Annotated in this window: 50 protein-coding genes and 1 tRNA gene; 26 read left to right on the top strand and 25 right to left on the bottom strand. The window is 70.5% G+C overall.

Annotation, left to right across the window (positions count from 1 at the left end):
• Positions 1 to 109: 109 nt before the first annotated feature.
• The 6 genes from GAS53_RS13715 to GAS53_RS13690 form a co-directional block, all read right to left on the bottom strand.
• Positions 110 to 1366, bottom strand: a complete 1257-nt coding sequence (locus tag GAS53_RS13715; RefSeq protein WP_151477790.1) for a sensor histidine kinase — start codon at positions 1364 to 1366, stop codon at positions 110 to 112.
• A 1-nt stretch (position 1367) separates the two neighbouring features.
• Entirely contained in the window at positions 1368 to 2168 is an 801-nt protein-coding gene (gene cseB / locus GAS53_RS13710) for a two-component system response regulator CseB (protein WP_151477789.1), read from the bottom strand.
• 333 nt (positions 2169 to 2501) lie between these two features.
• On the bottom strand, positions 2502 to 3308 hold the full coding sequence (locus GAS53_RS13705) for a S1 family peptidase (protein ID WP_151477788.1): 807 nt from the start codon (positions 3306 to 3308) through the stop codon (positions 2502 to 2504).
• A 736-nt stretch (positions 3309 to 4044) separates the two neighbouring features.
• Positions 4045 to 4206: a hypothetical protein gene (locus tag GAS53_RS55125; RefSeq protein WP_192583096.1), complete on the bottom strand. Its 162-nt coding sequence runs from the start codon at positions 4204 to 4206 to the stop codon at positions 4045 to 4047.
• Entirely contained in the window at positions 4187 to 4522 is a 336-nt protein-coding gene (locus GAS53_RS13695) for a hypothetical protein (protein WP_151477787.1), read from the bottom strand. Before GAS53_RS13695 ends, GAS53_RS55125 begins: the two co-directional genes overlap by 20 nt.
• 271 nt (positions 4523 to 4793) lie before the next feature.
• A complete protein-coding gene (locus GAS53_RS13690; RefSeq protein WP_151477829.1) occupies positions 4794 to 6842 on the bottom strand; it encodes a potassium channel family protein in 2049 nt (682 codons plus the stop codon).
• A gap of 177 nt (positions 6843 to 7019) precedes the next feature.
• Here GAS53_RS13690 and GAS53_RS13685 point away from each other — a divergent pair, with 177 nt between their 5' ends.
• From GAS53_RS13685 to GAS53_RS13670, 4 genes are all read left to right on the top strand, one after another.
• On the top strand, positions 7020 to 7529 hold the full coding sequence (locus GAS53_RS13685) for a spore germination protein GerW family protein (RefSeq protein WP_151477786.1): 510 nt from the start codon (positions 7020 to 7022) through the stop codon (positions 7527 to 7529).
• A 115-nt stretch (positions 7530 to 7644) separates the two neighbouring features.
• On the top strand, positions 7645 to 8709 hold the full coding sequence (locus tag GAS53_RS13680; protein ID WP_225858901.1) for a permease: 1065 nt from the start codon (positions 7645 to 7647) through the stop codon (positions 8707 to 8709).
• Entirely contained in the window at positions 8706 to 9608 is a 903-nt protein-coding gene (locus GAS53_RS13675) for a TIGR03943 family putative permease subunit (RefSeq protein WP_151477785.1), read from the top strand. The genes GAS53_RS13680 and GAS53_RS13675 overlap by 4 nt, the downstream gene beginning before the upstream one ends.
• A gap of 236 nt (positions 9609 to 9844) precedes the next feature.
• Entirely contained in the window at positions 9845 to 10798 is a 954-nt protein-coding gene (locus GAS53_RS13670; protein WP_151477784.1) for an SMP-30/gluconolactonase/LRE family protein, read from the top strand.
• 81 nt (positions 10799 to 10879) lie between these two features.
• Here GAS53_RS13670 and GAS53_RS13665 read toward each other — a convergent pair whose 3' ends face one another.
• Complete coding sequence (locus GAS53_RS13665; protein ID WP_225858900.1) at positions 10880 to 12865, bottom strand: rhamnogalacturonan lyase family protein; 1986 nt, start codon at positions 12863 to 12865, stop codon at positions 10880 to 10882.
• Between the two features lie 251 nt (positions 12866 to 13116).
• On the opposite strand from GAS53_RS13665, the gene GAS53_RS13660 reads away from it, so the two are divergent.
• A complete protein-coding gene (locus GAS53_RS13660; RefSeq protein WP_151477783.1) occupies positions 13117 to 14184 on the top strand; it encodes a LacI family DNA-binding transcriptional regulator in 1068 nt (355 codons plus the stop codon).
• Between the two features lie 161 nt (positions 14185 to 14345).
• Here the strand turns inward: GAS53_RS13660 and GAS53_RS13655 are convergent.
• The 3 genes from GAS53_RS13655 to GAS53_RS13645 form a co-directional block, all read right to left on the bottom strand.
• Positions 14346 to 14419 (bottom strand) — tRNA-Pro (locus GAS53_RS13655).
• Between the two features lie 51 nt (positions 14420 to 14470).
• Entirely contained in the window at positions 14471 to 15289 is an 819-nt protein-coding gene (locus tag GAS53_RS13650; protein WP_151477782.1) for a Pr6Pr family membrane protein, read from the bottom strand.
• 264 nt (positions 15290 to 15553) lie between these two features.
• Positions 15554 to 16480 (bottom strand): metallophosphoesterase, encoded by a 927-nt coding sequence (locus GAS53_RS13645; RefSeq protein WP_151477781.1) that lies wholly within the window; start codon positions 16478 to 16480, stop codon positions 15554 to 15556.
• Positions 16481 to 16579: 99 nt separating this feature from the next.
• Between GAS53_RS13645 and GAS53_RS13640 the strand changes: the two genes are divergently transcribed.
• Positions 16580 to 17044: a GatB/YqeY domain-containing protein gene (locus GAS53_RS13640; protein WP_151477780.1), complete on the top strand. Its 465-nt coding sequence runs from the start codon at positions 16580 to 16582 to the stop codon at positions 17042 to 17044.
• A 234-nt stretch (positions 17045 to 17278) separates the two neighbouring features.
• Here GAS53_RS13640 and GAS53_RS13635 read toward each other — a convergent pair whose 3' ends face one another.
• Entirely contained in the window at positions 17279 to 19558 is a 2280-nt protein-coding gene (locus GAS53_RS13635) for a transglycosylase domain-containing protein (RefSeq protein ID WP_151477779.1), read from the bottom strand.
• 408 nt (positions 19559 to 19966) lie between these two features.
• Here GAS53_RS13635 and wblA point away from each other — a divergent pair, with 408 nt between their 5' ends.
• Entirely contained in the window at positions 19967 to 20305 is a 339-nt protein-coding gene (wblA, locus tag GAS53_RS13625; protein WP_055515737.1) for a transcriptional regulator WblA, read from the top strand.
• A 117-nt stretch (positions 20306 to 20422) separates the two neighbouring features.
• Here wblA and GAS53_RS13620 read toward each other — a convergent pair whose 3' ends face one another.
• Both GAS53_RS13620 and GAS53_RS13615 read right to left on the bottom strand, forming a co-directional pair.
• Positions 20423 to 21931 carry an ArsA family ATPase gene (locus tag GAS53_RS13620; RefSeq protein ID WP_192583095.1) on the bottom strand — a complete coding sequence of 503 codons (1509 nt, stop codon included), beginning with the start codon at positions 21929 to 21931 and terminating at the stop codon, positions 20423 to 20425.
• Complete coding sequence (locus GAS53_RS13615; protein WP_151477778.1) at positions 21928 to 22905, bottom strand: ArsA family ATPase; 978 nt, start codon at positions 22903 to 22905, stop codon at positions 21928 to 21930. The genes GAS53_RS13620 and GAS53_RS13615 overlap by 4 nt, the downstream gene beginning before the upstream one ends.
• Positions 22906 to 23000: 95 nt before the next feature.
• Between GAS53_RS13615 and GAS53_RS13610 the strand changes: the two genes are divergently transcribed.
• The 4 genes from GAS53_RS13610 to GAS53_RS13595 all read left to right on the top strand — a co-directional run bounded on the left by GAS53_RS13610 (position 23001) and on the right by GAS53_RS13595 (position 25476).
• Entirely contained in the window at positions 23001 to 23162 is a 162-nt protein-coding gene (locus tag GAS53_RS13610; RefSeq protein ID WP_093601778.1) for a DUF4177 domain-containing protein, read from the top strand.
• A complete protein-coding gene (locus tag GAS53_RS13605) occupies positions 23159 to 23626 on the top strand; it encodes a RidA family protein (RefSeq protein ID WP_151477777.1) in 468 nt (155 codons plus the stop codon). The genes GAS53_RS13610 and GAS53_RS13605 overlap by 4 nt, the downstream gene beginning before the upstream one ends.
• Before the next feature lie 106 nt (positions 23627 to 23732).
• Positions 23733 to 24602 (top strand): NUDIX hydrolase, encoded by an 870-nt coding sequence (locus GAS53_RS13600; RefSeq protein WP_151477776.1) that lies wholly within the window; start codon positions 23733 to 23735, stop codon positions 24600 to 24602.
• A 34-nt stretch (positions 24603 to 24636) separates the two neighbouring features.
• A complete protein-coding gene (locus GAS53_RS13595) occupies positions 24637 to 25476 on the top strand; it encodes an MBL fold metallo-hydrolase (protein ID WP_151477775.1) in 840 nt (279 codons plus the stop codon).
• 56 nt (positions 25477 to 25532) lie between these two features.
• On the opposite strand, the gene GAS53_RS13590 is transcribed toward GAS53_RS13595, so the two are convergent.
• The 3 genes from GAS53_RS13590 to GAS53_RS13585 all read right to left on the bottom strand — a co-directional run bounded on the left by GAS53_RS13590 (position 25533) and on the right by GAS53_RS13585 (position 27829).
• Complete coding sequence (locus GAS53_RS13590) at positions 25533 to 26339, bottom strand: nucleotidyltransferase domain-containing protein (RefSeq protein WP_151477774.1); 807 nt, start codon at positions 26337 to 26339, stop codon at positions 25533 to 25535.
• 36 nt (positions 26340 to 26375) lie between these two features.
• Positions 26376 to 26528 (bottom strand): hypothetical protein, encoded by a 153-nt coding sequence (locus GAS53_RS55120; RefSeq protein ID WP_192583094.1) that lies wholly within the window; start codon positions 26526 to 26528, stop codon positions 26376 to 26378.
• Positions 26529 to 27154: 626 nt separating this feature from the next.
• Entirely contained in the window at positions 27155 to 27829 is a 675-nt protein-coding gene (locus GAS53_RS13585) for a Crp/Fnr family transcriptional regulator (protein WP_006382668.1), read from the bottom strand.
• A gap of 388 nt (positions 27830 to 28217) precedes the next feature.
• Here GAS53_RS13585 and nth point away from each other — a divergent pair, with 388 nt between their 5' ends.
• The 3 genes from nth (at position 28218) to GAS53_RS13570 (ending at position 31275) form a co-directional block, all read left to right on the top strand.
• A complete protein-coding gene (gene nth / locus GAS53_RS13580) occupies positions 28218 to 29198 on the top strand; it encodes an endonuclease III (protein WP_225858899.1) in 981 nt (326 codons plus the stop codon).
• Positions 29199 to 29250: 52 nt separating this feature from the next.
• Complete coding sequence (locus GAS53_RS13575) at positions 29251 to 29955, top strand: NUDIX hydrolase (protein WP_151477773.1); 705 nt, start codon at positions 29251 to 29253, stop codon at positions 29953 to 29955.
• 120 nt (positions 29956 to 30075) lie between these two features.
• Positions 30076 to 31275 carry a MarP family serine protease gene (locus GAS53_RS13570; RefSeq protein WP_151477772.1) on the top strand — a complete coding sequence of 400 codons (1200 nt, stop codon included), beginning with the start codon at positions 30076 to 30078 and terminating at the stop codon, positions 31273 to 31275.
• A gap of 64 nt (positions 31276 to 31339) precedes the next feature.
• Here the strand turns inward: GAS53_RS13570 and GAS53_RS56240 are convergent, their stop codons facing one another.
• The 6 genes from GAS53_RS56240 to GAS53_RS13540 all read right to left on the bottom strand — a co-directional run bounded on the left by GAS53_RS56240 (position 31340) and on the right by GAS53_RS13540 (position 39397).
• On the bottom strand, positions 31340 to 31519 hold the full coding sequence (locus tag GAS53_RS56240; RefSeq protein WP_151477771.1) for a hypothetical protein: 180 nt from the start codon (positions 31517 to 31519) through the stop codon (positions 31340 to 31342).
• Positions 31520 to 31684: 165 nt separating this feature from the next.
• Positions 31685 to 32647: an alpha/beta fold hydrolase gene (locus GAS53_RS13560; RefSeq protein WP_151477770.1), complete on the bottom strand. Its 963-nt coding sequence runs from the start codon at positions 32645 to 32647 to the stop codon at positions 31685 to 31687.
• Positions 32644 to 33132 carry a phage holin family protein gene (locus GAS53_RS13555; RefSeq protein WP_151477769.1) on the bottom strand — a complete coding sequence of 163 codons (489 nt, stop codon included), beginning with the start codon at positions 33130 to 33132 and terminating at the stop codon, positions 32644 to 32646. Before GAS53_RS13555 ends, GAS53_RS13560 begins: the two co-directional genes overlap by 4 nt.
• 116 nt (positions 33133 to 33248) lie before the next feature.
• Positions 33249 to 34703 (bottom strand): Na+/H+ antiporter NhaA, encoded by a 1455-nt coding sequence (nhaA, locus tag GAS53_RS13550; RefSeq protein WP_192583093.1) that lies wholly within the window; start codon positions 34701 to 34703, stop codon positions 33249 to 33251.
• A 193-nt stretch (positions 34704 to 34896) separates the two neighbouring features.
• Complete coding sequence (acs, locus tag GAS53_RS13545) at positions 34897 to 36894, bottom strand: acetate--CoA ligase (protein WP_151477768.1); 1998 nt, start codon at positions 36892 to 36894, stop codon at positions 34897 to 34899.
• Positions 36895 to 37030: 136 nt separating this feature from the next.
• Positions 37031 to 39397: a bifunctional SulP family inorganic anion transporter/carbonic anhydrase gene (locus tag GAS53_RS13540; protein ID WP_151477767.1), complete on the bottom strand. Its 2367-nt coding sequence runs from the start codon at positions 39395 to 39397 to the stop codon at positions 37031 to 37033.
• A 326-nt stretch (positions 39398 to 39723) separates the two neighbouring features.
• On the opposite strand from GAS53_RS13540, the gene GAS53_RS13535 reads away from it, so the two are divergent.
• Positions 39724 to 41010, top strand: a complete 1287-nt coding sequence (locus tag GAS53_RS13535; RefSeq protein WP_151477766.1) for a polysaccharide deacetylase family protein — start codon at positions 39724 to 39726, stop codon at positions 41008 to 41010.
• 116 nt (positions 41011 to 41126) lie between these two features.
• Here GAS53_RS13535 and GAS53_RS13530 read toward each other — a convergent pair whose 3' ends face one another.
• Positions 41127 to 42113, bottom strand: a complete 987-nt coding sequence (locus GAS53_RS13530) for an ATP-binding protein (RefSeq protein WP_151477765.1) — start codon at positions 42111 to 42113, stop codon at positions 41127 to 41129.
• 167 nt (positions 42114 to 42280) lie between these two features.
• Here GAS53_RS13530 and GAS53_RS13525 point away from each other — a divergent pair, with 167 nt between their 5' ends.
• On the top strand, positions 42281 to 43129 hold the full coding sequence (locus GAS53_RS13525; protein ID WP_151477764.1) for a Fic family protein: 849 nt from the start codon (positions 42281 to 42283) through the stop codon (positions 43127 to 43129).
• Positions 43130 to 43631: 502 nt separating this feature from the next.
• Here the strand turns inward: GAS53_RS13525 and GAS53_RS13520 are convergent.
• Complete coding sequence (locus tag GAS53_RS13520) at positions 43632 to 44456, bottom strand: HAD family hydrolase (RefSeq protein WP_151477763.1); 825 nt, start codon at positions 44454 to 44456, stop codon at positions 43632 to 43634.
• A gap of 572 nt (positions 44457 to 45028) precedes the next feature.
• Here GAS53_RS13520 and ssd point away from each other — a divergent pair.
• From ssd to GAS53_RS13485, 7 genes are all read left to right on the top strand, one after another.
• Complete coding sequence (gene ssd / locus GAS53_RS13515) at positions 45029 to 46132, top strand: septum site-determining protein Ssd (protein ID WP_151477762.1); 1104 nt, start codon at positions 45029 to 45031, stop codon at positions 46130 to 46132.
• Positions 46133 to 46392: 260 nt separating this feature from the next.
• Positions 46393 to 47592 (top strand): TadA family conjugal transfer-associated ATPase, encoded by a 1200-nt coding sequence (locus tag GAS53_RS13510; RefSeq protein ID WP_151477761.1) that lies wholly within the window; start codon positions 46393 to 46395, stop codon positions 47590 to 47592.
• Between the two features lie 62 nt (positions 47593 to 47654).
• On the top strand, positions 47655 to 48464 hold the full coding sequence (locus GAS53_RS13505; RefSeq protein WP_151477823.1) for a type II secretion system F family protein: 810 nt from the start codon (positions 47655 to 47657) through the stop codon (positions 48462 to 48464).
• On the top strand, positions 48461 to 49255 hold the full coding sequence (locus GAS53_RS13500) for a type II secretion system F family protein (protein ID WP_151477760.1): 795 nt from the start codon (positions 48461 to 48463) through the stop codon (positions 49253 to 49255). Before GAS53_RS13505 ends, GAS53_RS13500 begins: the two co-directional genes overlap by 4 nt.
• Before the next feature lie 76 nt (positions 49256 to 49331).
• Positions 49332 to 49553, top strand: a complete 222-nt coding sequence (locus GAS53_RS13495) for a DUF4244 domain-containing protein (protein WP_151477759.1) — start codon at positions 49332 to 49334, stop codon at positions 49551 to 49553.
• A gap of 157 nt (positions 49554 to 49710) precedes the next feature.
• Positions 49711 to 50040 carry a TadE family type IV pilus minor pilin gene (locus GAS53_RS13490; RefSeq protein ID WP_151477758.1) on the top strand — a complete coding sequence of 110 codons (330 nt, stop codon included), beginning with the start codon at positions 49711 to 49713 and terminating at the stop codon, positions 50038 to 50040.
• Positions 50037 to 50621, top strand: coding sequence for an Rv3654c family TadE-like protein (locus GAS53_RS13485; RefSeq protein ID WP_404829214.1), 585 nt, complete (start codon positions 50037 to 50039; stop codon positions 50619 to 50621). The genes GAS53_RS13490 and GAS53_RS13485 overlap by 4 nt, the downstream gene beginning before the upstream one ends.
• A 118-nt stretch (positions 50622 to 50739) precedes the next feature.
• On the opposite strand, the gene GAS53_RS13480 is transcribed toward GAS53_RS13485, so the two are convergent.
• Entirely contained in the window at positions 50740 to 53346 is a 2607-nt protein-coding gene (locus tag GAS53_RS13480; RefSeq protein ID WP_225858897.1) for a DEAD/DEAH box helicase, read from the bottom strand.
• Between the two features lie 80 nt (positions 53347 to 53426).
• Here GAS53_RS13480 and bldG point away from each other — a divergent pair, with 80 nt between their 5' ends.
• The 3 genes from bldG to GAS53_RS13465 all read left to right on the top strand — a co-directional run.
• Positions 53427 to 53768 (top strand): anti-sigma factor antagonist BldG, encoded by a 342-nt coding sequence (bldG, locus tag GAS53_RS13475; RefSeq protein ID WP_003975386.1) that lies wholly within the window; start codon positions 53427 to 53429, stop codon positions 53766 to 53768.
• A 151-nt stretch (positions 53769 to 53919) separates the two neighbouring features.
• Positions 53920 to 54363, top strand: a complete 444-nt coding sequence (locus GAS53_RS13470) for an ATP-binding protein (RefSeq protein ID WP_151477755.1) — start codon at positions 53920 to 53922, stop codon at positions 54361 to 54363.
• Positions 54364 to 54728: 365 nt separating this feature from the next.
• Positions 54729 to 57115, top strand: a 2387-nt coding sequence (locus tag GAS53_RS13465; RefSeq protein WP_151477822.1) for a sodium-translocating pyrophosphatase, incomplete at its 3' end; no start/stop codon positions are given.

Genomic DNA, 57115 nt, shown 5'->3' with positions numbered 1-57115 from the left:
CGGCGTTCACGCACGTCGACCACCTTCCGCGGGGCGGATCTCCGCTCGGCTCCGGCCACGGATCGAGCACCGCTCGGCCGGGCATCCGTTCGGTATCGGCCGTTCGGCGTCAGCCCGCAGGCGGCAGCCGGAGGGTGGCGAGCGCCCCGCCCTCGGGAGCGTTCGCGAACTCCAGCGACGCCCCGATGACCCGGGCCTGCCCCAGCGCGATGGTCAGCCCGAGGCCGTGCCCGTGGCCGCGCTCCGACGCACCCGTGCGGAATCGCTGCGGGCCGTCCGCGAGCAACTCCGCCGGGAAGCCCGGGCCGTGGTCCCGTACGGTCACGGTCGTCCCGGCCACCTCGACCTCGACGGGCGTGCGGCCGTGCCGGTGGGCGTTGACGACGAGGTTGGCGACGATCCGGTCGAGCCGGCGCGGATCGGTCTCCGCCGACAGGGCACCGGTGGCGGTGAACCGCGTGTCCAGCCCGGTGCGGGCCACGGACTCTGCGACCATCTCGGCGAGCGGTACGGGCCTGAGTTCGGCCCGCTCGGCGCCCGCGTCGAGCCGGGAGATCTCCAGCAGCTCCTCCACCAGCGTCCGCAGCACCCCCACCCGGTCACGCACCAGGTCGGTGGTCTCGCCCTCGGGAAGCAGCCCGCTCGCGGTCACCAGGCCCATGAGTGGCGTACGCAACTCATGGGCGACGTCGGCGGTGAAGCGCTGCTCGGTCAGCAGACGTTCGCGCAGACTGTCGGCCATCGAGTCGACGGTGGCCGAGATCTCGGTGATCTCGTCACCGCCCCGGCCATCGGCCGCGGTCCTGGCGGCCAGGTCGCCCCCGGCGATCCGGCGGGCGGTCCGCGCCACCCGGCGCAGCCTCCGGTTCGGCAACTCGGCGGCGAGCGCCGACAGCGGTGCGACGACCGCCAGCGCCGCCAGGGAGTACTTCCACATGTGCCGGTCCAGCGCCCGCCGGGTGAGCAGGTCGGAGGTCATGTCGGCGCTCACCGCCACGGGAGCGCCACGGAGGGTCCGAACGGCCCACATCGAGGGGTGGTCGCCGGGGCTGTCGCCGTCGTACCAGGTGGCGGAGCCGACCGCCCTGCCCTGTCGGTCCTGGAGGCGGCGCAGGAGTTCGTCGGGCATCTCCCCGGGCGAGACGACCAGACCGTCGGGCGGGACGCCGTCCCGCTCGCAGTCCTCCACAGCGTCGGACAACTGGGTCAGGGCCTTGGCCGCACCGTCGTTCATCGACCGTTCCAGGGTGCTGCGGTGGACCAGCAGCCCGACGGTCACCGCGATGGCACAGCACGCCACGGTGACGAGCAGCGCGATCTTCCAGCGCAGCGAACGCCAGTGCACCAGCGCGCGTACGGTCTCCACGTCAGCGCCGCAGCTTGTAGCCGAAGCCGCGGACGGTCTCGATCCGCTCGGCCCCGATCTTCTTCCGCAGGCGCTGCACGCACAGGTCGACCACGCGGCTGTCGCCGTCCCAGCCGTAGTCCCACACGTCGCGCAGCAGGGTCTGCCGGTCCAGCACGATGCCCGGGTTCGCGGCGAACTCCAGCAGCAGCCGCAGTTCGGTGGGGGCCAGCGCGACCGGTTCACCGGCCCGGAACACCTCCAGGCCGCCCGTGTCGATGGCCAGGTCGCCGAAGACGAGCCGAGCGTGCCGGTCGCGGCCGGGCCTCCCCGACCGGTCCGGCGGGTCCGGCTGGTCGGACAGGCCCGGACGATCGGCCACGGGCCCGGCCGCCGGGCCGGGGGCCGGGGTGAATGTGGCCCGCCGCAGCAGCGAACGGATCCGGGCCACCAGCACGGCGGTGTCGACGGGCTTGACCACGTAGTCGTCGGCCCCTGCCTCCAGACCGGAGACGACGTCCAGGGCGTCGCCGCGCGCCGACATCATCAGGACGGGATCCACGCTGGTCTCCCGGATCCGGCGGCACAGCCCGATGCCGTCGAGGCCGGGCAGCATCACGTCCAGCAACAGCAGGTCGTGCCGGCCCTCCCGGAACAGTTCGAGTCCGGTCAGGCCGTCGGCGGCAGCGGTGACGCGGTAGCCGTAGCGCTCCAGCGCCATCGTGACGGATCTGCGGATCACCGCGTCGTCCTCGACGAGCAGGATCGTCACGGGCGCGGGAATGGACACGGGCGCGCCCCCATCAGCTGCTGAAGCGGGCATCTTTTCCGTCCGGAAGTAGGTTCGGGGGCTCTCTCACCCTGCCAGAACCGTGCCTCCGCCCAGGCTCAACCGTGCATCAGCCGCGTATCGGCCATCTCTCGGCGGGATCGCGGGCTACGAGGTCCGGAAAGCAACAGACGAAAGCCTCGAGCGTGTAGCCCTGATCCAGCAGGTACCTGGGCCAACCTTCGCCATGCACTCGGCATTGAGGATGACGACTGGTCGGCAGCGCAAGAGTCCCTGTCGGAGAGCGTCGATCCATTGGGTCGAATCGAATCCAAGTGAAGCCGCCCCCGAAGGGAGCACCTTGACCCAGTACGCCACCCGTGTGGTTCAGCCCGGGATGACGTGCCCGAGCCCATGAGAGGCGAGCGGGTCGCGGAACGGCTTCCAGATGGTGGGGTCGGCCAGGTTCGTGAAGAGCCCAGTGCAGGTGTTCGTGTCGCCGGTCACGAGCCCGTACACGACCGCTTTGCCGGAGGCCTTCGTATCGAACAACGGTCCCCCGCTGTCCCCGGGGCCGACCCGGGATTCGGCGGTGCCCGCGCAGATGAACTCCTTGTCCCAGGCACCGCCCTCCGTGTCGAACTTGTTGACGGGCAACTTCACCTCGTGCATACGAGACGGCTTGTTCGGATCGGCGAGATCGGTACGTCCCCAACCGGCGGCGCGTACGAGACGCCCCGGCCGCAGCTTCGTTCCCAGCGGTGGCAGGGCCGCGCGAGGCTGGTCGACCGAGCTGTCGAGCACGATGAGCCCCAGGTCCGTGTTGGTCGCGGTGTCGAAGTCGGGGTGGCTGTAGACGGAGAAGCGGTCGCCGGTCAGCACTGTTCCGCCGGGCGTGCTCGAGTCGGTCCGCCCCAGGGCCAGCCGGATCTTGACCATGCCCTGCTCGGCGAACCTGGCGCAGTGCGCCGCCGTGGCGACAACGCGGCTGTGGACGAGTGCTCCGCCGCAGTAGTGCGACCAGGTCCCGTCATCGCCCTGTTGCTCGATCTGTACGACGAAGGGCCGCTCGCCGTCCGGTACCGGCACTCCACCGACGATCGCCGAGGCGACGGGTGCCATGGCGAACACGGTTCCCAACGCGCAGACACCCGCGAGGTAGGTGACCGCCCGTCGGCTCACTGACTTGCGCAAGGTGGACTCACTTCCGTCTGCCACCGGGCGCGGCCCCGGCGGACTCGCGGGGCGGCCGACGCCCGGCCGCCCCTTCCGACGAGGATTATGAGTCCGTCAATCCTCCGGCAGGCCTCCGTCCCGTATCGGGCCGATCGCGGCCTCCCCTCGGCTGCGTAACAGCGCGAGGGCAGTCACGAGGGTTTGGTCCAAAGGGAGTTGGGGTCGGCGACCGCGACCCCCGGACGGGATCGCGGTCGCCTGCTCACATGCGTTCCGGTGCCGAAACGCCGAGCAGCCCCGGTCACGTCCGCTGGAGTGGTGTATCGACGGCCACTCGGTGATCTCGTTTTGCGGCTATGCGGTGAGTTCGGTGAGCAGGGCGGTCTCGTCGGTTTCTGACTCGATCGGGTGGAGGCGGGCCGTGGCAAGGAGTTCACGGCCCATGTAGCGGCGGGCCTCGGACCATTTCAAGGAGTTCTGCGGCTGGTGTCTGAGCTAGGACACCGGGGTCGATCACTTCTCCACTGCACGATGATCGCCGCCTACCGCTATACGTTCCGATACTCCCCGAGGGCCGGTGACAGCGGCCGGGTAGTCATGTGGACGACGCGACTCCTTTGCTCTGGTTTTTGATCATCTGACGGAGGCTGGTGCGGGCGGCGGTGAGCTCGTCTTCGAGCTCGGTCACGCGGCGTGCGAGGCCGTCGGTCTCAGCGGCCTTGGCACCGAGGACTGCTTCCAACTCGGCTTTCGACTAGTTGAGTTCATGGACCCGGATGGTGAGATCGGCAGCGCCGATCTGGTCGAACTGCTGGCCGCGGTGAAGGCGCGCGCTGCGCTGGAGCTGGTCGCGTTCGGCGCGGAGTTTGCGGATCTCCTCACGGGCCAGTTCGAGATCAACGCGGAGGCTGGTCAAGCTGGCCGGGTTGTCCCAGATGGGGAAGGTGCGCGAGAGCCTTGGCCATGAGCCGGACATTGGTCGGGTCGGCCTTGGCGCCGCGCGCGTCACGCTGCTGGAGCCCGTAGAGAATCTCCCAACGCATCACCGGCGAAAGCGGGACCAGCGAGAACTGGTGGGCGTAGAGGAACGGCATCTGCCGGGCGACCCACTCCTCGACAGGCTCGTCAGGGGCTTCACGCCCGTATCTGTAGTGGCGGTCGGAGCAGATCGTCTTGAGCCCCCACCGTTCCTGTTCGCACCGCATCACGACGCAGAGCGGGGCGCCCTCCATGCAGGGCTCCGGGCCCGTGCGGGCCCAGACCTCGACGGCAATGCCGGATTCACGTACGGCCTTTATGCTCCATACCCGGTAGTGCTTGATGCAGAGCCGTTGGCAGTACCTCGGCTTCCGTCCACGGGCGAGATCGCCCTCTCTGCTCTGAAGATCACACATACACAACGTGCCAGTGAGCTATCGGATATCAGTGAGGTGCACCAGAGGTCTACGGCCCAAACGCACGTGTCAGCCATCGAGTTGGACCTCTAGATAACCGGCGGAGAGCCTAGGCGCCCGTACGCTCCCTGGGGCGCCGTCCCAGTAGTTCGGCGAGCCCTCGTCGGGTGGCTGCGATGACGACACGGTCCTCGGAGCCGAGGACGTAGGTGGGCGGCAGGTCCCAGACCAGGCCCGACGGGCGCTCGGAGGCGCCCGGGGTGGGGGTGTTCGCCAGGTCGGGCAGGCGTTCCGCGGGGGAGGCGCTGTCCAGGGCGAGGACCCGCCACGCTCCCGCGCGGAACGCCTCGGCGACCGTGCGGCCCTCCAGCTGCGGATGCCCGGCGACCTCCAGGGCGGCGAAGAGCAGGACCCGGCGTTCGACCGGGATCGCGCCCAGGATCTGGCGGCCCATCATCGCTCCGGCGAAGGCGGGCGCGGCGAGGTGGGAGACGCTGCGGCTGCGGGTGAGCGCGTGCGGGTGGGTGGCGCGCAGGGTGCGGTAGACGGCGTTGGCGAAGTCGTCGTCGTACAGACGCAGGACGACGCGCAGATCGGGGCGCACCGACCTTGCGTACAGGGCGGCTTCGAGGTTGGTGGTGTCCACGCTGGTCAGGGCGAGCAGGGCGTGCGCCCGGTGGATCTTGGCGGCTTCCAGGACGCCTTCCTGGGTGACGTCGCCGAGGACGACGGGCACGCGCAGCCGGCGTGCGGTCGAGATCCCGCGCGCCTCGGGGTCTTCCTCGACGCATACGACGGGGATGTTCAGTTCCCGAAGGCGCGCGAGGACGCGCGTACCGATCTTGCCGAGTCCGAGGAGTACGACGTGATCGGAGAGCCCGCGGGGCGGCTTCCGCAGCGCGGACCCGCTGCGGAACGTACCGAGGCCCTCCAGGACCGCGGCGAGGAGCACGGGAAGCAGCAGCAACCCGACGAGACCGGAGAGGAGTTGGAGGATTTGGCGGCCGAGGGGCTCATCGAGCGCGGGTTCGTTGATCGCGAAGAGATCGAGGAGGGTCAGGTAGGTGGCGTGCAGCGGGTGGTCGCCCGTCGTCGCCATGGACGCGACCGCGAGCGCGACCACACAGGCCACCAGGCCCGCGAAGGACCAGCGCAGCCGCCGGGAGAACAGCCTGCCGATGGGCAGGGCTTTGCGGCCCGCGGGCAGCGGCGGACCGGAGTACGACACCGTCTCCAGGACGACGGTGCCGCGGCCGGTCGCGGCGGCCACGGAGCGCTCGTCGGGGAGCAGCCGGGGCCCGTTCTCGCCGCTGCTCTCCGAACCGTCCGCGCCGGCCGGGTCGTTGGTGGTGGCCGAGAGCAGGGCCAGGGTGCACAGGCCCGGGTCGGCGACCTCCCCGGGCCCCGGCGGCTGCCGTTCCACGGCCCGCAGCATCAGCCCGTCGGTCTGCACGACCTTGCTGGTCCCGGCCACCGCGGTCGCCGCCAGCGCGGGCGCGGCCGTGTCCGCGTCGGAGAGCACGGTCGTGGAGGCGTCGAGGAGACCGGGCTCGGGCGAGCCGCCGGACTCCCCGACTCCCGTCATGGCCAGGGCGGAAGCCTGGTCCAGCAGGGCCTCGATGTGCTGGCCGAGACGGCGGTTGTAGAGCCGGATGACCAGACGGAGGCGGGGGTTGAGCCGACGGGCCATCAGCGCGGCGCGGATGTTCGTCTCGTCGTCGTCATGCACGAGCGCCAGCGCGGCGGCCTGCTCGACACCGGCGTCGGCGAGCACGGCCTCGGTGAGGACGGCGGCCTCCAACACCTGGGCGGGACGCGGCTCTTCAGAGGCGGTGGCCCGATTCGACGAGGCGGCGGCTCGGTTCGACGACGAGGCGGTCCGACCGGGCCCGCCCTCGCCACTGTTGCCGCCACCGCTTCCGCCGTCGCCGCCACGCCCGCCGCCGTTGCCCCTGCCGCCGACACCGCCGTTGCCCGCGGCCCGGGTCATCGCCGCCGACACGCGGTCGAGCAGCGCCGAGGGACGGGCCCGCCCGACGACAGGTGGCCGTACGGTCCCCTCGGCGGACGGCACGACCAGCGTCACCCGCTCCCCGTAGACGCCACGCAACTCGGCCGCCAGCCGGTGCGCGAGGGCATCGTCCCCGCACACCACCATGTGCGCGGCACGGTCGTCCGGCCCGCTCTGATTCGGAAGGCTCCCCACAACAGCACAGAGTGCCTCACCGGTACGCGCGGTTGCACAGGGGCTTGCCGCAAGGGAGTTGAGGCACGGGTTCCGCGGGACACTGACGGCCCTGAGCCGACGATGCCGCCGCAAGGATGGTGACGAGCGATGCCTGACGAAGAGCCCGTACAGGAACAGTCCGTACAGAGCGCAGAAACTGCGGACCAGCCCACAACAGAGCCCGCACAGACTGTGGAGCGGCCCACAGAGACTGCGGAGGCTTCCCCCGCGCTGCCGCCGGAGGACGCCGGCACGGTCAACCCGGCCGTCGCACTGCTGGAGCGGCTCGCCGAGAAGCTGGGCGGCCGCGCCTCGGTCACCACCGTCTACGGCGCCCCCGTGACCGGCGACGGCGTCACCGTCATCCCCGTCGCCAGGGTCGGGTTCGGCTTCGGGGCCGGCGTGGGCCGCGAGGTGGACGCCGCCAAGACCGGCGAGGGCGGAGGAGGCGGTGGCGGGGCCGGCGCGAAGCCCGTCGGCTTCATCGAGATACGGAACGGCAGCGCGACGTACCGCCCGATCCGCGACCCCTGGGTCGACGTCGTCGTCCCGCTGGCGGCCCTCGTACTCGGCGGTGCGCTTCCCAAGATCGTCCGGGCGCTGCGCCGCCGGGACTGATGCCTCGGGCGCGCCCGGCCCGAGCCCGAGATGAGAAGCTGTGCCGGAATGGGCGTACTGAAGGTGGAGGGGAACCCCACCCACGAAGCCCTTCCCTACCGGAGGTACCTCTCCCGTGACCACAACCAACACAGCACAGCCCCGGGTTGAGGACACCAAGGGCAACAAAAAGGACGGCAAGGACAGGAGTAAGGACCGCAGTAAGGACAGCAAGGCGGACGAATCGCGGGGCTGGCAGTTCAATTCGCCCCTCGTCCTGACCATGCTGCTGCTCGTGGGGGTGGCTCTTCAGGGGCCGATCCGCGGCGCGCTGTCCGCGCCGGTGATGCAGAGCTGGATGACCGTGTTCGTCGCGGTGATGGTGCAGGCCCTGCCCTTCCTCGTGCTCGGCGTGCTGCTGTCGGCGGTCATCGCGGTGTTCGTCCCGCCGTCGTTCTTCGCCCGCGCGCTGCCGGGGCGGCCCGCCCTCGCGGTGCCGGTCGCCGGGATGGCCGGGGCGGTGCTGCCGGGCTGCGAGTGCGCGTCCGTGCCGGTGGCCGGTGCGCTGGTGCGCCGGGGCGTCACGCCCGCGGCGGCGCTGGCGTTCCTGCTGTCCGCGCCGGCGATCAACCCGATCGTGCTGACCGCGACCGCTGTGGCGTTCCCCGGAAAACCGCAGATGGTCCTGGCCCGTTTCGTGGCAAGCCTGTTGGTGGCCTGCGCGATGGGCTGGCTGTGGCAACGACTGGGCCGTACCGACTGGTTGCGCCCACAGGCCCGCCCGTCGTCCGACGGCCTCGGCAAGGGGGCGGCGTTCTGGGGATCCGTACGGCACGACGTGATGCACGCGGGCGGTTTCCTGGTCGTCGGCGCGATGGCCGCGGCCACGCTCAAGGCGGTGGTCCCGGCGGAGTGGCTCAGCCTCGCCGCCGACAACCTGGTGGTGTCGATCCTCGCCCTGGCGGTTCTGGCCGTACTCCTCTCCATCTGTTCCGAGGCGGACGCGTTCGTGGCCGCGTCGCTGACCCAGTTCTCCCTCACGGCCCGGCTGACCTTCCTCGTCGTCGGCCCGATGATCGACCTGAAACTCTTCGCCATGCAGACCGCCACGTTCGGCCGCGAGTTCGCCCTGCGGTTCGCGCCCGCCACCTTCACGCTGGCCGTCCTGGTGTCGGCCCTGGTCGGGGCGGTGCTCCTGTGAACCGCCAGGCCCAGGCAGCCGTCCTCTTCCTCACCGGTGGAGCGATCCTGCACGCCGGGCTCACCGATCTGTATCTGCGGTACGTCAAGGCCGGGTTGCAGCCGTTGCTGCTGGCGGCGGGGGTCGTCCTGATCGCCACGGCGGTCGCGACCGTCTGGTACGAGCGGCGAGGGGCGCGTACGCCGGAGGGATACGAGTCCGAAGAGCACGGGGCGGGAGGGGCACGTACGGGCGACGAGGACGAGCCCGGGCACGACCGCGAGCCCGACGACCACCGCGAGCACGAGCACGAGCACGACCACGACCGCAGCCGCGGTCAAGAAGAGCATGTCGGCGCCGACGCCCATGCCCATGCGAACGTCCCCGCCCAGGCCAAGGCACACGCCCACCGCGAACCCCGTATCTCCTGGCTCCTCGTCCTCCCCCTCCTCGCCCTCATCCTCGTGGCCCCACCCGCCCTCGGCTCCTACAGCGCCATGCGCACCGGTACGGCCCTTCAGCAACAGCCCTGGGGGTTCGCCGACCTCCCCACGGGCGACCCGGTCCGCCTCAACCTCGTCGACTACGCGGGCCGAGCGGCGTACGACCACGGCCGCTCCCTCACCGACCGCCGCATCAAGACCGCCGGTTTCCTGGCCCTGGACCGGGCCGGCAATCCGTACTTGGTCCGCATGGCCCTCAGCTGCTGCGCCGCCGACGCCCAGCCGGTGAAGATCGGCCTGACCGGCCGGATTCCGCCCGTTCTGCGCCCCGACAGCTGGCTCGAGGTCACCGGCACCTACACCGCCAAACAGACGAAGGACCCGGTGAACGACGGCATCATCCCGTTCCTCGAAGTAACCCAGGCCAAACCGGTATCGGCGCCGCGAGACCCGTACGACGAGAGCTGGAACGGCTGAACTCGGCGTCGGTGAACGGCATGCGCAGGAACAACCCGCCGATGTTCAGGAAGCTGTCGATCCTCTGTCGATACCCGGCGTACGGGGGGAGCGGCTACGGGTGGTGAGCCAAGATGGGCGAGTGCTGAGCGGACGTTTCGAACGAATGGAACCGCAAACGGAGTTGCAGCAGCGGTCCCCGAGTTCCTGAGCGAGTTGCCCGCTCCGACCCCCACTTTCCACGGAGGCCCGGAACCATGACCCGCAATCACTCCCACCCCTCCCGGCGCACCCTCCTCGGTGGCGCCGCCCTCACCGCGTTCGCGGTCGCGACCGGCGCGGGTACGGCGAACGCCGCCACCGCCACTGCCGCCACCGCCACATGGCCGACCGAGTTCCCGCTCCCCGACGGCTTCCTCCCCGAGGGCATCGCCATCGGCAGAAAGCCGTACGCCTACATGGGCTCGCGCGCCAACGGCGCCATCTACCGCACCGACCTGCGCACCGGCGAGGGCAAGATCCTCTTCGCGGGCGGCACCGGCCTGATCGCGGTCGGCCTGAAGCTGGACCACGACGGTCTGCTGTACGTCGCCGGGAACACCGGAGTCGCGAGGATCCACGACTCCCGCACGGGCGAGCTCATAAAGACGTACCAACTGACCGACCCCACAGGCCACTTCATCAACGACGTCACCCTGCTCGGCGACCGGGCCTGGTTCACCGACTCACGCGACGCCGCGCTCTACGGAGTACCGCGCGGCCGATCCGGAGACGTACGCGCCCTGCCGCTCACCGGCGACTGGGTCCAGACCCCCAACGCCAACAACGCCAACGGCATCGTCGGCACCCCCGACGGCCGCGCCCTGATCGTCGTCAAGAGCACGCCGGGCGAGCTGTACAACGTGAACCTCAAGACGGGCCACGCGACCAAGATCACGCTGGTGGGCGCGGCCGACGTCGTCAACGGCGACGGGCTCTACCGCATAGGCCGCACCCTGTACGTGGTCCAGAACCGCCTGAACCTCATCAGCGTGTTCCACCTGGACGCCAAGGCCACGACGGCCACCCTCACCGGGACGATCACGGACCCCCGCTTCGACGTCCCCACCACCGCGGCCCGCTTCGGCAACCGCCTGTACCTGGTCAACGCGCGCTTCACGAGCCCGCAGACACCGGAGACGACTTTCACGGGCGTCGCCGTCTCGATCTGAGACGGAGGGCAACGAGCCTGAGGCGGGGCGCCACGGGGCCCCGCCTCAGTTTCAGGCCAACGGGGCCTTTGTCCCCGGGGCCTACCTGCGGGAGCCGGCCGTACGGACCGATGCTCCCGCGGTGCCGGTGCCGGTGCCGGTGCCGGTGCCGGTGGCGGTGGCGGAACCGCCTCCCGCGTAGGTGATGTTCGGCCGGGGCGGCCCAGCCATGCCGGCTCCTAGGAAGTAGTCGACGTGGTGGGACTGCAGGTACCCCTTGAACGTCATGGCGTTCCGGTAGGCGGGGTTGTGCGCGAGCGTGTACAACCGGGTGTTCGTCGGCTGGTTCGTGGAGAAGATGATCAACTCGTCGTAGGACGCGTTGGTGTACACGGCCTCCTCGCGCCAGTCGCCGAGGATGTCGCCGACGAAGGTGGGCTGCACACCCTGGGCGGCGTCGACCGCGCCGTAGTTCCAGGTGCTGACCAGCCGGGGCAGGCTGCCGCTCGACGTCGGGCGCGCCGGGTCCCACTTCTCGATCTTGCCGTCGTTGAGCAGCTCCATGGTGAGGTCACCGTCCCACCACAGGCCCAGCTGCGGCCATGGGCGCAGTGATGTGTTCGGTTCGGTGAGCCTGTTGGCGGGCGCGTTGTACAGGCCCGAGAAGGACCAGACCTCCATGCCGGGGAAGCGCGGGTCGACGTCGCCCGCCATGCCGCGTCCGACGTCGGCGGGGCCACCGTTGTGCTTCCAGATGACGGAGCCGTTCGCGGCGTCGTAGTAGTACTCGAGCAGGCCGCTCGGGTTGTCCTGCTGCACGCCGTAGCCCTCCAGGCCGGGCCGGCTGGGATCCATGTCCGCGATGTGGAAGCGGTCGCCGTGGATGATGCCCTGGGGTGCCATCGAGTAGCGCAAGGAGCCGTTGCCGTTCAGCACGAATCCGATCTCGGCGACCTCGTCCGTCCCGTCACCGTTGACGTCGATGGCACGGGTGTTGTGCCCGTCGGGCGCGTCCTGGTTGCCGCGCTCCCACGTCCACTGGCGGTCCAGCGAGTCGCCGTCGAACTTCCAGGCGCCCATCATCAGGTTGAAGGCCCCGTCGTCGCGCCGGTTCTTCATGAAGGCGACCAGGCTCGGCGTCGTGCCATTGAGATACGCCACTCCGAGACGTGCGGCCATCGGACCGTCGCCCAGGTAAGTGGTCGGTACGGCGGACCAGTTGCGCAGTGCTCCGGTCCGGCCGTCGAGAACGGCCATGAACTGACGTGAGTCGTCCGCGTGCGTCCAGGTCGTCCCGTCCCCGAACTTGACCCCGTCGGCGATCCGGACGGCGACCTCCGCGCGGCCGTCGCTGTCGAAGTCGTAGACCGTGACGCCGTCCCAGTGGCCCAGATCGATCGCGGACGACCCCGGTTCGATGTTGTCCTGGTTCTGACTGTTCGGCCCCATGTCGACCTCCCAGAGGAACTGCCCGCGGCTGCTGTAGGCCTCGAGCTTCTGGGGAGAGGTCTGCCGGTCCAGTACGTAGTCGTACTCGCCGTCGCCGTCGAGGTCGCCGACCCAGACGAACTTCACCGGACCACCGGAGCGCAACGGCAGGCGGACGACAGGCTCCGCGGCGTGATTGGCCGTCAGCGTGAAGGCCCCGCTGGGCGCTTGCTCCTGCCCGCCGACGACCGGGGCGACGCGGTAGCTGTTGGACCGCGTCAAGTCGGCTGTGGAGTCCACGTAGTTGGTCCCGCCCGTCAGGACGCCGGCGTTGACTTTGACGTACGCGCCGCCGCCGGTGGACCGGTACACGTTGAAGCCGATGCCCTCCGGGTCGAGCCCCAACAGCCGCCAGGAGACCAGGACCTGGGTGTTGCCGGAACGCACCGCCACGACCCCACGACCGAGATTCTCCATCACGCGCCCGGCCTGCACCGTCGCATCGCCGGCTGCCGTTGCGGCAGGGGCAGTGGCTGCGGTCGCGCTGGGCGGGGCGGGGCTCGCCGGGCCGGTGGCCAGCGCGGCGAAGACGGCCAGGACCGCCGAGATGGCAAGGGGAACCCGATGGGCGGCGACCCGCCGACGCAACTTCATGTGCATGACAACCTCCTGGTGCGGCTCGCGGTTGCTGTTTTGGGAGCGCAGGGACTGGGTGCCCGCCCTCGTCCCGGGCCGGAAACCCCGGAGAGTTAAACCGTTTACACGCCTGTGATGGAAGCACCGTGATGAGTACGCGTCAAGGTTGCACAAGAGTCAACGTCCTTGGAGTTCACCGGTGTTGACGCACCTGACCGTATGCGCGACCCTCAAGCGGAAACGCTTCCATGTAGATGCCGGACGCAGGAGATCGGATGCCTCGCCGGACCGCGCCCGACGACGGGCAGCCCCGCCTCGCGACGATCCGCGACGTGGCCCGACACGCCGGTGTCTCGGTCGCCACCGTCTCCCGGATCCTGTCCGGCACCTACCCCAGCGCCCCCTCCACGCGCGCCAAGGTCATGCGTGCCGTACGCGAACTCGACTACGTGGCGAACGCCCACGCCAGAGGCCTCGCGGGAGTACGGCCCAAGAGTGTGGCCATCGTGGTCAACTCCGTCATCTCGCCGCACTACGCCCATGTCGCGCAGGGCGTGCAGGAGGAGGCCGCGCGGGAGGGCAGGCTGTGCATCGTCGGCACGACCGGCGGCGACCCGGAGCGGGAGCTGGCCACCATCGGCCTGATGCGGCAGGAGCAGGCCGAGGCCGTGATCCTCGTCGGCAACATCGTCGCCGACGACGCCCACCGCGAGCGCATGGCGAGCATTGCCCGCGCCCTCGCCCGGGCCGGCTCGCAGCTCGTCCTGTGCGGCCGCCCTCCGCTGGGGCCCGACGTCCCGGCCATCGTCGTCGAGTACGACAACACCGCCGGCGCCCACGCCATCACCAGCCACCTGCTCTCGGTCGGCCACCGACGCATCCTGTTCCTGGGCCGCCGCACCGGATACACCACCCCCGACAGCCGGATCGCCGGCTACCGCGCGGCCCTGACCACGCACCGCGTCCCGCACGACCCCGGGCTCGAGGTCGACGGCACGATGGAACGCGGCGAGGGCCACCGCATGATGCGTGAACGGCTCGACAGGGGCCCACGAGACTTCACGGCCATCTTCGCCGCCAACGACCTCATCGCCGCCGGCGCCCGCGACGCACTGCGCGAGCGCGGCCTGCGCATCCCCGACGACATCTCCATGGTCGGCTTCGACGACCTCCCCCCGGCCGCGGACATCGACCTGACCACCGTTCAGGTCCCACACGAGGACCTCGGCCGCACCGCCGTGCGCCTGGCGCTGAACAGCGAGACGCCCGGTACCGCCCAGCACGTCCTGCTGGGCACCCATATCGTCACCCGCACCTCGGTCCACCACCGTCCGGGACCGTGACGGGCCTCATCCCGGAGCCAGTCCGTGGCCGACAGGCCCTACGAAAAGAGAACGGGACCGGCCTTCCGCTCGACCGTCGCCAGCCACTCAGCAAGTCACCCACCACGAATCAGGGCCGGCTTCCCGTAAAGGAAACCGGCCCTGACCTGGTATTTCAGCTGTCGGGGTGGCGGGATTTGAACCCACGACCTCTTCGTCCCGAACGAAGCGCGCTGCCAAGCTGCGCTACACCCCGATGTCGCTGGTCGGCAGGCCACTCGTGTGGTTTCTGCCGTGGCGACGTCGTTTACTTTAGCCCACTGGTGGCCGGAGACGAAATCCGGTTTTCGGGAGGTCGATGGCGGCGTGGGCCAGGGCGGATGTGGTCGAGGGCGATGAGGAGGAGGCCCACGGCGTAGCAGGCGAGGCCGAGGACGGTGGCGTTGCCCAGGACCTCGACGTAGCCGTGTTGGGGCACGTCGAGGAAGGGGTACGGGTAGCGGGCCGGCGCGGCGGGCGGCAGGAGCGCGCCCCGGGTAAGGGCGAAGGCCAGGTACGCGACGGGGAAGACGAGCCACGCCGCCGCACTCTGGAGGCGTAGTGGGCCCGGGCGGGTCAGCAGGAGCCAGTCCAGGACGGCTGCGGCCGGGATCACCGTGTGCAGGAGCTGGTTCGTGAGCGCGTGCCAGCCGGTGAGCGGGTCGATGTCGCCGGTCATGGAGCCCGTCATGGAGAAGGTGCTCGATCCGTTCACCAGGATCAGGTGGTAGACCAAGCCCGCGCTCACCGCGTACAGCAGCGTGCCGGCGGTGACGGACGGCGGCAGCGGGCGGCGGGCCGTCCACGCCCGCCAGGCCGAGAGGGCGAATACCGCGGCCACCACGACGCTGCTCTGGATCGTGAAGTAGCTCAGGACTCGTGACGGGCTGCCCAGGAGCAGGGCGAGTGCCACGCCCGCGGCCGCCGTCAGTGCGACGAGGAGGCGGAAGACGGCGACCAGGGGGCGGCGGACGCGGGGGACCACCGCGTCCGCCGGGACGACGGGGACGGTGGCAGCGGCGGCGCTGGCGGCTATGCCGGGGATGACGGGTATATCCGGGATATCCGCGGGTATGGGGGCGGTCATACCCTCACGCTAAGTGGGGCGGACAAAAGGGGCGATCTGCATTGAACCGGTCGGGTGTCGGCCGTGATTCACAGTCCCGTGGTTCACAGTTCCACGAGTCGCAGGTCCGCGATTCGCAAGTCCACGAGCCGCAGGCCCACGCCGCGTGCCCACGAGCCGGCCACGCCCGCAGGCGAGCGTCAGCCTCCCTCCGCCGCCCCCGCCAACGTCAGCTCGCGCCCCACTCCGCCATGTCCGCCATGTCCACCATCTTCGCCATCGGGCTCAGTCCCGCCCCACCAACGTCAACAACGTCGCCTCCGGCGGGCAGGCGAACCGTACCGGCGTATACCGATTAGTCCCGCACCCCGCCGATACATGCATGTACGCGGTCAGTCCGGCGGCTGTGTGCGTGGACAGTCCCTTCACCCGCTCCGTGTCCAGGTCGCAGTTGGTCACGAGGGCGCCGTAGAAGGGGAGGCACAGCTGGCCGCCATGGGTGTGGCCGGCCAGGATGAGCGGGTAGCCGTCCGCGGTGAAGGCGTCCAGCGTGCGCAGGTACGGGGCGTGCACGATGCCCATCGAGAAGTCGGCCGAGGGGGACGGGCCGCCGGCCACGCGCGCGTAGCGGTCGCGTTTGATGTGCGGGTCGTCGAGGCCGGTCAGCTCGATCTCGGAGCCGTCGATCTTCAACGAACCCCGGACGTTCGTCAGGTTCAGCCAGCCCGCCGCGTCGAAGGCGTCGCGCAGCGGCTCCCACGGGTTGTGGATCGCGCCGACGACGGGCGGGTTGCCGTTCAGCCCGTGTCGCCCCTGCGTCTTCTCGAACAAGTAGCGCGCGGGGTTGCGGAGTTTGGGCCCGTAGTAGTCGTTCGAGCCGAAGACGTACGCGCCCGGGAAGTCCATCAGGGGGCCGAGAGCGTCCAGGACCTCCGGTACGCCCTCCGGGTCGGAGAGGTTGTCCCCGGTGTTGATGACGAAGTCGGGGCGCAGCCCGGCCAGGGAGCGCAGCCAGCGCTGCTTCTTGCGCTGGCCGCTCACCATGTGGATGTCGGAGACCTGGAGCACGCGCAGCGGCCGCATCCCGGGCGGCAGCACCGGGACCGTCACCCGCCGCAGACGGAAGGAACGGGTCTCGAAACCCGCCGAGTAGAGCAGACCGGCGGCGCCAGCCGCCGCGATTCCCAGAGGTACTCCGTATCGCGCGCGCATACGCCCCATCGTGTCAGACGGCGCACGCTCATCGGACCATCGGAGGGGGCGCCCGAAATCAATGGGCGGTTGTCGCACCACACCTGCGACAATCACCCCATGACCACGCTCAAGTCGAAGCTGCAGGCAGACCTCAACGCCGCGATCAAGGAGCGCGACGAGCTCCGCTCCGCCACGCTCCGGCTGACCCTCGCCGCGATCCAGAAGGAGGAGGTCGCGGGTACGGAGAAGCGCGAGCTCTCCGACGACGAGGTGCAGAAGGTGATCGCCAAGGAGGCGAAGAAGCGCCGCGAGGCGGCCGAGGCCTTCGCGCAGGGCGGCCGCGCCGAGTCGGCCGAGCGCGAGAAGGCGGAGGGCGAGGTCCTCGCCGACTACCTGCCCAAGCAGCTCTCCGACGACGAGCTCCAGCAGATCGTCGCGCAGGCCGTCGAGGAGGCGAAGGCGGCCGGCGCCGAGGGCCCGCGCGCCATGGGCCAGGTCATGAAGATCGTGAACCCGAAGGTGGCGGGCCAGGCCGAGGGCGGCCGCGTCGCCGCGGCGGTCAAGAAGCTGCTCGCGGGCTGAGCCGGAAGGGCGGCCGCGACGGTCGCAGTCGTACGCCGATGGGGGCGCCCCTTGCGACAAGGGGCGCCCCCATCGGCGTACCGACCCTCAATCGCGTGCGAGATCCCGCCCTTTCACGTGCGAACTCCCGAGCCCTCACTCGCATACCCATTACTCGTATACGAGGAGGAGGGCGCCCCCACCGTCAGGGGCGCCCTCCTCCTCGTACAGCAACCGGCTCGTACGGAGCCCGGCCTACGGGAAGTTGCCGCCGTTCCCGTTCCCGCCGCCGTTGCCGTTCCCGCCGATCGTCCAGTCCTCGGGAACCGAGAAGGACGGGTCGGGGAACGTCGGGAGGTCGCCGTTGCCGCCGTTGTTCCCGTCGCCGTTTCCGTTGCCGTTTCCGTTGTCGTCGTCCCCGTTGTCTCCGTCGCCGCGGCCCTCGTCCCGGGGGCGCTCGACCTCGGGGATCCTGACGTCGTTGAAGGGCGGGGCCTCCTTGCCGGCGAGGGCGCCGGTCATCGCGTCCTTCCAGATCGGTCCGGGCACCCTGCCGCCGAAGACCTTGTCGTGCGGTACCCCGCCGATCGTGATGTTCACCATCTCGACCTTCTGGGTGGCGCTGCCGACCCAGACCGCGCCGGACAGGTTGGGTGTGTAGCCCACGAACCAGGCGTTCTTGCGGAAGTCCGTCGTACCGGTCTTACCGGCGTTGTCCCGGTCGGTGAGACCGGCCTGCTGGCCCGTACCGGAGTCGATCACGCCGCTGAGCAGCGCGTTGATCATGTCCGCGGTGGTCTCCGACATCGCGCGCGAGCACGTCGACTTCGGCACCTTGAGGGACTTCTTCTCACCGCCGAGCTTCTGGCTGATCGACTCGATCGCGACCGGCGTGCAGTACGTACCGCGGTTGGCGAAGGCCGCGTACGCGCTCGCCATGGTCAGCGGCGAGATGCCGGTGGAGCCGAGGGTGAGCGAGGAGGGTACCTCGGGCAGCTTGGTGCCGTTGCCCTGCACCACACCCAGCTTGTCGGTCATCTTCACCACCGGGCACATGCCGGTGTCCTCGAGCATCTGCACGAAGTAGGTGTTGACCGACTTGGCCATGGCCTCCTGCAGTCCGTACGGGCCGACTTCCGCCTCGTCCTCGTTCTCGACCTTGGCCGCGCCGCCCTGGTTGCGCCAGGGCTTTCCGCTGCACGTCTGCACCGAGTCGGGATACGGCATCTCGTAAGGCGCGGGATAGACCTGGTTGGCGGGCTTGCCCTCCTCCAGGGCGGCCGCGGCCAGGAACGGCTTGAACGTCGAACCCGTCGGGAAGCCGAAGTTCGAGCCGCCCATCTTCGCGTTGACCGAGTAGTTGTACTCCGTCTCGTTCTTGCCGTAGCCGTAGGGCTTCGACTGGCCCATCGCCATGATCTTGCCGGAGCCGGGCTCGACGAGCGTCGCCGCCGCCGCGACCTTGTCCTTCTTGTAGACGTGGGTCTTGAGCGACGCCTGCACCGATTCCTGGGACTGCGGGTCGAGCGTCGTCCGGATCGTCAGGCCGCCCTGGTTCCAGACCTTGGCCCGGGCCTCCTTGGTCTTGCCGAAGACCGGGTCGGTCAGGAACACCTCGCGGACGTAGTCACAGAAGAAGGCGGCGTCCTTGACGGCCGTGATGCAGCCGTTCTTCGGCTGGCTGACCTTCAGGCCGAGCGGCTTCTCCTTGGCCTTGTCGGCCTCCGCCTGGGAGACGTCATGGATGTCGGCCATGCGCTGCAGCACCACATTGCGCCGCTTCGTGGCCTCCGCCTCGTCGTTGACCGGGTCGTACCGGCTCGGCGACTGGACGATGCCGGCGAGCAGCGCGGCCTCCTCCAGCTTCAGGTCCTTGGCTGACTTGGAGAAGTAGCGCTGGGCCGCGGCCTCGATGCCGTAGGCCTGCTGCCCGAAGAACGTGATGTTCAGGTAGTTCTCGAGGATCTTCTTCTTGCCGAGCTCTTCCTCGACCTGGATCGCGTACTTCAGCTCCTTGACCTTCCGGCCGAGGGTCTGCTGCGTGGCCTGGGCGACCTTCGTCGGGTCGTCGCCGGCCTCCTCCACGAAGACGTTCTTCACGTACTGCTGCGTGAGCGTGGAGGCGCCCTGCGAGACCTCGCCGCTGCGCGCGTTCTTGTTGAGCGCGCGCAGCACGCCCTTGAGGTCGACCGCGCCGTGCTCGTAGAACCGAGCGTCCTCGATCGCGACGATCGCCTTCTGCATGTGCGGCGAGATGTCCTTGAGGTCCACGACCGTGCGGTCACGCGAGTAGATCGTGGCGATCTGACCGCCCTGGTTGTCCAGGATCGTGGTGCGCTGGCTCAGTGGTGGCCGCTTCAGGTTGGCCGGGATCTCGTCGAACCCCTCCACCGATCCCTTGGCCGCGAGACCGAGCACGCCGGCGGCGGGCAGCGCGATGCCCGCCATGACGGCTCCCGCGAGCACGCTGACACCGAGGAACTTGGCGGCCTGCTGCGTTGGAGACAGACCACCGCCCGAGCGCTTCTTTGGCATAGGGGCAGCCTACGTTCTCATTCGCCGGACACGCGTACAGGCCTTGGCCTAAGCTGCTCTCAACTGTCACAGCAGTAGGGCTACGTATCAATACGTCCGGCGACCCCGAATCGTTTCGGTCGACGCTCAACTTTTTTGTTGGGGACGTGCCCGAATCCACCTCATGTGTCAGCTGGCGTCCGTTGTGACGCAACTCAACTGTCCCGGTTTGCCGGGAAGGTCACGGATGTCGCCGGGTCACTCCGTTGGGTGATCTGTCGCGTACCCATAGTCCATTCGGGCCATTCAAGATTGGGCCCGAAGGGGCTGGTTGACTGTGCCCACCTTCCGTAACGTCCTCAACTGGCGGCGGTGAATATGCCGCTGCCGCCGTGGGGGAGCCTCGATTCGGGAGAGGACGGCGCCGGTATGGGCTGGGTAACCGACTGGAGTGCGCAGGCGGCCTGCCGCACTACCGATCCGGATGAACTGTTCGTTCAAGGAGCAGCGCAGAACAGGGCCAAGGCGGTGTGCACCGGATGTCCGGTACGCACGGAGTGCCTGGCCGACGCGCTGGACAACCGCGTCGAGTTCGGCGTGTGGGGAGGCATGACGGAGCGGGAGCGCCGCGCACTGCTGCGTAGGCGTCCCACCGTGACCTCTTGGCGCAGGCTGCTCGAAACCGCGCGTACCGAGTACGAGCGAGGGGCGGGAATCCTGCCCCTCGACGAGGAAGAGGTGTACGAGAACTACGCGGCGGTGGGCTGACCGCCTCCGCGCACACCAGGGCCCAGTGCGGCCCCGTACGCGTCAGGGGTGCACGCGATGTCCGCGTGGCCCCGTACGGCGACGTACGCCACAGGGGCCCCCGCGGCCCCGAGAGGCTTACTCAGCTCCGGTCGGCGAGGTACCGGCCGCGAGCCGGCTTCCGATGTCTCGCAGCCCTGCGAGGTCGTGCACATCGCCGGGCAGCGCGGCCACTTCGGCCACCGCCACTTCGGGGTGGAGCGAGGTGAAGCGGTCACGCGTGCGCTGCTCGCGGGAGAGCAGCTGCATGCGCTCGGCGTGCAGCCTCAGCAGGCCTGCCGTGAGTTGTTCGACGGTGCGGTCCGTCCCGGCTCCTTCGGCGGTGGTCCGGTCCGCGGCGGGGGAGCCTGCGTCGGATGCGGGAGCCTCGGGAACGGCGGTCTGGGTAGCGGGTGATTCTGAACTGCCGTACGTGTCGGGAGAGTTACGAAGTCCAGCTTTCCCGTCCATATGATCCACAATGCGGGCCTCAGCAAGATTTTCCGCGGCGACCGGATCGGCGGCGGGATCGGCCTGTTCGGCGGCGGGGTCGGCCGGATCGGAGCCGGGATCGGTCGATTCCGTGGCGGGATCGCTCGGTTCGGTGGCGAGGACGAGATTCTCCGCGGCCGCGAGCGCCCGCTCGGCGGACAGCTGGGCGGCGCCGCTGCCGTGGACCCGGTTCAGCACCAGGCCGGCGAGCGGCATGTCCTCGGCGGCCAGCCGCTCCACGAAGTACGCGGCCTCGCGCAGCGCGTCCCGCTCCGGGGCCGCGACGACCAGGAACGCCGTCCCGGGCGCCTGGAGCAGCTTGTACGTGGCGTCCGCGCGGGTGCGGAAACCACCGAAGGTGGTGTCCATCGCGGCCACGAACGTCTGGACGTCCTTGAGAAGTTGGCCGCCGAGCAGCTTGCCGAGGGTGCCGGTCATCATCGACATCCCGACGTTCAGGAACTTCATCCCCGCGCGGCCGCCCAGCTTCGCCGGTGCCGTCAGCAGCCGGATCAGCTTGCCGTCCAGGAACGACCCGAGCCGCTTCGGGGCGTCCAGGAAGTCCAGCGCCGAGCGCGAGGGCGGGGTGTCGACGACGATGAGGTCCCACTCGTCGCGCGCCCGGAGCTGGCCCAGCTTCTCCATCGCCATGTACTCCTGCGTGCCCGCGAAGCCCGCCGAGAGCGACTGGTAGAAGGGGTTGTTCAGGATCGCCGCCGCCCGCTCGCCGTCCGCGTGCGCCTCGACGATCTCGTCGAAGGTGCGCTTCATGTCGAGCATCATCGCGTGCAGCTCGCCGTCCCCGGAGTCGTCGATGCCCTTCACGCGGCGCGGGGTGTTGTCGAGCGCGTCGATGCCCATCGACTGGGCGAGCCTGCGCGCCGGGTCGATGGTGAGGACGACCACCTTGCGGCCGCGCTCGGCCGCGCGCAGCCCGAGGGCCGCCGCGGTCGTGGTCTTGCCGACGCCGCCCGCGCCGCAGCAGACCAGGATGCGGGTCTTCGGGTCGTCGATCAGCGGGTCGACGTCCAGGAGAGGGGCGGTGTCGATCGCGCGGGCCGGGTCGTGCGGGTGTGTGTAGGCCATGTCGTGTGCGCGGGCCGGGTCCTGACTCATGAGATCCCTTGCTGACGCAGTTCCGTGGCGAGTTCGTACAGGCCCGCGAGGTCCATTCCCTCGGCGAGCAGCGGGAGTTCGTGCAGCGGGAGGCCCAGGCCCTGGAGTACGGCCCGCTGCTCGCGCTCCAGCGCGTACCGCTCGGCGTACTCGTCCGCCTGGGTCAGCAGCGGCATCACGAGCCGCTCGGCGACCCCGCCGCGGCGCGCGCCGCCGAGTCCGGCGGCGGACAGCGACTTGGCGATGGCCGTACGCGGTGCCTCGCGCGTGAGCTCCAGATCGGTCTCGTCGAGGATCGCGGGCCGCACCATGTTCACGATGATCCGCCCCACCGGCAGCCGCGCGGCTCGCAGCTCGGCGATGCCGTCCGCGGTCTCCTGGACGGGCATCTCCTCGAGGAGCGTCACCAAGTGCACTTCGGTCTCGGGCGACTTGAGCACCCGCATGACGGCCTGAGCCTGATTGTGTATCGGGCCGATCTTGGCGAGCCCGGCCACCTCGTCGTTCACGTTCAGGAAGCGCGTGATCCGCCCGGTCGGCGGGGCGTCCATCACCACGTAGTCGTACGCGAAGCGCCCGCGCTTGTCCTTGCGGCGTACGGCCTCACAGGCCTTCCCCGTGAGGAGTACGTCCCTGAGGCCGGGCGCGATGGTGGTCGCGAAGTCGATGGCGCCGAGCTTCTTCAGCGCGCGTCCGGCGCCGCCGAGCTTGTAGAACATCTGGAGGTAGTCCAGAAGGGCCAGTTCGGGGTCGATGGCGAGGGCGTACACCTCCCCGCCACCGGGAGCGACGGCGATCTTCCGCTCCTCATAGGGCAACGCCTCTGTCTCGAAGAGCTGCGCGATGCCCTGTCTGCCCTCGACCTCGACCAGAAGGGCGCGCTTCCCCTCGGTCGCGAGGGCGAGCGCGAGTGCTGCGGCGACCGTCGTCTTGCCGGTACCGCCCTTGCCGCTGACGACCTGGAGCCTGCTCACGTCTTCGAGCCTAACCAGTCGACCGCCGGACTACGCAGGAGGCTGTGGACAACGTGGGCGCAAGGCCCTGAACGGCAGCGACTAAAGTCGCCCTCATGACCAAGTGGGAATACGCAACCGTGCCGCTGCTCGTCCATGCCACGAAGCAGATTCTGGACACCTGGGGCGAGGACGGCTGGGAGCTCGTCCAGGTCGTGCCCGGGCCGAACAACCCCGAGCAGCTCGTCGCCTACCTGAAGCGCGAGAAGACCGCGTGAGCGCCGTAGAGGCGAAGCTGGCCGAGCTCGGGCTGACCCTGCCGGGCGTCGTGCCGCCGCTGGCCGCGTACCAGCCCGCGGTGCAGTCGGGTGTGTACGTGTACACGGCCGGCCAGCTCCCGATGGTGGAAGGCAAGCTTCCGGTCACCGGCAAGGTGGGCGCGGAAGTCACGCCGGAGGAGGCCAAGGAGCTGGCCCGCATCTGCGCGCTGAACGCCCTCGCGGCGGTCAAGTCGGTCGCGGGTGACCTCGACCGCATCGCACGCGTGGTGAAGGTCGTCGGCTTCGTCGCCTCGGCCTCCGACTTCACGGGCCAGCCCGCCGTCCTGAACGGCGCGAGCGAACTCCTGGGCGAGGTTCTCGGCGACAAGGGCGTGCACGCGCGCAGCGCGGTCGGTGTGGCGGTGCTTCCGCTGGACGCGCCCGTGGAGGTCGAGATCCAGGTGGAGCTGACCGAGGCGTAGGGATGCCTCCACGTGCCGCCATGGGGAACCGAGGCGTAAGCGTGCCCCTATAGGGAGGCGATTGTTGCCCCTCGAACATCAGCTCACTCCGGGATAGCCTCCGCCCATGGCGAATGGGCAGTGGTATCCCCCGGAGTGGCCCGAGAGAATCCGCGCGCTCGCGGAGGGCACGCTCACCCCGGTCACCCCCAGGCGGGCGGCCACCGTCCTCCTGCTCAAGGACACCGACTCCACCCCCGCCGTGCACATGCTGCGCAGACGCGCCTCCATGGCCTTCGCCGGAGGCGCGTACGCCTATCCCGGCGGCGGTGTGGACCCCAGGGACGACGACCGGCAGATCGGCTGGGCGGGCCCCCCGCGCGCGTGGTGGGCGTCCCGGCTCGGCGTCGACGGGGCCTCCGCCCAGGCGATCGTCTGCGCGGCGGTGCGCGAGACGTACGAGGAGGCGGGCGTCCTACTCGCGGGCCCCACCCCGGACACCGTGGTCGGCGACACCACCGGGGACGAGTGGGAGGCCGACCGCGTGGCCCTGGTCGCCCGTGACGTCTCCTTCGCCGAGTTCCTGGACCGCCGGGGGCTCGTCCTGCGTTCCGACCTCCTCGGCGCCTGGACCCGCTGGATCACCCCGGAGTTCGAACCCCGCCGCTACGACACCTGGTTCTTCGTGGCCGCCCTCCCGGAGGGCCAGCGCACCCGCAACGCCTCCACGGAGGCCGACCGCACCGTCTGGATCCGCCCCGAGGACGCGACCGACGGCTACGACAAGGGCGACCTCCTGATGATGCCGCCCACCATCGCGACCCTGCGCCAGCTCGGCGCGTACGCCACCGCCGCCGAGGCCCTCGCCGCCGCTCCGGAGCGCGACATGGCGCCCGTCCTGGCGAAGGCCCGCCTGGAGGACGGCGAGCTGATCCTCAGCTGGCCGGGACATGATGAGTTCACCAAACACATTCCGACCGGTGGAGCCTCCGCATGACCCACGCCGCCGCTCCGATGGAAGGCGCCCTCGCATGACCGACGCCGCAGCCCTCCCCGGCCAGCCACGGGGCGGGGTCCTCTCGGGCCCCGCCACCCCCCGCGCCGTCAACGTCCTCGCGCCCAACGCGTCCGCGATGACCCTGGACGGCACGAACACCTGGATCGTGGCCGAGCCGGACTCCGAGCTGGCGGTGGTGATCGACCCGGGGCCCCTGGACGACGTACACCTGCGGAACGTCGTCGACATCGCCGAGAAGGCCGGCAAACGGGTCGCGCTGACCCTTCTGACGCACGGGCACCCGGACCACGCGGAGGGCGCCGCGCGGTTCGCGGAGCTGACGGGCACGAAGGTGCGTGCGCTCGACCCGGCGCTGCGGCTCGGCGACGAGGGCCTGGCGGCCGGGAACGTGATCACCACGGGCGGCCTGGAGTTGCGCGTCGTACCGACCCCGGGCCACACCGCCGACTCGCTCTGCTTCCATCTGCCCGCCGACCGGGCCGTCCTGACCGGCGACACGATCCTGGGCCGGGGCACCACGGTCGTCGCGCACCCCGACGGGCGCCTGGGCGACTACCTGGACTCCCTGCGGCGGCTCAGGTCCCTGACGGTCGACGACGGCGTGCACACGGTCCTGCCGGGCCACGGGCCCGTCCTGGAGGACGCCCAGGGCGTCGTCGAGTTCTACCTCGCCCACCGCGCCCACCGCCTCGCCCAGGTGGAGACGGCGGTCGAGGACGGCTACACGACGCCGTCCCAGGTCGTCGCCCACGTCTACGCCGATGTCGACCGCTCCCTGTGGCCGGCTGCGGAGCTGTCGGTACGGGCGCAGCTGGACTATCTCCGGGAGCACGGGCTCATCGAGGAGGCGTGACGACGGTGAGAGGGCGGGCCGAGGCCCGATAAGGCCTCCCCAGGGTTGAGCCCTCCCTAGGGGCGCGGTTTCTTGATGCCGTGCACGCGCGCGTACTCCTCGGCGAGCCACGGCCCGAGATCGTCGACGTACGGGCGCAGGACGGCGAGGTCGCCGACCGGCTCGTACGCCACGACGGCCGCCTCCCGCATCTGGGCGGCCTGCTCCGGGTAGTACGCGCCGAACACCTCGGCCATCTCCGTCAGATCGCTCGTCCAGCCGTTCCAGCGGGGCATGACGAGGGTGAAGCCGGTGCGTACGAGATGGCGCGACATATAGCGCGCGAGGGGCCGCAGGGCCTCCTCAGAGGCGTCCGCCTCGGCGATCCGCTCGCGCCAGCGCGGGAGGAACAGCGCGAGGTCGCCGTTCGTCTCGCGGGCGAGGAGGGAGTCGGGCCGGTAGCGCGGCAGGTACTCGGCGAGGTCCTCGCCCAGCAGCGGCGTACACAGACAGGCCACGAACCACCCGAGGTCGTGCCTCTCCAGGTCGCTCAGCACCTGCGCCCGGCCGACCAGCAGCGTCCCGGCCCCGTCGATCTGCGCGAACTCCTTGTCGAGCGCTTCGTCGAGCGTGCGCGCGTCCGCCCGGTCCGCGTCCGTGGGCTCCTCGCGCAGGGCGAGCAGCAGATCGAGGTCGGAGCGGCCCACGCGCGCGGTGCCGCGCGGAATCGACCCGTACAGGTACGCGCTGTGCAGCCGCGCCCCGAAGACGTCCAGCACCCGGTCGCGGGCCGCGGCCACGACGGGCCGGAACGCGCGCGGGATCCGTCCCAGGGAGCCCTCGCGTTCGATGTACCCCTGGGCGTCGAGCCCTCTGTTCGGCATGGGACCACTGTGCAGCGTCCGGGCCGCGGGTTCATGTCATTTCCAGCGGAACACGCGCAGTCGGTGGGTGTCCTTGACCGCCGTACAGACCACGGCGAGACGGTCGCCGGATGCGGTGGAACGGGCCCGGAAGCTGAATCCGGGCAGCCGACGGTGTGCCACGACGCGGCCGTCGGCGGGGTCGAACACGTCGCCTTGTCGGGATCCTCGTCCAGAGACACGAACTCGACGGCGAGCGCGCCGCAGGCCACAGCAATCCGGGGCCCGAACTTCTCGTAAGGGTGCGGCAGTTCGAGGACCAGGGGTCTACTGGGCGACCCCAGCCACTTCGCGTCCTGCTCCCGCGACCAGAGCATCTCGCCCGATCCGAGGTCGAGCGCGCAGACGCGTACCCGCTCGGGGGCGGCGTCCCCGTCGTCGTAGTGCAGGAGGACACCGACGCCGTCCTCGGCGCCCCCGCGCGGCGCAGGCGACCACCTCGGCGTCCGGCGACCACCTCGGCGTCCGGCGGCTGCCAGGTCCACCGCGGCCGCCCTCTCGCCGCGTCGTACGCCTCCACGCGGTCGAAGCGCACCAGGGCGGCCGTCCCGTCGGTCAGCCATTCGCCCAGCGGCTCGCCCCGGTCGCCCTGCTCGTACGGGGACTTCCACAGCGGCTCGGCCGAACGGTGCCGCCACGGGAGCCACGACCGTGACGGCGGCGTCCGGACCGACTCCGGTGCTCTGTCCTCGTACGTCCCCACCCCTAGGCCCCGACCCGGCGGTACGAGAAGGGCCCTGCCACGTGGCAGGGCCCTTCAGTAAGAAGACGCTTGGCTAACGCGAGCGCTTCGCGAGGCGCTCCACGTCCAGCAGGATCACCGCGCGGGCCTCCAGGCGGAGCCAGCCGCGGCCCGCGAAGTCGGCGAGCGCCTTGTTGACCGTCTCGCGGGAGGCGCCGACGAGCTGGGCCAGCTCCTCCTGGGTCAGGTCGTGCACGACGTGGATGCCCTCCTCGGACTGCACGCCGAAGCGGCGCGAGAGGTCCAGGAGCGCGCGGGCCACCCGGCCCGGCACGTCGGAGAAGACCAGGTCGGACATCTGGTCGTTGGTCTTGCGCAGGCGCCGGGCGACGGCGCGCAGCAGTGCGGCGGCCACCTCGGGTCGCGCGTTCAGCCAGGGCTGGAGGTCGCCGTGGCCGAGGCCGAGCAGCTTCACCTCGGTCAGCGCGGTGGCGGTCGCCGTGCGCGGGCCCGGGTCGAACAGCGACAGCTCGCCGATGAGCTCGCCGGGGCCGAGGACCGCCAGCATGTTCTCGCGGCCGTCGGGTGATGTGCGGTGGAGCTTCACCTTGCCCTCGGTGACCACGTACAGGCGGTCACCGGGGTCACCCTCGTGGAAAAGCGCGTCACCGCGCGCGAGGGTCACCTCACTCATGGAGGCGCGGAGCTCCGCGGCCTGCTCGTCATCGAGCGCCGCGAAGAGTGGGGCGCGCCGCAGAACGTCGTCCACGAGTTCTCTCCTTGTCGACCTGCTCAGGGGATCTTGCTCCCCCGTGTGCCGGGGACCGTGTTCCCCATCTTGCCGGACGGTCCAAACAGTGTGATCAGTCACAAGTCTGCCGCACAGGTGTGTCCGGCAGTGCGGCAGGGGGCCAATTGGGGGCCGATCTCGGAGGGCCGGGGCGGATGTCAGTGGTGGGCTCTAGGCTGGCCGGGTGTCCAAATCGCCGGTGAGAGCACAGGCCAAGGAGGCTGGGCGGGTGGTTGTACGTCGCGATTCCGCTGTGGGCGAACAGGCCTCCGGCGGAGCGAAGAAAACGACAAAAGCGGCAGCGTCGGGGTCGGCGAAGAGGTCGGCGGGGGCTGCCGGGAAGGCCGCCGGGGCTGCGGCCACGGAGATGGCCGCGTCCGCCAAGAAGGCCGCGTCCGCGAGGAAAGCCGCGGCCGCCAAGAAAGCTGCCCCGAAGAAGACCGCCAAGAAGTCCGTCGAGAAAGCCGCCAAGAAGAGCGCTCCGTCGAAGGCGCCCGCCAAGAAAGCCGCCCCCGCCAAAGTGACTCCCGCCAAGCCTCCCCGGAACGAGTCGCACACCGCTCTCGTCCGCCGGGCCCGCCGTATCAACCGTGAGCTCGCCGAGGTGTATCCGTACGCCCACCCGGAGCTGGACTTCGAGAACCCCTTCCAGCTGGTGATCGCCACGGTCCTGTCGGCGCAGACGACGGACCTGAGGGTGAACCAGACGACGCCGGCGCTCTTCGCGAAGTACCCGACCCCCGAGGACCTGGCCGCGGCGAACCCGGAGGAGGTCGAGGAGATCCTCCGGCCGACGGGGTTCTTCCGGGCCAAGACCAAGTCGGTGATAGGCCTCTCCAAGGCCCTGCGGGACGACTTCGGCGGCGAGGTCCCCGGCCGCCTCGAAGACCTCGTCAAGCTCCCCGGTGTGGGTCGCAAGACCGCCTTCGTGGTGCTGGGCAACGCCTTCGGACGTCCGGGACTCACCGTGGACACCCACTTTCAGCGGCTCGTACGGCGCTGGCAGTGGACCGACGCGAAGGAGCCGGACAAGATCGAGGCGGCCGTCGGCGCGCTCTTCCCGAAGAGCGAGTGGACGATGCTCTCGCACCACGTGATCTTCCACGGCCGCCGCATCTGCCACGCCCGCAAGCCCGCCTGCGGCGCCTGCCCGATCGCCCCGCTCTGCCCGGCGTACGGAGAGGGCGAGACGGACCCGGAGAAGGCGAAGAAGCTCCTGAAGTACGAGAAGGGCGGCTTCCCGGGCCAGCGCCTCAACCCTCCGCAGGCGTATCTCGACGCGGGCGGCATCCCCGCCCCGCCGCTGGGGGCGCCCATGCCGGGTTCACCCCCGGTGGGGACGGAATGACGGAACGATCTGCGGACCCGCGGGCGTTGAGAGCAGCAGAACGGGGGTGGCGATGACGCGCGCGAGTCACACGCACGACATGCAGGACGGCGATCTGGTGCTGACCAAGGACGGCCTGCCGGGCTGGCTGGACCCGGTGGTGCGCGCCGTCGAGACGGTGGAGCCGCTCCAGCTGAGCCGCTTCCTGCCGCCGGAGGACGGCGCGGGACGCCAGTCCGCCGTGCTGATCCTGTTCGGCGAGGGAGAGCGCGGGCCTGAACTGCTGCTCATGGAGCGGGCCAGCTCGCTCAGATCGCATGCCGGGCAGCCGTCCTTCCCCGGCGGCGCCCTCGACCCGGAGGACGGCGACCCGAAGGCCGACGGGCCGCTGCGGGCCGCTCTGCGCGAGGCCGAGGAGGAGACCGGACTCGACCCCCGAGGTGTCCAGCTCTTCGGTGTGCTCCCGAAGCTCTACATCCCGGTGAGCGGCTTCGTGGTCACCCCGGTCATGGGCTGGTGGCGCGAGCCGACGCCGGTCGACGTGGTCGATCCGGCCGAGACGGCCCGGGTCTTCACCGTCCCCGTGGCGGATCTCACGGACCCGGCCAACCGCGCGACGACAGTCCACCCCAGCGGCCACCAAGGTCCGGCATTCCTGGTCGAATCCGCCCTCGTCTGGGGCTTCACGGCCGGCATCATCGACCGCCTCCTGCACTACGCGGGCTGGGAGCGACCTTGGGACCGCGACAAGCAGGTCCCGCTGGACTGGCGCGCATGACAGGGTGGCACCCGTGCTGTGTCTTCCCGGGGGGCGCTCCCCCTGTCAGCGACTGCGCCGCGGGCCGGACCCCCGGCCGAGACATGGCCACCGCAAAGTGATGAGGCGAGGCTTGAAGCAGTGAACGTGCTGGACATCCTGTTGCTGGTCGCCGCCGTGTGGTTCGCGATCGTGGGCTATCGCCAGGGGTTCGTCGTCGGCATCCTGTCGGTGATCGGCTTCCTGGGCGGCGGCCTCGTCGCTGTCTACCTCCTGCCCGTCATCTGGGGCGCGGTGACGGACGACGCGAATGTGGGCACGACCGCCGCCGTCGTCGCCGTGGTCGTCGTGATCGTCTGCGCCTCGGTCGGCCAGGCCCTCACGACCCACCTGGGCAACAAGCTGCGCCGGTACATCACCTGGTCCCCGGCCCGAGCCCTGGACGCCACGGGCGGCGCCCTCGTCAACGTCGTGGCGATGCTCCTCGTGGCCTGGCTGATCGGCTCGGCCCTGGCCGGTACGACGCTGCCGACGCTCGGCAAGGAGGTCCGGAACTCGAAGGTGCTGCAAGGTGTGTCCCGGGCTCTGCCCGCCCAGGCCGACACCTGGTTCGCGGACTTCTCCTCGGTCCTCGCGCAGAACGGCTTCCCGCAGGTCTTCAGCCCCTTCCAGAACGAGCCGATCAACGAGGTGGAGCCCCCCGACCCGGCCCTCGCGAGCAGCCCGGTCGCCGCCCGCGCCCAGCGCTCCATCGTCAAGGTCACCGGCACCGCCCAGAGCTGCGGCAAGGTCCTCGAAGGCACCGGCTTCGTCTTCGGTCAGCGCCGTGTGATGACCAACGCCCATGTGGTGGGCGGCGTGGACGAGCCGTACGTGCAGATAGGCGGCGAGGGCAAGCGGTACGCCGCGAAGGTCGTGCTCTACGACTGGGAGCGCGACATCGCCGTACTCGACGTACCCGATCTGAACGCGCCGGCCCTGCAGTTCGCCACCAAGGAGGCGTCGCGGGGAGACGACGCGATCGTCGCGGGCTTCCCGGAGAACGGCTCGTACACGGTCAACGCGGCGCGTGTGCGCGGTCCCATCACGGCCAACGGCCCGGACATCTACCACCGCGGCACCGTGCGCCGAGACGTCTACTCGCTCTACGCGACCGTGCGCCAGGGCAACTCCGGCGGCCCGCTGCTCGCCGCGGACGGCAAGGTGTACGGCGTGATCTTCGCGAAGTCCCTCGACAGCGCCGAGACGGGTTACGCGCTGACCGTGGACGAGGTCCAGGAGGACATCACCAAGGGTCGCACCGCCAACCAGCAGGTGGACAGCGACAGCTGCGCGCTCTGACCGGGAAGCTCGGGGCGCCGCAGGGTTCGGCCGCGAGGATCACACCGGGAACGACCCGCGGGGTTCAGCCGCGAGGGTGACGCAGGCGCGCCGAGACCCAGCGGGCCCGGCGCCTCAGAATGTGCGGGATTCCCATCCGAGGATCGGTGCCCTGCAGCTGCGGGGCACCCCTCTGATGGGAGCTCAGGCCACTGGCCGAGCGGCGGTTTCGTGCTGCGTCACTGTAGTCGTGCGTCCAGCCCATACCCCGACGTCTGCCCCTGCCCCAAGGTCGATAACCACCCCCACGCCCCCCAATTGGCCTATGCGCGGGGCATTTGGCTGTTCGTAGGACAAGCGTTCCTGGGGTGCGTGGGACGCAGGGTGCGACGCCCTCAGCGGCCCGCGTCGGACCTGCGGCGCGACGCCCTCAGCGGTCCGGCTCTGTGTCCTTCAACCAGTTCACCAATTCAGTGGAAAACGCCACCGGATCCTCCTCGTGCGGAAAGTGCCCGAGCCCGTCGAACAGCCGCCAGCGGTACGGCGCTTCGACGTACTCCCCGGACCCCGCGGCGCTCCGTGTGCGCATCACCGGGTCGAGCGAGCCGTGCAGATGCAGCGTCGGCACGCGCACCGGCCGCTTCATGCGCCGGTTGAACTGGATGCCGTCCGGGCGGGCCATCGAGCGCACCATCCACCGGTACGGCTCGATCGAGCAGTGTGCCGTCGAGGGGATCAGCATCGCCCGCCGGTACATCTCCACGGCGTCGTCGTCCGGCAGCCGCGGCCCCGACCAGTCCCGGATGATCTCGCCGACCAGAGCGCCCTCGTCGGCGACCAGTTGGCGCTCGGGGATCCAGGGCCGCTGGAAGCCCCAGACGTACGAGCCCGCCGCGGTCTGCTTCATGTCCGAGAGCATCGCGGAGCGCCAGCGCCGGGGATGCGGCATCGAGGAGACCACCAGCCGGCGCACCAGCTTCGGGCGCATCACGGCCGCCGTCCACGCCAGATAGCCGCCGATGTCGTGGCCGACGAGCGCGGCGTCGGGCTCACCGAGGGACCGTACGACCCCGGTGATGTCGAGCGCGAGGTTCGCGGGGTCGTAGCCGCGTGGCGTGCGGTCGCTGCCGCCGACGCCCCGCAGGTCCATCGCGACCGCGCGGAAGCCCGCGTCGGAGAGCGCCGCCAGTTGATGCCGCCAGGTCCACCAGAACTGCGGGAAGCCGTGCAGCAGCAGGACCAGCGGCCCGTCGCCCATCTCGGCGATGTGGAAACGCGCGCCGTTGGCGGCGACGTCCCGGTGGGTCACCTTCCCGCCGGGCACGTCGAGTCGTACGACCGAGGTGGGTTGTGCCGAGGGTGATTGCCCCGCAGGGATGGAGGAGCCCGTCATGAGGATGAGCGTGCCACAGCCTCGACGGTGTGTCCGACCCGGTCCGCCGGGGTCACCTGACGGGGGTGCGGCTTCGCGTTCTGCAGTACGGCCGCCGATTCCTTGACCGAGGCCGCGGTCTTCTGCGGGCCCTTGCCCTTCTTGGCCTTCTTCGCGAAGACCACGCCGATCAGCGCGAGGACGCCGGCAACCAGCACGTTCGCGGCGAACGACAGCAGGAAGCAGACGGCCAGGTTCCAGTCGCTCCAGGTGCGGATGCCGTACGCCAGGGCGAAGCTCAGCATCGGCAGGGAGAAGATCAGCACCGCCCCGGCCGCCGCGAACGCCCCGCCGCCGACCGCGCCGCGCTTGACGTCCCGCTTGAGCTGCGCTTTCGCCAGCGCGATCTCGTCGTGCACCAGCGCGGACATCTCGGTCGTCGCCGAGGCGAACAGCTGGCCGATGCTGCGTTCGGCGCCGACCGGGCTGCCGTCGGGTGCGCTCATCGCGTTCTCCCTGTTGTCTTGTCGCCGTTGTCTTGAGGCGGTCCGGGGACGCTACCCGTCCCCGGACACCGCTGTCTTGGGACGTTTTGCGTATGTGTCGGACCCTGCGTGTCAGATCATGCCGGACCGTCGTTCTCCTCGCTTGCCCCGCCCGTCACTTCGGCAAGCCTCCGATGCTCGGCCGCCTTGCGCTCGTAGATCTCGGCCATGCGCAGGTGGTAGGCCGGGTTCTCCTGCTCGTAGATGTCGGGGATGCCGTCGAGGTCCTCGTCGCGCTCCTCGTCCTCGCACAGCTTGCGGTACTTGGCGTTGCGTATCTTCAGCAGCGTTCCCGCCAGGACTGCCGCGATCAGGGAGCCCAGCAGCACGGCGGCCTTCACCTCGTCGGTGAGCGTCTGGTTGCCCTCGAAGGCGAGTTCACCGATGAGCAGCGAGACGGTGAAGCCGATGCCGGCGAGCGAGGCCACCGCGAAGACGTCCGGCCAGGCGAGGTCCTCGGAGAGTGAGGCCTTGGTGAATCGGGCGGTCAGCCAGGTGCCCCCGAAGATGCCGAGTGCCTTGCCGGCGACGAGGCCGAGGACGACACCGAGGGTCTCGGGCCGCGAGAACACTTCGCCGAGCACGTCGCCCGACACCGCGACGCCGGCGCTGAACAACGCGAACAGAGGTACCGCGAGGCCCGCCGACACAGGACGTACGAGGTGCTCGATGTGCTCGCCGGGGGAGTACTCCTCGCCTTCGTCCTTGTGGGTGGTGCAGCGCAGCATCAGGCCCATCGCGACACCGGCGATGGTGGCGTGGATGCCGCTGTTGTACATCAGCCCCCAGATCACCAGGGCGAGCGGCACGTACACGTACCAGCCGCGTACGCCCTTGCGCAGGAGCAGCCAGAAGACGGCGAGGCCGACGACGGCGCCGCCGAGCGCGGTGAAGTTCAGGTCGTCGGTGAAGAAGACCGCGATGATCAGGATCGCGAAGAGGTCGTCGACGACGGCGAGGGTGAGCAGGAAGGCGCGCAGGGCGCTCGGCAGCGACGTACCGATGACGGCGAGGACGGCCAGCGCGAAGGCGATGTCGGTCGCGGTCGGTACGGCCCAGCCGGCGAGGGAACCGCCGCCGGTGACGTTGACCAGCGTGTAGACGAGCGCGGGCGCGGCCATGCCGCACAGCGCGGCGACGACCGGGAGTGCGGCGGCCCGCGGATCCTTGAGATCACCGGCGACCAGCTCGCGCTTGAGCTCGATGCCGGCGACGAAGAAGAAGACCGCGAGGAGACCGTCGGCGGCCCAGTGCTCGATCGAGAGGTCCAGGCCGAGTGAGGCGGGCCCGATGTGGAAGTCGCGGACGGACTCGTAACTCTCCCGGATGGGAGTGTTCGCCCAGATCAGCGCGGCGATCGCGGCGACGAGCAGGAGTACGCCGCCGACCGTCTCGGTGCGCAGCGCGTCCGCGACGAAGGTCCGCTCGGGCAGCGAGAGCCGTCCGAAGAGCTTACGGTCCTTGCGGGGAGCGGGGGCGGGGGTGAGCGCGGACACGAGGTCGACCTCCGGTCGGTAGGCAGGGCTGAGCACATGCCGACCAGACTTCCCGGCGCACCTTGAGAGCTCTGAGTTCTCTTGTCGCGATGTTGACGCGTTCCTTAGCTTACCTAAGATACGGCCGGGCCCATCCGGTGATCTTCACGGTAGACGCGAAGGGGGCACCCGGCGCGTCTGCTGCCGGGTGCCCCTTGGAGCCGTACGTCAGTCCTGTCGGAGTCGTACGTCAGTCCTCGCTGGGCGCCGCCGGGAGCTTCGCCTGGATGAGGTCCATCACCGTGGAGTCGGTGAGCGTGGTGACGTCACCGAGCTGGCGGTTCTCTGCGACGTCGCGCAGCAGTCGACGCATGATCTTGCCGGAACGGGTCTTGGGCAGCTCGGCCACCGGCAGGATCCGCTTCGGCTTGGCGATCGGGCCGAGCGTCGTCCCGACGTGATTGCGCAGCTCGCCCACCAGGGTCTCGGTCTCGGAAGCCGTACCGCGCAGGATCACGAAGGCCACGATCGCCTGGCCGGTCGTCTCGTCTGCCGCGCCCACGACCGCCGCCTCGGCGACCGACGGGTGCGAGACGAGCGCCGACTCGACCTCGGTGGTGGAGATGTTGTGCCCGGACACGAGCATCACGTCGTCCACCCGCCCGAGGAGCCAGATGTCGCCGTCCTCGTCCTTCTTGGCGCCGTCGCCCGCGAAGTACCTGGCCTCGAAGCGCGACCAGTACGTGTCGAGGAACCGCTGGTCGTCGCCCCAGATGGTGCGCAGCATCGACGGCCACGGCTCGGTCAGCACGAGGTAGCCGCCGCCTCCGTCGGGCACTTCCCGCGCCTCGTCGTCGACGACGGTCGCGGAGATACCGGGCAGCGGGCGCTGCGCGGACCCGGGCTTGGTCTCGATCACTCCCGGCAGCGGCGAGATCATGATCGCTCCGGTCTCGGTCTGCCACCAGGTGTCCACGATCGGGGTGCGGTCCGCGCCGATGTGCTTGCGGTACCAGATCCACGCCTCGGGGTTGATCGGCTCACCGACGGAGCCGAGGACCCGCAGACTGCTGAGATCGAACTTCGCGGGGATGTCGTCGCCCCACTTCATGAACGTACGAATCGCGGTGGGCGCGGTGTACAGGATCGTCACGCCGTACTTCTGCACGATCTCCCACCAGCGGCCCTGGTGCGGGGTGTCGGGCGTGCCCTCGTACATCACCTGCGTCGCGCCGTTCGCCAGCGGCCCGTACGTGATGTACGAGTGGCCCGTCACCCAGCCGACGTCGGCCGTGCACCAGTAGACGTCGGTCTCCGGCTTGAGGTCGAAGACGGCGTGGTGCGTGTACGCGGCCTGCGTGAGGTAGCCGCCGGAGGTGTGCAGGATGCCCTTCGGCTTACCCGTCGTGCCCGAGGTGTAGAGGATGAACAGCGGCTGCTCGGCGTCGAAGGCCTCGGGCGTGTGCTCGGCGGGCTGCCTGGCCGTGATCTCGTGCCACCAGATGTCGCGGCCCTCGGTCCACGCGACCTCCTGGCCCGTACGGCGCACGACGAGCACCTTGTCCACGCCGTCGACCCGGGCGACCGCCTCGTCGACGGCCGGCTTGAGCGCGGACGGCTTGCCGCGCCGGTAGCCGCCGTCCGAGGTGATGACGAGCTTGGCGTCGGCGTCCTGGATGCGGGTGGCGATGGCGTCGGCCGAGAAGCCGCCGAAGACGACGGAGTGCGCGGCGCCGATGCGGGCGCAGGCCAGCATCGAGACGACGGCCTCGGGAATCATCGGCAGATAGATGGCGACCCGGTCGCCCTTCTCGACGCCGAGCTCCGTCAGGGCGTTCGCCGCCCGGGAGACCTCGTCCTTCAGCTCGGCGTAGGTGATGGCGCGGCTGTCACCGGGCTCGCCCTCGAAGTGGATGGCGACGCGATCGCCGTGCCCGGCCTCGACGTGCCGGTCCACGCAGTTGTACGCGACGTTGAGCTTGCCGTCCTTGAACCACTTGGCGAACGGCGGGTTCGACCAGTCCAGGGTCTCGGTCGGCTCGGTGGCCCAGGTCAGCCGGCGGGCCTGCGCTGCCCAGAAGCCGAGCCTGTCAGCCTTGGCCTGTTCGTACGCCTCCGCGGTGACGTTGGCGTTCGCGGCCAGGTCGGCGGGCGGCGCGAACCTGCGCTCTTCCTTCAGCAGGTTGGCCAGGCTTTCGTTGCTCACGACATCTCCCTTTCCCAGGGTGTCCGTTGTGTCCCAGGCCACAGCTCATCAGACGTGGACCCCTGGTGACAAGGGCCGTCCGAGAATTGGTTTAGACCTGTGTGCGGGATCCGGTGTGCGTGTGGCCCTCCGCGAACGCGGGGGCCACACGTTCTCACGGACGGGGGAAGGAAGCGGTTCAGACCGGCGTGTCGTGCAGGGCCGTCGCCGCGACGCGGTCGAAGACCTCGCCGTCGGGATCCTCGTGGGGCGCGGTCTCCTTGAGGAGATAGGCCTGGGCCTCGCCCACGTGGAAGTACATCCCGTGCAGTTCGAGTACGCCCTCCTTGAGCGCCCGCGCCACGGACTCGTGGGCCCGCAGATGCTCCAGCTGCTGCACCACGTTGGTCAGGCAGAGCTGCTCGACGGCGTCGGCGGGCGCCCGCCCGGCGATCCTCGTCCACGGCCGGTCCTTCGCGGCCATCCGCTCCAGACTCGGCAGCCCGTGCCGCAGCCACCGCTTCAACGGCGTCTGCACGCCACCCGGTTCGGTGCTCATCAGCGCCTGCATCGCCCCGCAGCCGGAGTGCCCGCACACTGTGATGGACCTCACTTTCAGCACGTCCACCGCATACTCGATCGCGGCCGCCACCGAGTCGTCGCCGCTCTCCTCGCCGGGCGGCGGGACGAGATTGCCCACGTTCCGTACGACGAAGAGGTCGCCGGGGCCGCTGGAGGTGATCATCGATGTGACCAGCCGGGAGTCGGCGCAGGTGAGGAAGAGCTGCTGGGGCCGCTGCCCCTCGCGCGCGAGCCGGGCCAGCTCACCGCGCACCAGGGGCGCGGTGTTGCGCTGGAACGTGCTGATGCCGCTGGCCAGTTGATGCCCGCTCGGGCGCCCGCCGACCGGCTCGGTCCGGGGGCGCTCGCAGTGATGGTTGCGCCACGGGGTCCAGGGCCGGCAGTGGCAGTGCGACGTCTCTCCAGTGCCGCCCTTGACGTGGGGCGCGGCCAGCCGGGCTCCGGTGCGGCCGGTCAGCTCGACCGAGCCGCCCTGCGCGATGTGCGCGCTCTGCCAGTCGTACAGCGACTCGTACGCCGCGTGGTCCATGAAGGAGCCGTCCAACTCGACGACGGCATCGGCTCCCTGGGGTACGAGATGCAGCGCCCGGCTGAGCCGCGGCACGGCGAGGAACGTCAACTGACCTCGTACGCGCACATGGTGGACGCCCTCCGAGTCCTCCTCGTGGGTGATCCGCGTACGGGTGAGCCGGTGCAGCGCCACCGTCACGGCCACGGCGACACCGATGGCCACGCCTTCGAGGACGCCGAAGAACACGACTCCGGCCGTCGTGACCGCGTACACCGGAATCTCTCGGTGGCGGGTGACGGTACGGATGTGGTTGATCGACACCATCTGTACGCCGACGGCCATCACCAGTGCGGCGAGCGCGGCGAGCGGGATCAGGTCGAGCACGGGCACCAGCAGCAGGGCGGCGACCACGATCCACAGCCCGTGCAGCATCGTGGAGGCGCGACTCACGGCGCCCGCCTGGACGTTGGCCGCGCTGCGCACCGCCACGCCGGTGACGGGCAGTCCGCCGAGCGCCCCGGAGACGATGTTCGTCGCGCCCTGTCCGCGCAGCTCGCGGTCGAGGTCGGCGCGGGGGATGCGCGGCCCGTGCCCCCGGGCGGAGGCCAGCTTGTCGACGGCCACCGCGGAGAGCAGCGACTCGACGCTGCCGACCAGCGCGACGGTCAGGACGGCCGCGACGATGCCGAGGGCGGGCCCGTCCGGCAGCCCGGCGAGGGCGTGGCTGCTCCAGGAGGGCAGGTCGACCCGGGGCAGCCGGAGCCCGGCGAGGGCCGCGACCGCTGTGGCCGCCGCGACGGCGGCGAGCGCCGCGGGGACCGTACGGACAACGCGCCCCGCCCGGCCGGGAATTCGGGGCCACAGGAGCAGTAGGGCCAGGGTGAGGGCGCTCATCGACAGCGCCGCCCCGTGGAGGTCGGCCAACTGGGCGGGCAGCTCGCGCACATTGTCGATGACGGAGCTGTGCGGGGAGCCGCCGAGCACGATGTGCAGCTGGGCGACGGCGATGGTGATGCCGATACCGGCCAGCATGCCGTGCACGATCGCGGGGCTGACGGCGAGGGCGGAACGGGCCACCCGCAGGAAGCCCAGGCCGAGTTGGGCGAGTCCGGCGAGGACGGTGATGGCGCAGGTCGTACGCCATCCGAACTTCTCGATGAGGTCGGCGGTTACCACCGTGAGCCCTGCGGCGGGCCCGCTCACCTGGAGCGGCGCGCCGCCCAGTCGGCCGGCCACGAGTCCGCCCGCGGCGGCGGCGACGAGCCCCGCCTGCAGCGGTGCTCCGGTGGCGAGGGCGATCCCCAGGGACAGCGGAAGGGCGATCAGGAAGACGGCGATCGAGGCGGACAGGTCGGCGGCCGCGATCCGGGGGATCCGCGGAATGCGGCGGCGGGGCGGGGGCGGGCTGTGCGGCCGCCCCTCGTCCGGTGTGTGCCAGGAGTCATCAGTGCGGGTGGGGACGCAGGCAGGCATGGTTCCCGTCTCCTCCGGGGCTGCGCGGTCGCTTGGGATGCGGCCGTGGGTCACGGCATACAGCGGCGGGATTTCTCAACGCTCGGTAAATGAATCGTAATGGAGAGTAAAGGGGGTGTGGGAAAAAATAGCGCAAATGGGTCAATAATTCACCCCTGGGGGTGATTAAGCATTTCGATCGGCTTGTCGTACTAATTCCTTCTCGGGTCCCTGCGACCTTGGTGGAGCTGTCGGTTTTGTTCGTTTTCTCGGGGGTTCCTCGGGGCTTTCCCGCACGGCATTCCCCATCCGCGTTGGCCCGACTGAAGGAAGAAGGTGGGCAGAACATGGCCGCCACCCAGAGGATCGCCGGGGGCGTCACGGCCGCCGCGGCCTGCGCCGCCGCGCTCGCCGGTTGCGCGATCGGCGACACCGGTGCCAAAGAAGGCGCGCATCGCGAAGGCGCGCACGGCGCGAAGAAGGCCGCGGGCGCCCATGCGCCCCGGAGCGCGATCCGGCTGATCGGCGACGGCTCCACCGCCTTCACCGGCGCGCAGCCGCATCTGCCCCGGCCTGAGCGGCTGAAGCCCGGTCAGAAACCGCCCCAGTTCGTGGTCTTCTCCTGGGACGGCGCCGGCGAGGACGGACAGCGGCTGTTCTCGCACTTCCGCAAGGTCGCCAAGGCCAACAACGCGACGATGACGTACTTCCTGAGCGGCGTGTACATGCTCCCGGAGGAGAAGCGCGACCTGTACCGGCCGCCGCAGCACTCACCGGGCCGCTCCGACATCGGTTTCAATGACGAGCAGGGCATCAAGGACACCGTGAAGCAGTTGCGCGGCGCCTGGCTCGAGGGCAACGAGATCGGCACGCACTTCAACGGCCACTTCTGCGGCAGCGGGGGCGGCGTCGGCGAGTGGTCGGTCGAGGACTGGAAGGACGAGATCGCCCAGGCCAAGTCCTTCGTGAAGTCCTGGAAGACCAACACGGGCACGAGGACGGCCGGCCCGCTGCCCTTCGACTACGACAAGGAGCTCATCGGCGCCCGCACCCCCTGCCTGGAGGGGCAGAAGAACTTCATGCGCGCCGCCCGCGAGCTGGGCTTCCGCTATGACACCAGCGGCGTCAACGACCAGGTCTGGCCCAAGAAGAAGGGGGGCCTGTGGGACCTGTCGATGCAGCTCGTCCCGGTCCCCGGCCGTGGCTTCGAGACGCTGACCATGGACTACAACTTCATGGTCAACCAGTCGGGCACGACATCCCAGGGCGACCCCGCCAAGCACGAGTACTGGGGCGACCAGATGCGTGACGGCCTGCTCAGGGGCTTCTCCCGCGCCTACGAGGGCAACCGCGCGCCCCTGATCATCGGCAACCACTTCGAGTCCTGGAACGGCGGCACGTACATGCGCGCCATCGAGGAGACCATCGAACGCGTCTGCACCAAGCGCGAGGTGCGCTGCGTCTCCTTCCGGCAGCTCGTCGACTGGCTCGACGCCCAGGACCCGAAGACCCTGAAAAAACTCCGCACCCTCAAGGTGGGCCAGGCCCCGAAGCGGGACTGGGCGTCGTTCCTCTCCGGCAAACCCGCCCCGGCCCCGAAGGGCGTCCCGGGGGCACCGGCGCTCAAGCGGTAACGCCTGGACGTGCGGGCGTTACCGGCCAGGCCGTGCGGCTCGCCCGGGCCGTGCGGCCGGCCGGTTGGGGCGTGCGCGACGAACCGAGCTTCAGGGCCGCCCGGGCAGCGCGAAGCTCAGGCCGTGACGGCCTCCGCCTCGATCTCACGCAGGACGAACGCGGGATCGACCTGAGCAGCCAGATCGGCGCCCGTCCGCTCGTTGCCCCATGACTGGGCGTTCTTCAGGTGGAAGTGGACCATCTGGCGCGTGTAGCGCTCCCAGTCGCGCTGCTCGTACGTGGCGTCGGCGGCGGCCTGGAGGGCCCGCAACGCACGGCGGTTGTCGTCCTCCAGACGCTCGAAGTGCGGCGGGCGGCCCTTCTCCATGGCGCGCACCCAGTCCGAGTGCCCGACCGTCAGCAGCAGGTCGTCACCGACCTCGCCCTTCAGGAAGTCGATGTCGTCCTGCCCCTGCACCTTGTTGCCGACGACCTTCAGGGTGACGCCGAAGTCGCGCGCGTACTCCTTGTACTGGCGGTAGACGGAGACCCCCTTCCGGGTCGGCTCGGCGACGAGGAACGTGATGTCGAAGCGGGTGAACATGCCGGACGCGAAGGAGTCCGAGCCCGCCGTCATGTCGACGACGATGTACTCGCTCTGGCCGTCCACGAGATGGTTCAGGCAGAGCTCCACTGCACCGGTCTTGGAGTGGTAGCAGGACACTCCCAAGTCGGCCTCGGTGAACGGGCCGGTGACCATCAAACGGACGGCGCCGCCGTCGAGTTCCACCGGCCGCGCGCAGGCCTCGTACACCGGGTTGTCCTCGCACACCCTCAGCAGCCGGGAACCCTCGCCGGGCGGCGTGGTCTTGATCATCGTCTCGGCGGAGGTGATGCGGGGGTTGGAGCCGCGCAGGTAGTCCTTGATGAGCTGCAGCCGGTCGCCCATGGCAGGCAGCCGCTCGGCCTCGGCGTCGTCCAGGCCGAGCGCGGGGCCGAGGTGCTGGTTGATGTCGGCGTCCACCGCGACGACGGGCGACCCGGTGGTCGCGAGGTGGCGGATGAAGAGCGAGGACAGGGTGGTCTTGCCGCTGCCGCCCTTCCCAACGAAAGCAATTTTCATGTTCAGAAAGCGTAGCGGCGCGACTGTGTCCGAGGGCCGTCAAACGGGAAGAAGACCACTCCTTCGTGGGTCGCGGGCAGGGTGTGGGGCGCGAGCAACAAGGAAGGGCGCGTCGGCTCGACGAGGGGCGGAGGCCGGGTGACGGGCGGGCGCGTAGGGTCGTACTCATGAGTACGACAGGTGCGGACGCCGATCCGCTTGCGGCGCTGGGGTCGCTGCCCGGCGTGGCCGAATCCGTGGAGTCCGTGCGCAAGGCCGTGGACCGGGTCTACGGGCACCGCATCATGCGGCGCCGCAGCAACGAGATCACCTCTGAGGCGGCGCTGCGCGGCGCGCGCGGTTCCGCGGCGCTGTCCGGCGCCGACTGGGCCCTCGAAGAGGTGCGCCGGCGGACCGACTTCAGCGGCGACGACGAGGCCCGGGTGGTGGGCGCCGCCCTCCGGCTGACAGCAGAGGCGGGCCAACTCCTGTCCATCTGGCGGCAGTCGCCCCTTCGGGTACTGGCACGGCTGCATCTGGTGGCCGCCGCAGACAAGGGGGACGCGGTCGGGCGCCCGCGGCGGGACGGTGAGCCCGTCACGGAGACCTCGGCGGCCGGCGCCGCAGGGCCGCTGATGGAACTCCCACTGCCGGACGCGGCCGAGGTCGAGGGCCGTCTCGACGGCCTCTCACGGCTGATCATCGCCGGAGGTCCCGCACCCGCCCTGGTGACCTCCGCCATCGTGCACGGCGAACTCCTCGCGCTGCGCCCCTTCGGTTCCCACAACGGCCTGGTCGCGCGCGCGGCCGAACGCATCGTCCTGGTCGGAAGCGGCCTCGACCCCAAGTCCGTCTGCCCGACAGAGGTCGGCCACGCGGAACTGGGCCGCGCGGCCTACGCCTCGGCCCTCGAAGGCTACGTCTCCGGCACCCCGGAGGGCGTGGCAGCCTGGATCGCCCACTGCGGCAAGGCGGTTGAACTCGGCGCCAGGGAGTCCACGGCGGTGTGCGAGGCGCTCCAGCGCGGGGCTGCGTAGGGCGTTCACTTCTGGGGCGAGTGAGCCGAAGGAGCGCGCCTGTGTCGAGAGGCCGAGCGCGCGGAGGCCCGACGAAGGAGGGTCGAGCACGGTCGGCCTCTCGACACAGGCTTCTGCGCTCCGGAGGTGAACCGAGCCCCAAAAAAGGGGTTGCGGCGGTACGAGGATTCGTACCGCCGCTGGCATGTTCACCGGGTTACCAAGCGTCCTCGAGATATTGCCCATCAGGTCGGGAACTGTTGCCCGTCACCTGGTGCGGCTGGCCCGTAATCGACGGGTCGACGTCGCGTGGGTGCCCGGTGTTCATGCTCGGTCCGTGGGGCCTTGGTTGCGTTTAAAGGTGATCCTCTCGGATGTCCTTGGTCTCGCGGGCCGTTAATCCCTTTGTACTCCAGGATCAGAGGAAGGGAAAGCCCTCGCTGCACTTCTTTACTTTTAGTCTCAAACGGAGCGAATCGGGCGAGCTCGTATGGTCCGCGGACCGGACGGCCCGGTCCGCGGGTCAGACGGCCGTCGCGCGACGCCGGCTCGCGTACCAGACGAGCCCCGCGGTGGCCGCCGCCGCTCCTATCGCCGCGGCCGCGACCAGGGCCGGCCGGGGCGGTACGGACAGCCGCTGCTTCAGCCGGACCGGGTGGTGGAAGTCGAGAATGGGCCACCCGCGCGCGGTGGCCTCGCGGCGCAGCGCGCGATCGGGGTTCACGGCGTGCGGATGGCCGACCGCGTCGAGCATCGGGAGGTCGGTCGCGGAGTCGCTGTAGGCGTAGCAACGGGAGAGGTCGTACCCCTCGGACGCGGCCAGCTCCTTGATGGCCTCGGCCTTCGTCGGGCCGTACGCGTAGTACTCCACCTCGCCCGTGAAGCAGCCGTCGTCGCCCACGACCATGCGCGTGGCCACCACCCGGTCCGCGCCGAGCAGTTCGCCGATCGGCTCGACGACCTCCGCCCCGGACGTGGAGACGATCACGACGTCGCGCCCGGCGATGTGGTGCGCCTCGATGAGGGAGGCGGCCTCGTCGTAGATGATCGGGTCGATCAGGTCGTGAAGGGTCTCGGCGACGATCTCCTTCACCTGTTGGACGTTCCAGCCACGGCAGAGCGCGGACAGGTACTCACGCATCCGCTCCATCTGGTCGTGGTCGGCGCCTCCGACGAGGAAGACGAACTGGGCATATGCGGTACGCAAGACCGCCCGGCGGTTGATCAGGCCGCCTTGGTAGAAGGACTTGCTGAAGGTGAGCGTGCTCGACTTCGCAATGACCGTCTTGTCCAGGTCAAAGAACGCCGCTGTGCGAGGCAAGGAGTGGTTTTCCACGAGCCCGAGCATATGCGCCCACCATTCGGGCTAGTGTGGGGCGCGTGGGTTTGCCTGAGATGGCTCTCGGGTACACCATGGAAGTCACGGATCGTTCGCGACCGTGCTAACCCGGTCCGACTCCTCCCCCCCCGAGTCGGCCGTGGGGACGACCCCCGCTCTCCCCCCCGGCGGGGGTCGTCGCATGTCCGGGTGGGTTTTCTGCCTCTCTTTCCTGAACGCCGGGCCCCGTTGTGCGGGCTTCGGCGTTTCTCTGTGTGTGCACAGGATTCGTCACTGTAAGTAGTCGCTGTGCTGCTCTAAGGAAGTCGTACAACGGTCACCGGTTTGGGTGAAGGCGATATTCACAACCGCCGAGTTGTCCACAGTTATCGACCAAGATCCACACGTTTTCCGGGATCGCTGCACCGTGATTCCAGCGCGCACCGCTCGCGGAAGTTCATGGCCGGTTCCGTTTGTCCGGCGGCTATGGCCGGTTCGTATCGGCGGTTCATATGGAGGGCCGCTTGCCGGTTCTTGCGCGTGTGCGGGAATCGCGGGGCCGCAGGGGCTCCGCGAGGAAGCAGCGAAGGGGGCTGGAGATCGTGGCGGGAGCCATCACACACGACCGGCCGTCGGCCGCCGAGGGGCGGCAGGGCGGACCGTTGATCGTCACCGAGGACGCGGATCTGCTGGACGACCTGCTGCGGCTGTGCGCCGCGGCGGGCGCCCGGCCGGAGGTCCACCACGGGGTGCCCGAGCGCGGCGGCGGCTGGGAGACGGCGCCCTTGGTGCTCGTCGGCGACGATGCCGCGCGACGGGTGCGCGGGGCCGCACGCAGACGCGGAGTGGTGCTGGTGGGGCGGGATCAGGACGATTCCGGGGTCTGGCGACGGGCCGTGGAGATCGGTGCGGACCATGTCCTGCTGCTGCCGGATGGCGAACAATGGTTGGTCGACCGGATCGCCGACGTGGCCGAAGGAGTCGGACCGCCCGCCCTCACCGTCGGCGTGATCGGCGGCCGCGGCGGCGCCGGATCGTCCACGCTCGCCTGCGCGCTCGCGGTCACCTCGGCGCGCCAGGGCAGGCGCACGCTCCTCGTGGACGCCGATCCGTTGGGTGGCGGACTCGATGTACTCCTCGGGGGCGAGGCCGCCGAGGGACTGCGCTGGCCGGCCTTCGCCGCCTCGCACGGGCGGGTCGGCGGCGGCGCCCTGGAGGAGTCGCTGCCCTCGCTTCACGCGCTCCGGGTCCTCAGCTGGGACCGCGGCGACTGCGTCACCATCGCGCCCGAGGCCGTCCGCGCCGTGCTGGCCGCGGCCCGGCGGCGGGGCGGAGCGGTGGTCGTGGACCTGCCACGCCGAATCGACGAAGGAGTCGTGGAGACCCTCGCCCAGGTGGACCTGGGCCTCCTCGTGGTCCCCGCCGAACTGCGCGCCGTCGCGGCGGCCGGCCGGGTGGCGTCCGCCGTCGGCATGGTCCTGAGGGACCTGCGCGTCGCGGTACGGGGGCCGTACGCGCCCGGCCTGGACGACAGGGAGGTGGCCCGGCTGCTCGGGCTGCCCCTGGCGGGCGAAGTGCCGGTGGAGACGGGGTTGTTGGCGGCCCAGGAGCGGGGGGCTCCGCCCGGGGGAGACGGGCGGGGGCCGCTGGCCCGCTTCTGCTCGGCGTTCTGGGAGCGGGCCGCGGTTGCGGGAGGGGGCGTATGAGCAGGGGCACGCGTGTGCGTGGCTGGGAGTCGGACGGTGGCGCGGGTTCGCCTCCGGGCGCCGGGCTGATGGGCGTGGGTTTGCCTGTGGATACGAGGTCTGCGGGTCGGCGTGCGGGTGTGGGTGTGCCCGCGGAGATGGTGCGGCCGGGCTGGCGTACGGGTGTGGGTGTGCCCGCGGAGACGGGGCGCCCGGGCTGGCGTACGGGTGTGGGTGTGCCCGCGGATATGAGCCTCGCGGGTCGTCGTGCAGGTGTGAGCATGCCCGCGGATGCAGGGTTGTTGGACGGAGTGCGGCAGTGGCTTGCCGAAAGTGGGGCCGAGCCGACTCCGGCGCGGGTGGCGCAGGCCCTGCGGGAGCAGGGGCGGGTGCTCGGAGACGCCGAAGTCCTCGGTGCGGCCGAGCGGTTGCGGTCGGAGCTGGTCGGGAGCGGGCCGCTGGAGCCTTTGCTCGGTGATCCCTCGGTGACCGATGTGCTGGTCTCGGCTCCCGACCGGGTGTGGGTGGACCGGGGCGGCGGCCTGGAGCTGACCGGTGTCTCCTTTCCGGACGCGGCGGCCGTACGACGCCTCGCGCAGCGTCTCGCGGCCGTGGCCGGGCGGCGCCTCGACGACGCGCACCCCTGGGTGGACGCCCGGCTCCCGGACGGGACCAGGCTCCACGCGGTGCTGCCACCGGTCGCCGTCGGCTCGACGTGTCTGTCGCTGCGGGTCGTACGGCCACGGGCGTTCACGCTCGACGAGCTGGTGACGGCGGGGACGGTGCCGCCGGGCGGGGACCGGCTACTGCGGGCGCTGCTCGACGCGAGGCTCTCGTTCCTGATCAGCGGCGGCACGGGCAGCGGCAAGACGACGCTCTTGAGCGCCCTGCTGGGCCTCGTCGGGCCGGGTGAGCGGATCGTGCTCGCCGAGGACTCGGCGGAGCTGCGCCCCGACCATCCACACGTCGTACGTCTGGAGTCCCGACCCGCCAACCAAGAGGGCGCCGGACTGGTCACGCTCCAGGACCTGGTGCGCCAGGCCCTGCGCATGCGGCCGGACCGGCTGGTCGTCGGCGAGGTGCGCGGGCCCGAAGTGGTCGCCCTGCTGGCCGCGTTGAACACGGGCCATGAGGGCGGCTGCGGGACCGTACACGCCAACGCGGCCTCGGGAGTGCCGGCCCGCCTGGAGGCGCTGGGCACGGCCGCGGGGCTCGACAGGGCCGCTCTGCACAGCCAGGTGGCCGCCGCGCTGTCGGTGGTGCTGCATCTCGTACGCGACCGGACCGGGAGGCGGCGGATCGCCGAGGTGCACGTGCTGGAGCGGGATGCGGCGGGGCTGGTGGTGACGGTTCCGGCGCTGCGCTGGGGCCCGGAGGCCTTCGCGTACGGCCGGGGGTGGGAGCGGCTGCGGGGGCTGCTCGGTGGCATCGGGGACGTCGGCGGGATCGGTGGTGTCGGTGAGAGGGGTGAGGAGCTGTGACCGGGGTCGGTGAGGTGTCCGTGGGGGCGGCGATCGCGTGTGCCGGGGCGGCGGCCTGGCTGATGGGCGGGCAGGGGCCGGGAGCGCGGCGAGCTCAGCTGCTGTTTGCGGGTGGTGGGGCGGTGGGTGTCGGGCCGCCGTCGTGGGCGAGGGCCGTGCGGGCCGGGGAGCGGCTGCGGCGGCTGCACCGGACGCGGGGTGAATGGTGGGCGCTGGTCGTCGGGCTGGTGGTCGCCCTGCTCGGGGCGTCCGTGGTGCCGGTCGTCGCGGGCGCGCTCGGGATTCCGCTGATGCGGCAGGCTCGGCGTGCCGGGGCGGCGCGGCGTGCACGCGAGCGACGGGCCGACGCGGTGATCGCGTTGTGCGGTGCGCTCGCGGGGGAGGTGCGCGCCGGGCGGCAGCCGGGCGAGGCACTGCTCGGGGCAGCCCGCGATTCGGGCGGGCTTGGCGACGCGCAGGCGGTGGTGCTGGCGGCGGCCCGCTTCGGCGGGGACGTGCCCGGCGCGCTCACCGACGCGGCACGGCGGCCGGGGGCCGAGGGACTGCTGGGCCTCGCCGCGTGCTGGCGGGTCGCCGTGGACCGGGGTGCCGGACTCGCGGCCGGGCTCGACCGGCTGGAGGCGGCGTTGCGCGCGGAGCGGGACCAACGGGCCGATCTATGCGCCCAGTTGGCGGGGGCACGGTCGACGGCGGTGCTGCTCGCGGGATTGCCGGTGCTCGGGCTGCTCCTCGGCACCGCGCTCGGCGCCGACCCGCTGCACGTCGTGCTGCATACGGGTGCGGGCCTGGGCTGTCTGCTGGTCGGCGGAGTGCTGGAGGGCGTCGGGCTGTGGTGGGCGCTGCGGATCGTACGGGGAGCGGAGGCGGGATGAGCACGGAAGTTGTCCACAGGCTGGGGGTGGCGTTGTGCGTGGTGGCGGGGGTGTGGTCGCTGATCCGGGCCCTGGGCGCGGCGCGGCGGGAGCGGAGTACGCGCAGGCGGTTGCGGGTGGTGCTGATCGGGAAGTCGGGGACGGCAGTGGAGTCGCTGCCCGGCGGGCGGCGCTTGGAGATGCGCGATGACGTGAGGCGGTGGCTGCCCGTTGTCGGTGCCGTGAGCGCCTGTTGGGTGTTCGTCGGTGGTGCTCCCGGGGTCTTGGTGGGGCTTGCGGCCGGGTTCGGGATGTGGCGGTGGCAGCGGAGACCGGCGCCGGTGGAGGAGTTCGACGCGGGGTTGGCCGCACGGCAACTGCCACTCGCCGCCGATCTGTTGGCGGCCTGCATCGCGGCGGGCGCCAGTCCCGTGGTGGCCGCCCAGGCTGTCGGGGAGGCGCTGGACGGGCCTGTGGGGGAGCGGCTGGCGCGGGGTGCGGCCGAGGTGCGGCTCGGGGGTGAACCGGCCGAGGCGTGGCGAGGGCTGGCCGCGTTGCCCGGGGCCCGGACACTGGCTCGGTTGCTGGAGCGGGCCGGCGAGTCGGGCGTACCGGCTGCCGCACCCGTCGCGCGACTCGCCGCGGAGGCCCGCGCCGAGTGGGGGCGTACCGCCACGGCTCGTGCGCGGCGGGCGGGAGTCCTGGTCACCGCGCCGGTGGGGCTGTGTTTTCTGCCCGCGTTCATCGCGATCGGGGTGCTGCCTGTGGTGATCGGGCTTGCGGGCGGGGTGCTGGGAGGAGGTGGTGGGTGACGGGCGGAATGGGATGAACGACGAGTGATCAAGGTCAGTCAAAGGGGCAACGGAACAGAGCTGTACGGGGGTTCGGATGAGCAAGGCAATGCGGGTACGAGTGCGGGTGCGGGCGTGGGTCCTGGCGGCCAGGGCCCGGGTGGTGCGGAGGGATGCCGGGATGGTCACCTCCGAGTACGCGATGGGGTTGATCGCGGCGGTGGGATTCGCCGCGCTGCTCTACGAGGTGCTGACCAGCGGGCAGGTGCGGGGAGCTCTGCAGGACATCGTGGGGCGGGCGCTCAATGGGCAGTTCTGAGGCGGGGGTGAGCGATCCGGAGCGGGGGCCGAGTCCCGGGCGGGAGCGGAGTTCCGGACGGGACCGGAGTTTCGAGCGGGATCGGAGTTCCAGACGGGATCAGAGTGCGGATCGGGATCGGAGTTCGGATCGGACCGGGGCTCGGGACCGCGGCTTCGTGACGGCGGAGGCGGCCGTGGTGCTGCCTGTACTGGTCGTGTTCACGATGGCGCTGGTCTGGGCGTTGATGGCCGCGGCCGCCCTGATCCAGTGCGTGGACGCGGCCAGGGCGGGGGCTCGCGCCGCGGCCCGACAGGACCCGCCGGCCACGGTGATGGCGGTGGCCCGTGAGACGGCGCCGAGTGGCGCGCGGGTCACCGTCCGGCGAGAGGGCGACCTGGTGCACGTACGGGTCGAGGCGGAGGCGCCGGGGCCGGACGCGCTGGCCCTCGACCTGACGCAGGAGGCTGCGGCCCTGGCCGAGGAGACGGTTGGGGTGGGCGGATGAGGAAGGGAGGCACGGGACGTAGGAGAGGTCTCCGGTCGCATATGAGAGCGCGTGCGAGGCCGCGTGGGCCGCGTACGAGGGCGTTCAAGTCGGACCAAGGGTCGGCGACCGTGTGGACCGTGGGCGCGATCGCGGTGCTGTGTGTCGTCTTCGGTGCCGTCCTCGCGATGGGGCAGGCGGTGGTGATCCGCCATCGCGCGGGCGGAGCGGCCGACTTGGCGGCGCTCGCGGCGGCCGACCACTGGATGGACGGCGGGACGGAAGCCTGCGCCCAGGCGGACCGGGTGGCGCGCGCTCAAGGCACCCGGATCGTGCGGTGCGCCGTCCAGGGCGAGATCTCGGACGTCACGGTGGCGGCGGGACGGGGACCGTTGACGGCGGAGGTGAGGTCGCGGGCGGGCCCGGCTGGGCCGGTGGCTCCGGCTGGTCCTGGGGCTTCGATGGCTCCGCCTGGTCCGGCGGATCCAGCGTGGTCAGCCGGTTCGGCCGGACCTTCCGAACCTGCCGGACCTGCAGGCCCTGACAGACCCGTGCCGCCGAACGGAACATCCGGGTCGGCCGCCGAGGAGGTGGGGCCGTAGCGGGCCAGTAGTCCTCCGCTCCTCCGCTCCTCGTCGACGAGGTGAGCCGTGGCCCTCCGCCCTAGCCCGCGAGTGCCCGGTCTCTCGGCGGGGCGGGGCTGGGCTGGAAGACGACGCTCTAGCCCTCCGCGGCTTCGCCGACGACGTGCCCCTCGCTGACGACGTGCCCTCTGCCGCCGACGTACTCCTCGTCGGAAGCAGGCCCCTCGTCGGAAGCAGGCCCCTCGTCGGGGGCGGGCCCCGCCCCCGACGCGACCCCCGGCTTCCCTGGCCGCCCCTCCGGCGCTCCTCCCAGCAGCACCGTCAGCAACCGCACAGCCCCCCGCTTGTGCAAAGGCTCGTTGCCGTTGCCGCACTTGGGGGACTGGATGCAGGACGGGCAGCCGGCCTCGCACTCGCAGGAGGCGATGGCCTGGCGGGTGGCGGTGAGCCACTCGCGAGCGGTGTGGAAGGCGCGTTCCGCGAAGCCCGCGCCGCCGGGGTGGCCGTCGTACACGAAGACGGTGGGCAGGAGCGTGTCCGGGTGCAGTGGGATGGAGACGCCGCCGATGTCCCAGCGGTCGCAGGTGGCGAAGAGCGGCAGCATGCCGATCGAGGCGTGCTCGGCGGCGTGCAGGGCGCCGCCGAGGATCTCGGGGTTCACGCGAGCGGCGTCGAGTTGGTCCTCGGTGACCGTCCACCACACGGCACGCGTACGGAGTGTGCGAGGAGGGAGGTCGAGTTTGGTCTCGCCGAGCACCTCGCCGGTGATGACACGACGACGCAGGAAGGAGACGACCTGGTTGGTGACTTCGACGGAGCCGTAGCACAACCGGCCGTCACCCCAGGGGACTTCGACATCCGTCTCCAGGACGGAGATGGCGGTCGTGTCGCGGGCGACCGTCGAGTACGGCGGGTTGGCCTCCTCGACGAGGGCGACCGAGTCGTCCAGGTGGAGTTCCTTCACCAGGTACGTACGGCCCTGGTGGAGGTGGATCGCTCCTTCGTGGACGGTGGTGTGCGCGGCCGAGGCGTCGACCGTGCCCAGCAGTCGGCCGGAGCCGGCCTCCACGATCTGCACCGGGTTTCCGCCTCCGCCTCGGATGTCGGTCAGGTCGGCGGCCCGTTCGCGACGGGTCCAGTGCCATGCCTTCGTGCGGCGGCGCAGCAGCTTCGCGGCCTCCAACTGCGGGAGCAGCTCGGCGGAAGCGGGACCGAAGAGGGGCAGGTCCTCGTCGGTCAGGGGAAGTTCGGCGGCCGCGGCGCACAAGTGGGGGGCGAGGACGTACGGGTTGTCGGGGTCGAGGACGGTGGACTCCACCGGCTGGTCGAACAGCGCCTCGGGGTGGTGGACGAGGAATGTGTCCAGCGGGTCGTCACGGGCGACCAGGACGGCCAGTGCCCCCTGCCCGGAGCGGCCCGCGCGGCCCGCCTGCTGCCACAGGGAGGCCCGGGTGCCCGGGTAGCCCGCGATGACGACTGCGTCCAAACCGGAGACGTCGATGCCGAGTTCGAGTGCGGTGGTGGCGGCGAGGCCGAGGAGTTCGCCGGAGTGGAGGGCGCGTTCGAGGGCGCGGCGTTCCTCAGGAAGGTAGCCGCCGCGGTAGGCGGCCACGCGGCTGACCAGGGAGCGGTCGACCTCGGCGAGGCGCTCCTGGGCGATCACCGAGATCAGCTCGGCCCCGCGGCGGGACCGTACGAAGGCGACCGAGCGGACACCCTGCACGGTCAGGTCGGTGAGGAGGTCGGCGGTCTCGGCGGTGGCGGTGCGGCGGACGGGAGCGCCCTTCTCGCCGTGGAGTTCGGTGAGGGGAGGCTCCCACAGGGCGAACACCAGTTCCCCGCGCGGTGAGGCGTCGTCCGCGACCTCCACGACGGGCAGGCCGGTGAGGCGGGAGGCGGCGACCGAGGGCTCGGCGGCGGTCGCGGAGGCCATGAGGAAGACGGGAGAGGAGCCGTAGCGGGCACACAGGCGGCGCAGCCGGCGGAGTACTTGGGCGACATGAGACCCGAAGACGCCCCGGTAGGTGTGGCACTCGTCGATGACGACGTAGCGCAGGGCGCGCAGGAAGGAGGACCAGCGGGCGTGGGAGGGCAGTATCCCGCGGTGCAGCATGTCGGGGTTCGTGAGGACGTAGTTGGCGTACTGGCGTACCCATTCGCGTTCCTCGACGGGTGTGTCCCCGTCGTAGACCGCGGAGCGTACGGCATTGCCCAGAGGTTGTGAAAGTTCCTTCACGGATCGGCGCTGGTCCGCCGCCAGGGCCTTCGTCGGGGCGAGGTACAGCGCGGTCGCGCCGCGGCCGTTCGGGGCCTCCGAACCGTCGAGGAGCGTCGAGAGGACGGGGACGAGGTACGCGAGTGACTTGCCGGAGGCCGTGCCCGTGGAGACGATCACCGACTCGCCGTCCAGGGCGTGCTCGGCGGCGAGTGCCTGGTGGGCCCAGGGATGCTCGATGCCCGCGGACTGCACCGCGGCGATGACCTCCGAGCGGATCCGGTCGGGCCACACGGCATGGCGACCCGCGCGTGGGGGCAAGTGCTCCGTATGAGTGATGCGCGAAGCCCGGCTCGGCCCCGAGGCGAGCCGGTCCAGGATCTCGCCCGGCGAGGGGCGGGATGCGGTGTCCGTCGAGGTTCGATCGGATCGGTGATTCTTGGCCATCGGCATCGAGTGTGTCACTGGCGTGACGGACAATGGACCCAAGGCGTCGTGCACGCCTGCCGGTAAGTGATTGAATGCCATCGCGGCTGGCGAACCGTCCCGGGGGCTCCGCCGAGGTGTCCCTTGGGATGACCGCTCGATAGCAAGGTGCTGGAGGATCCGTGGACCTGTCCCTGTCGACCCGTACCGTCGGCGATCGTACGGTCGTCGAGGTCGGTGGCGAAATCGATGTATATACCGCGCCCAAGCTGCGCGAGCAGCTGGTCGAGCTGGTGAACGACGGCAGTTTTCATCTTGTCGTCGACATGGAGGGCGTGGATTTCCTCGACTCCACCGGGCTCGGCGTGCTGGTCGGTGGCCTGAAGCGGGTGCGTGCCCATGAGGGCTCGCTCCGGCTGGTCTGCAACCAGGAGCGCATTCTGAAGATCTTCCGCATCACCGGTCTCACCAAGGTGTTCCCGATCCACACCTCGGTCGAGGAAGCGGTGGCGGCCACCGACTGAGCGGCCGTGGTCCGGCCCGTCCCTGACTGGCCGGTCAGCGGCCGACAGCCGGTTCCCGGGCCGTGCCCGGGAGGCAGAAGTCAATGGAGGGGGGTCCGGGTCTCGGCGATCCGGCCCCCCGACCGCACGCCCGTAGTTCCGAGGGGGATGCATGGCCACCGTTGAACTCCGCTTCAGCGCGCTGCCCGAGCACGTCAGGACCGCCCGACTGGTGGCGGCAGCGGTGGCGCGCAGGGCCGGAGTGGACGAGGCCGTCCTCGACGAGGTCAGGCTCGCCGTCGGCGAGGCCTGCACCCGGGCCGTCGGCCTGCACCAGAGCGGCGGAATCTCGGCGCCGGTGCGGGTGTCGCTGATCGAGGAGGAGAAACAGTTCTCCATCGAGGTCGGCGACGAGGCACCGCACACGGTTCCCGGCGACAAGGCGCCGGGCGCCCATGGCGGAGGCGACGATCCGGACACGGAGACCGAGGAGGACGAGATGGGCCTCGCGGTCATCAGCGGCCTCGTCGACGACGTGGAAGTGACCGCCGGTGAGAACGGCGGACTGATCAGGATGAGCTGGCCAACCACGCCGCCGGCCGCGCTCCTCCCCTGATCCGTCCCCCCTGGACTGCTCCAACCTGTGTCCGACCTGTTCGAAAGGGCCCTGCTGAGCAGGGCCCTTTCGCATGCCCGGCCATCGCCGGACGATCTCCAGCTCACTCGCCACCCTTTTCGTGAATCAATTCACGACCTGGATTACGATCAACAATAAGATCAGCTTTACGCCACGCCGCGCGGCAATGATCGGGCGTCAATGCTTTTGGGGCATTACCTCTTTCGGGTTCCGTGATGGTCCGTGGATCATTTGCTGAAGAGCAGGTGAAGGCCGATTCCGCTTACCGCGCACTGTTTTGATCAGGTTCCGGTACCTACAATCCGTCCACATCTTGAGCTCGGTCCAAGCGTCAAGGAGGACGAATGGCGGGGCTTTCTACCCCTCATCAGTTTGACCAACCCACAACCTTCGCAGCCGCAGTACTGACCGACGACAACCGCCTCATCGTGATGGTCATCGCGGCCGTCGCCCTTGCGGCGCTTGTCGTCGCCGGGGTCCTGGTCCGCCAGGTGCTCGCGGCCGGCGAGGGCACCGACAGCATGAAGAAGATCGCGACAGCGATCCAGGAGGGCGCGAATGCCTACCTGGGGCGGCAGATGCGCACGCTCGGCGTTTTCGCCGTCGTGGTGTTCTTCCTGCTCATGCTGCTGCCCGCGGACGACTGGAATCAGCGCGCCGGACGATCGGTCTTCTTCTTGATCGGCGCGGCGTTCTCGGCGACCACCGGCTATATCGGCATGTGGCTCGCCGTACGCAGCAATGTGCGCGTGGCCGCCGCGGCACGGGAAGCGACTCCGGCGGAGGGTGAGCCCGAAAAGGATCTCACCGCCGTCTCGCACAAAGCCATGAAGATCGCTTTCCGCACGGGCGGCGTCGTCGGCATGTTCACGGTGGGGCTCGGTCTGCTGGGCGCCTCCTGTGTGGTGCTGGTGTACGCGGCAGACGCGCCGAAGGTCCTGGAGGGCTTCGGCCTCGGCGCCGCGCTGATCGCCATGTTCATGCGTGTCGGCGGCGGCATCTTCACCAAGGCCGCCGACGTCGGCGCCGACCTGGTCGGCAAGGTCGAGCAGGGCATTCCGGAGGACGATCCGCGCAATGCCGCGACCATCGCCGACAACGTGGGCGACAACGTCGGCGACTGCGCCGGTATGGCCGCCGACCTCTTCGAGTCGTATGCCGTCACGCTCGTCGCCGCGCTGATCCTCGGCAAGGCGGCGTTCGGCGACTCCGGGCTCGCCTTCCCGCTGATCGTGCCCGCGATCGGTGTCCTGACGGCGATGATCGGCATCTTCGCCGTGGCTCCGCGCCGTGCGGACCGCAGCGGGATGAGCGCCATCAACCGCGGCTTCTTCATCTCCGCGGTGATCTCGCTGGCGCTGGTGGCCGCGGCGGTCTTCATCTATCTGCCGTCCACGTACGCCGAGTTGGACGGGGTCACCGACGAGGCCATCCTCGGCGACTCCGGCGACCCGCGGATCCTCGCGCTCGTCGCCGTCGCGATCGGCATCGTGCTGGCCGCGCTGATCCAGCAGCTGACGGGCTACTTCACCGAGACGACCCGCCGTCCCGTACGGGACATCGGGAAGACCTCGCTCACCGGCCCGGCGACCGTCATCCTCGCCGGTATCTCCATCGGTCTCGAATCGGCTGTCTACACCGCCCTGTTGATCGGCCTCGGCGTGTACGGGGCCTTCCTGCTCGGCGGTACGTCGATCATGCTGGCGCTCTTCGCGGTGGCGCTGGCCGGTACCGGTCTGCTCACCACGGTCGGCGTGATCGTGGCGATGGACACCTTCGGTCCGGTCTCCGACAACGCGCAGGGCATCGCCGAGATGTCCGGTGACGTCACGGGCTCGGGCGCGCAGGTGCTCACCGACCTGGACGCCGTCGGCAACACCACCAAGGCCATCACCAAGGGCATCGCCATCGCCACCGCGGTCCTCGCGGCCTCGGCGCTCTTCGGCTCGTATCGCGACGCGATCCTCACGGCCGCGAACGAAGTGGGCGAGACGGTCTCCGGCGAGGACGCGCCGCTGAACCTGATGATGGACATCTCGCAGCCCAACAACCTGGTCGGGCTCATCGCGGGCGCCGCGGTCGTCTTCCTCTTCTCGGGGCTGGCGATCAACGCGGTCTCGCGGTCCGCCGGGGCCGTGGTCTACGAGGTGCGGCGGCAGTTCCGCGAGCACCCCGGGATCATGGACTACACCGAGAAGCCCGAGTACGGGCGCGTCGTCGACATCTGCACCAAGGACGCGCTGCGTGAGCTGGCCACACCGGGTCTGCTCGCCGTACTGACGCCGATCGCGATCGGCTTCACGCTCGGGGTCGGCGCGCTCGGTTCGTTCCTCGCGGGCGCCATCGGCACGGGCACGCTGATGGCGGTCTTCCTCGCCAACTCCGGCGGCGCGTGGGACAACGCGAAGAAACTCGTCGAGGACGGCCACCACGGCGGCAAGGGCAGCGAGGCCCACGCCGCGACGGTGATCGGCGACACGGTCGGCGACCCCTTCAAGGACACCGCGGGGCCGGCGATCAACCCTCTGCTGAAGGTGATGAACCTGGTGGCGCTGCTCATCGCGCCGGCGGTGGTCAAATTCAGCTACGGCGAGGACAAGAGCGTGGGCATGCGAGTCCTCATCGCGGTGCTCTCGCTCGCCGTCATCGTGGGCGCGGTGTACGTGTCCAAGCGGCGCGGGATCGCCGTGGGTGACGAAGGCAACTCCGGGCGGGTGGCCAAGTCGGCGGA

It is taken from the genome of Streptomyces albicerus, from assembly GCF_008905045.1.
In the GTDB taxonomy this organism is placed as follows: Bacteria; Actinomycetota; Actinomycetes; order Streptomycetales; family Streptomycetaceae; genus Streptomyces; species Streptomyces albicerus.
The sequence above is the reverse complement of the archived record's forward strand: the minus strand, read 5'-3'. Positions and strand labels throughout refer to the sequence as shown.

Bases quoted from the DNA above. Each gene is read 5' to 3' on its own strand.
- GAS53_RS13505 (WP_151477823.1), top strand. From the start codon at position 47,655: ATGGGCGGGCAGGGGCCGGGAGCGCGGCGAGCTCAGCTGCTGTTTGCG.
- GAS53_RS13635 (WP_151477779.1), bottom strand. From the start codon at position 19,558: ATGCCAAAGAAGCGCTCGGGCGGTGGTCTGTCTCCAACGCAGCAGGCC.
- GAS53_RS13510 (WP_151477761.1), top strand. From the start codon at position 46,393: ATGCCCGCGGATGCAGGGTTGTTGGACGGAGTGCGGCAGTGGCTTGCC.
- GAS53_RS13535 (WP_151477766.1), top strand. From the start codon at position 39,724: ATGGCCGCCACCCAGAGGATCGCCGGGGGCGTCACGGCCGCCGCGGCC.
- GAS53_RS13540 (WP_151477767.1), bottom strand. From the start codon at position 39,397: ATGCCTGCCTGCGTCCCCACCCGCACTGATGACTCCTGGCACACACCG.
- GAS53_RS13575 (WP_151477773.1), top strand. From the start codon at position 29,251: ATGACGCGCGCGAGTCACACGCACGACATGCAGGACGGCGATCTGGTG.
- GAS53_RS13480 (WP_225858897.1), bottom strand. From the start codon at position 53,346: ATGGCATTCAATCACTTACCGGCAGGCGTGCACGACGCCTTGGGTCCA.
- GAS53_RS56240 (WP_151477771.1), bottom strand. From the start codon at position 31,519: ATGGGCTGGACGCACGACTACAGTGACGCAGCACGAAACCGCCGCTCG.
- GAS53_RS13485 (WP_404829214.1), top strand. From the start codon at position 50,037: ATGAGGAAGGGAGGCACGGGACGTAGGAGAGGTCTCCGGTCGCATATG.
- GAS53_RS13650 (WP_151477782.1), bottom strand. From the start codon at position 15,289: ATGACCGCCCCCATACCCGCGGATATCCCGGATATACCCGTCATCCCC.
- GAS53_RS13695 (WP_151477787.1), bottom strand. From the start codon at position 4,522: ATGGAGGGCGCCCCGCTCTGCGTCGTGATGCGGTGCGAACAGGAACGG.
- GAS53_RS13665 (WP_225858900.1), bottom strand. From the start codon at position 12,865: ATGCACATGAAGTTGCGTCGGCGGGTCGCCGCCCATCGGGTTCCCCTT.
- GAS53_RS13530 (WP_151477765.1), bottom strand. From the start codon at position 42,113: ATGAAAATTGCTTTCGTTGGGAAGGGCGGCAGCGGCAAGACCACCCTG.
- GAS53_RS13645 (WP_151477781.1), bottom strand. From the start codon at position 16,480: ATGCGCGCGCGATACGGAGTACCTCTGGGAATCGCGGCGGCTGGCGCC.
- GAS53_RS13560 (WP_151477770.1), bottom strand. From the start codon at position 32,647: ATGACGGGCTCCTCCATCCCTGCGGGGCAATCACCCTCGGCACAACCC.
- wblA (WP_055515737.1), top strand. From the start codon at position 19,967: ATGGGCTGGGTAACCGACTGGAGTGCGCAGGCGGCCTGCCGCACTACC.
- GAS53_RS13685 (WP_151477786.1), top strand. From the start codon at position 7,020: ATGCCTGACGAAGAGCCCGTACAGGAACAGTCCGTACAGAGCGCAGAA.
- GAS53_RS13690 (WP_151477829.1), bottom strand. From the start codon at position 6,842: ATGGTGGTGTGCGGGGACGATGCCCTCGCGCACCGGCTGGCGGCCGAG.
- GAS53_RS13640 (WP_151477780.1), top strand. From the start codon at position 16,580: ATGACCACGCTCAAGTCGAAGCTGCAGGCAGACCTCAACGCCGCGATC.
- GAS53_RS13620 (WP_192583095.1), bottom strand. From the start codon at position 21,931: ATGAGTCAGGACCCGGCCCGCGCACACGACATGGCCTACACACACCCG.
- GAS53_RS13610 (WP_093601778.1), top strand. From the start codon at position 23,001: ATGACCAAGTGGGAATACGCAACCGTGCCGCTGCTCGTCCATGCCACG.
- nth (WP_225858899.1), top strand. From the start codon at position 28,218: ATGGCCGCGTCCGCCAAGAAGGCCGCGTCCGCGAGGAAAGCCGCGGCC.
- GAS53_RS13660 (WP_151477783.1), top strand. From the start codon at position 13,117: ATGCCTCGCCGGACCGCGCCCGACGACGGGCAGCCCCGCCTCGCGACG.
- GAS53_RS13595 (WP_151477775.1), top strand. From the start codon at position 24,637: ATGACCGACGCCGCAGCCCTCCCCGGCCAGCCACGGGGCGGGGTCCTC.
- GAS53_RS13470 (WP_151477755.1), top strand. From the start codon at position 53,920: ATGGCCACCGTTGAACTCCGCTTCAGCGCGCTGCCCGAGCACGTCAGG.
- GAS53_RS13525 (WP_151477764.1), top strand. From the start codon at position 42,281: ATGAGTACGACAGGTGCGGACGCCGATCCGCTTGCGGCGCTGGGGTCG.
- GAS53_RS13555 (WP_151477769.1), bottom strand. From the start codon at position 33,132: ATGAGCGCACCCGACGGCAGCCCGGTCGGCGCCGAACGCAGCATCGGC.
- GAS53_RS13590 (WP_151477774.1), bottom strand. From the start codon at position 26,339: ATGCCGAACAGAGGGCTCGACGCCCAGGGGTACATCGAACGCGAGGGC.
- cseB (WP_151477789.1), bottom strand. From the start codon at position 2,168: ATGCCCGCTTCAGCAGCTGATGGGGGCGCGCCCGTGTCCATTCCCGCG.
- GAS53_RS13670 (WP_151477784.1), top strand. From the start codon at position 9,845: ATGACCCGCAATCACTCCCACCCCTCCCGGCGCACCCTCCTCGGTGGC.
- GAS53_RS13600 (WP_151477776.1), top strand. From the start codon at position 23,733: ATGGCGAATGGGCAGTGGTATCCCCCGGAGTGGCCCGAGAGAATCCGC.
- GAS53_RS13520 (WP_151477763.1), bottom strand. From the start codon at position 44,456: ATGCTCGGGCTCGTGGAAAACCACTCCTTGCCTCGCACAGCGGCGTTC.
- GAS53_RS13500 (WP_151477760.1), top strand. From the start codon at position 48,461: ATGAGCACGGAAGTTGTCCACAGGCTGGGGGTGGCGTTGTGCGTGGTG.
- GAS53_RS13495 (WP_151477759.1), top strand. From the start codon at position 49,332: ATGAGCAAGGCAATGCGGGTACGAGTGCGGGTGCGGGCGTGGGTCCTG.